The sequence below is a fragment of the Flavobacterium shii genome, from assembly GCF_025847235.1.
In the GTDB taxonomy this organism is placed as follows: domain Bacteria; phylum Bacteroidota; class Bacteroidia; order Flavobacteriales; family Flavobacteriaceae; genus Flavobacterium; species Flavobacterium shii.
The window spans coordinates 115,344-173,014 of record NZ_JAOZEW010000009.1 but is presented as its reverse complement, the minus strand read 5'-3'; the positions used below and the strand labels follow the sequence as shown (position 1 = coordinate 173,014).

Sequence of the window (57,671 nt, the reverse complement as noted above, 5' to 3'; positions counted from 1 at the left end):
AACATGTTGATGAGATAATTCACTGGTATAACCAAGCTGATGTAATCGGAAACGGAGCAGCTAATTATAACATTAGCTTCGCACTTTACACAGCAGACAGACGATCGCATTCAATGAATCTGATTGGCTATTTTGTAATGAAACCAACATTTATTATTTAGCACTAATTTTAAGAAAGCACGTTTCTTTTTTGGCATCCAGGCGATAAAAGAGACTAAGTAAAAAGTTGTGAACTTAAATTGTCTATAAAGGGAGGGACGCGGATAATACGGATTTACAAAAGTAAAGCCACGGATTAAACTAATTTAAAAAATTATGCCTCAATACATTCTAATAAGAAAAGCCGTCATTTAATAAAAAATGACGGCTTTTCTTTTATAAAGTTATTATAAGTATTTCTTTAAAACCGCTTCTTTTTGTTTAGGTATTTCAGTCATTTCTTTTTCTAAAATCTTTATTTTTTTTTCTATTTTTTCTATTTCTGAAACTATTTTTTGCTGTTCTGAAAGTGGGGGAATTGGAATTATATAATCCATAATATGCTGTTTATCTCCTCGGGGCATTTTTAAACCCTTAGGCTTTAACATTTCATAGTCGAAGAATTCATCTTGTCTCAAAATATAATAAATATATCTTGAATCAACATCTTCATCCGTTTTTTGCAATACTAAAACGTCATTTGAACTACCACCATTATTATCCGCAAACCAAATTTTCTTCAAATATGGTCTAATATTTGACAATAAAACATCTCCAATTTTATATTCTGTTAATGTACCTGAATCAGGAAGAAAATTTGAATTCACTTTGCCAACCATATCTTGTAGCAAATTATCAACTCCAACATAAGTTTCAGAAGTTAATAAGGTAGAATTAATTCTTGTCTCAGAATATTTACATATACTACGCAACTTTTTTTGCTCTCCATTGATATTTATGAGGACACTCCTAATTTCTTTTCGTAATTCTAATGTTTTTTTAATCGTTTCTGTTTCTTTATTTTCCAAAAATTTTATTTCATCAACAATTTTTTGTTGAATGTTTTTCGGAGGAAGAGGGATTTTAAAATTATTAAGCATCTGAAGATTAACATGTTTCACACCTGAATTAGATGTTAATTCTTCTAATGATTTGCTTTGAATTTTTAAGATATTTGCTAAATAATATGGTAAAATATTTTCATTACAAATAATTGAATTAATCTGCTGGTTTGTCGTTAATTCAATCGAATTAATCCCAACTCTTCCAATCGTTGCAGTACAACTAATTAAGACACTGTTTTTAGGAATAATTCTAACTTTTTTGTTTTCTAAAGCGAAATTGGAAACATAATTTTCAGTTTTAGAAACATCTAACTTATTAAAGCTTAAGTCCGGGATGGTTAACCAATTTATTTCCTTTTTATCCCAAAAATTATATTCATTTTTTGGTGGTGTACTACCATTTATTATCTCTAAAGAGATATCTTTAATTCTTACTAATTCCCATTTACTTTCAATCGATACTTTTTTTTTAACCGAAAGTGAAATATTTTTCTCAAAATCTACACGATCAAAAGTTATCATATCAACCAAGTTGTGTCGAGATATATTCTTTTGCAGAACTTCATCGATAGGAAAATCAAAATCCCCTTGGAAAGCTTTATAAATATATGTACTTGCTTTTTTAGGATTATTAAAAACTTCAGGATCGAATAATTGTGTGTAATCTTCTATGTTTTTGCCTCTTTGCATTGGGTGTATCCCTTCACTTCCTCTTCTATTAGAAAATTCATAGCCTAAGAAACGTTTTTCATCTTCTTTTTCCTTTTTCTTTTCTGTTTTTATTTTTGCTAATCCTTTATTAGATTTTACTATTACAACTTTTTGTGAGTAAACAATTAAAAAATAATATAATTTATCCGCTTCTTTTTCTAAAAGTAAATTCCAGAATTCTTTATCGTTTTTAACTTTTAATTTCTTTTTATATTCATTATAAATCTCATGTTCTTCAATTGCTTTATTTGGTTCTTTTTTTAATAAAGAAATATAATCCTCAAATGAAATTCCCTCCCAAACATGATCTACATATTTAGTTACTGGTTTCTCAATTCCGTTTAAAGTAACATCTTGCAAAACACTAAAAAACTTTTCTACAGCAATTTTAAGATTAGCACTTTCATAATTATTTCTTCTTCTCAAAAATAATGTAACAGTACTTGTATTTGTCGCCATGAAGGTACTTGATCCCAACTCAGTAATACCTATTATATCAAAATATTGTAAAATAAGTTCTCGAGATCTGGAATAAATTCCCGTGTTACTCAAAATTGAACTTGGTAAAATAATTCCTGCTACACCACCATCTTTCAATAGCTGTTTGGTACGTTCTATAAACAAACATTCTATTTCGGAACTATTGTCTGTTAGTTTATTATAAAGCTCAAAATCATTGTCTTTATAAAAAGAACGAGCTGTATTTTTAAATGCTGAAACTGAATACGGAGGGTTTGAAACTATTATATCAAATTGTTTGTTGTCTTGCGGAAAATCTTTGTCCTTATTCAATAATTTTCCTTTATAATCAGGATGAGAAAAATTAGCTAAGCCATCAGAGTGAATCACATTAGCTAAGCCATCGCCATGCAGATAGCAACCAACTTTACCAACTTTTACTAAACGATAATCTTTTTCAATTCCATATACATATTGTATTGCCCAAGCAAAATGATCATCTTTCCAATTTCTTATTTTCTTAGCAACACTTGGATGGTATTTTTTATCATCTTTTTTATCCAGCAAACGTTGCATCTCGTGCATTGTTTCTGTTAAAAAATGCCCACTTCCTGCCGCATAATCCATCACATAAGGCAAAAGTGTATCGTTATCTATTTTAGCAGAAGCTAACTTATTTTCTAGAATTGTATCAATTGGTAAACTTTTAATCACAAATTGTGCAACAGGAACTGGCGTAAAAAACTGCCCTGATTCTTGTTTTAAACCTGTAGTTAAAAGTAATTCGAAGAAATCTGAAAGATATTGTTGCTTCTTGGTATAACGAAGTTTGTATTTCTGTAAAAGCTCTACTATCTCTTTAACAACGATAGCATTTTCATTAAATGATTGTTCATCATAAACATCTTTTATTGCAAATTCGTTGTTTTTTTCTAATCTAATTTTTCTGAACTCTTCAAGAATTGGTTCTCTTTGCTCATCGTTTAAAAATGGAAATCTGTTTTTAAATTCCGTTTCAGAAAAATCTGTAACTACTTTTTCCAAAAACTCATGCATCCCGTTTTTATACAAATCGGTCAGACGAATTTGAAAACTTCTATGATTGTCAATTCCTTCCAGCCATTGAAAACCTAATTCGTTATCAGTACCTTCATTACTCTTTTCATCATAAATTTTACAAAGAAAAAGAGTGAAGATTCTATTAAAGGCGTTTCCTTTATCTGAAACTACGTTGTGTCGTAAAATTTCAAGAAACCGATTAAAGATAAAACTGCTATCTTCCTGACGAATTTCTTCTAAATCATTTATTGAAAGTGCTTTACTTTCAAAATTATAGGGTTTTACCCAAGAATCAAAAACACCATTATCTTTGGTTAATTTATTCCATTTTTCATAAAAATCTTTTACATCCCCACTTCGATAATCATCTTCAATTTTTACGATTTCACTTCTTGAGACAATTTCATTTCCTTTTAATTCAGAAGCATAAAGCATTATTACATCTGCTTTATTACTAAACTTAAAATAAGTAAAAAGTTGCCCTCCATCTTTTTTAAGTCGGGTAAATTCTTTCTCAAATTCTTTTCCGTAAGTTTTACATTCAATTAAAAGATATTCCGAACCATCGTCGCGAGTAACACAAATATCTAATCGCCCAGAAAATCCATGTCCTGCCGGATATACTTTCTCCAGAGAAATATTTTCTGGCTTATAACCTTTTTCAAGAAATTTATTTACACATTCAAGTACAACCCAATCCTCTGGCTTACTAATATTCTGAGTTTCTTTTCCTTGAATTTTAATCTTTCCTCCAAAATGAAAAACATTTTTTCCGAAATCAATTTCAATACAGTAATTATCAGCATATTTTTTTACAAAAATATCTGAAGCATTTTCTTTAGGCAGAAAACCTAATTTCTGTATTAATTTTTTATTAGGCATTTAATTGAATTTGAATTACATAAAATAAATCTCATAATGAAATTTGTAAGTAATATACTATATCACTGATTTATACAAAAATAGAACAAAAAAGCAATCAATTGCGTATCTATACGCAAAATATTTTGAACCATTATACTAACAAAAAAACCGTTTAGTAAAACTAAACGGCTTTTCAATTGAAAATTATTATAAACTATTATAACTCTAATGCTTTCTTCGGATTGTTATCCATCAATAATTCAAGTGGGTTTTCTAATGCTTCTTTAATAGCAACTAAGAATCCTACTGACTCACGTCCGTCGATGATTCTGTGGTCATAAGAAAGTGCCACATACATCATTGGGTGAATTTCTACTTTACCATTTACAGCAATCGGACGCTCAATAATGTTGTGCATTCCTAAAATTCCTGATTGTGGTGGATTGATGATTGGTGTACTTAACATACTTCCGAAAACTCCTCCGTTTGTAATTGTAAATGTACCACCTGTCATATCATCAACTGTAATCTGTCCGTCACGCGCTTTAATAGCCAATCTTTTGATTTCTGCTTCTACACCACGGAAAGTCAAATTCTCTGCGTTACGAACTACAGGAACCATTAATCCTTTTGGGCCAGATACTGCGATAGAGATATCACAGAAATCATAAGCTACTTTATAATCACCATCCATCATAGAATTTACGTCTGGATATAATGCTAAAGCTCTTGTTACTGCTTTTGTAAAGAATGACATGTATCCTAAACCTACACCTGCGTGTTTAGCTTTGAATGCGTCTTTGTATTCATTACGTAAGTTGTTTATTGGTGTCATATTAACTTCATTGAATGTAGTTAACATAGCTGTTTCGTTTTTAGCTGCTACTAATCTTTCTGCTACTTTACGACGTAACATTGAAAGTTTTGTACGCTCTGAACCACGGTTTCCTCCTGTTGGAGTTCCCATAGAAGGTACTGCATTTAGAGCATCTTCTTTAGTGATTCTTCCATCTTTACCAGTTCCTGAAACTGTAGATGGCGTTATATTTTTTTCGTCTAATATTTTTCTTGCTGCTGGAGAAGGTGTTCCAGATGCATAAGTTGTAGTTGGTGCCGGAGCTGCTTTTGGTGCTTCTGCCTTAACTTCTGCTTTCGGTGCTTCTGTCTTTGGTGCCTCAGCTACTGGAGCTGCTCCTGATGGTTTTGCTGCGCTGGTATCGATTAAGCATACTACTGCTCCTACTGCTACTGCATCTCCTTCTTCCGCTTTTAATGTGATTATCCCACTAGCTTCTGCCGGTAATTCAAGAGTTGCTTTATCAGAATCAACTTCAGCAATGGCTTGATCTTTTTCTACATAATCTCCGTCTTTTACTAACCAAGTTGCAATTTCAACTTCTTTTATTGATTCCCCTGGTGATGGGACTTTCATTTCTAAAATCATCTTTTTTTTGTTTAAGGTTTGTATTGCTTAAGGCTTAAAAGTTGAACCAAACACTTTAAGTCTTAAACTTTAAACTAATTTTTTATCTAAATAAATTTTTATCGAAAACCATTCTGATTGCATCAGCATGACGACGTTTTGCTCTTGTATAACTTCCTGATGCTGGTGCAGCATAAGCTTTTAATGAAGCCAATCTCCATTTTACAAGATCAAAGTTCATTAACATAAAGCTATAAGCTCCCATGTTTTTAGGCTCTTCTTGTGCCCAAACATAATCATCAGCGTTAGGGTATTGTGCTATAATTGCTTTTAATTGCTCAACTGGTAATGGAAACAATTGTTCGACACGAACAACAGCAACATCATTACGCCCATTATTTTCTCTTTCGGCAACGATGTCATAATAGAATTTACCTGTAACAAAAACTAACGTTTTTACGTCTTTTTTGTTAACTGTAGTATCATCTATTGTTTCTTGGAAACTTCCTTTTGCTAATTCCTCTACTGTAGATACACATCTTGGATCACGCAATAAACTTTTTGGAGAGAAAACTACCAAAGGCTTACGGAATGTTGTTTTCATTTGTCTTCTTAACAAGTGGAAAAAGTTGGCTGGTGTTGTACAGTCTGCAACATACATGTTTTGTCTTGCACAAAGTTGTAGGTAACGCTCCATTCTTGCAGAAGAGTGCTCTGCTCCTTGTCCTTCGTATCCGTGTGGCAATAATAAAACAATACCGTTTTGGTTGTTCCATTTGTCTTCTCCACATGAGATATACTGGTCGATCATGATTTGTGCTCCATTTGAGAAATCTCCAAATTGTGCTTCCCAAATTGTCAATGCATTAGGGTTAGCCAAAGCATATCCGTAATCGAATCCTAAAACTCCGTACTCTGATAATAATGAATTGAATACTCCGAATTTTCCTTTTTTATTTTCTATAGCATTCAATAGGATTACTTCTTCCTCTGAATCTTCTACTTTTACTACGGCATGACGGTGTGAGAATGTACCACGCTCTACGTCTTGCCCAGAAATACGAACATCAAATCCTTCTGTTAATAGTGAACCGTAAGCTAATGCTTCTGCAGTTCCCCAATCGATAGTATTATTGTCGTAACCTGTTTTTCTATCAGTAACAATTTTGGTTATTTTGTTAATGAATTTTTTATCTGATGGTAAGCTTGAGATTGTTTTTATGATAGAATCTAATCCGTCTTTAGCAAAAGAAGTATCAAATTTTTTCAACATCACAACATCTGAAACCTGCTCAAAACCTTTCCATTCATTTTTCATAAATGGAGTAATGATTGTCAAGTCTTTTTTACGAGATGCTTCAAGGTTTACCTCCATTGTCGATTTGTATTCTTTCTCTAATGCATTTACGTAAGTAGCATCGATAATACCTTCCGACAATAATTTTTGCGCATAAATATCTCTTGGATTTTCATGCTTTGCAATGATTTTATATAAAACTGGTTGTGTAAAACGAGGCTCGTCTCCTTCGTTATGACCGTATTTTCTGTATCCTAATAAATCGATAAATACATCACGACCAAATGTCATTCTGTAATCTAATGCAAATGAAACGGCATGAACTACAGCTTCTGCATCATCTGCATTTACGTGTAATACTGGCGAAAGTGTTACTTTGGCAACATCTGTACAATATGTAGATGAACGTGCATCAAGGTAATTCGTTGTAAAACCAACTTGGTTGTTAATTACAATATGTATTGTTCCTCCGGTTTTGTAACCGTCTAATTGTGCCATTTGTATGATTTCGTACAAGATACCTTGTCCTGCTATTGCAGCATCACCGTGAACGGCAATTGGCAATACTTTTGAGAAATCATCTGCGTAATATTTATCTTGTTTTGCTCTGGTAATTCCTTCAATAACTGCTCCAACTGTCTCTAAGTGAGATGGATTTGGCGCAAGGTTGATATTGATGTTTTTTCCAGTTCTTGTTTTTTTATCGGCAGTAAGTCCTAAGTGGTATTTTACGTCTCCATCAAAGTACTCTTGGTCGTAATCTTTACCATCAAATTCTCCGAAGATGTCTTGTGTTGATTTGCCAAAGATATTAGCCAAAACATTAAGACGTCCACGGTGAGCCATACCCATTACAAATTGCTCTACACCTTTTTCGGCTGCTTTTTCAATCAAAGCATCTAGAGCTGGGATGATCGATTCTCCTCCTTCTAGCGAGAATCTTTTTTGCCCAACATATTTGGTATGCAAGAAGTTCTCGAAAGAAACTGCTTGGTTTAATTTATTTAGGATTACCTTTTTCTCATCTGTAGAGAAATTAGGCTGGTTGTCATTTACTCCAAGTTTGTCCTGAATCCATTTTACAACATTTGGGTTACGAATATACATATACTCTACCCCGATGTGCTGGCAATAAATTGCCTGAAGACGTTTAACAATATCTTGCAATGAGCAAGGTGGAACTCCAATTACTTTGGCTGCATCAAAAACAGTCGTAAGATCTGCTGTTGTAAGTCCAAAATTTTCGATATCTAAAGTTGGCGATGATATCCTACGATCTCTTACCGGATTTGTTTTTGTAAACAAATGACCACGAGAACGATACCCGTCAATCAATTTTAATACATTGAACTCCTTTTGTAATTTTTCCGACACCAAACTACAATCCGTATTGTTAGTCGCAAATTCAACAATTTGTTGAACTGGCACCTCGTCGTTGTAAGTTGTCATTCCAAAATCGAAACCTTGAAAAAAACTTCTCCAACTCGGCTCTACGCTATCTGGATTTTGTGTATATTGATCGTATAATTGTGCAAAAAACTCTGTATGTGCTGCATTTAAAAATGAAAACCTATCCATAATATTTAGTGAATATACTTTTTGTTAAATAGAATGGCAAAAGTACAATAATCGAATTTATTTAAATCTTTTTTTTACGTACTTTTACGTAAAAATTTGTTAAAATCCGCCTAACTATGAAGAAAAATCACTTTTCAATTGTTTTCAAATCATTTTTAATGATTTTGACTCTATTATTTTCAAGCGGTATAATTGGGCAACAAAAATATTACATCCCACAGAAGCAAAATGACTTTTGGAACCATGTACAATTTGGTGGAGGACTCGGATTAAGTTTTGGTTCTGGATACACCGATATATCAATATTACCAAGTGCTATTTACAACATTAATCCAATTGTATCTGTTGGTGTAGGTGCTCAAATAGGATATATATCTTCTAAAAACGAATATTCTTCCTGGCTTTATGGCGGAAGCCTTATCGGATTGGTCAATCCTATACCTGAAATACAACTTTCGGCAGAATTAGAGCAAATCAATGTAAGTACTGATTATAAATATTTTGGACAACCCCGTTTTAGCGATACATTCTGGAATACTGCTTTATACCTTGGCGCTGGTTACCGAGCTGGTAATGTAACTATTGGAATCCGTTATGATGTACTGCATGATGACAACAAGAGTATTTATGGAGAGGCTTTTATGCCATTTGTGAGAGTATATTTTTAAGCAGACCCAAAGAAATAATTTAGGCGTAAAAAAAAGGTAAAAGTTTGTCAAAAAGGAATAAGCCTCTAAACCTTAAAAAACTATCAAATAAAAAAAGAAACAAAAAAAGAAGTTTTATCCCAAAAGAGAAGCCTCTGAACCTTTGTGAATCAGCATCTTTGAACCTCAAAAAAAACTACTTATAAAAATTCCTAAACCAAACCTTCTGCCATTCTCTTTTTAGAATTAAAAAGGAAACTTGTTCGGCTAGAATCACTAAATCTGATCCGTCTAATTTTTTAATTTCGGCTTCAGAAACATCTATTATATAAAGAAGATTCAAATACTCGGCAAATTTATACTGAATCATTCTGTATATTTTTTCGTGCATTTGAATTTTAAGTTCATCGGGAGAAATGCTCAGCGGAAAATCAATTCCTTCATTTGCCAAATTGAAATCTTTATTAATCTGTTCAATCAATTTAAGATACAAGGCTTCTTTCTCCGCTTCCTGAAGTAATAAATCTGTATTTTGTGGAGCTACAAACATTTGATTTAGGATTGTTGATTTATGATTAGTGATTTCAGAATTGAAAGATTTAAAACTGAAAAATTAATTATCAAGTCGTTCTTTATTTATTTAAATTCAAAGCTGTTAAAACAACGAACAATATTCCACTTATAAATGCAATAAAGTACGCGAACTTTTTAATATCTCCAAACTCCCTGCCTGCGTTAAGAATCAACTTTCGGAAACTATTAGAAACTATTGCTAAGATAGAACTAGCAAATATTAACCCAACTGCTAAATTCATTCCAATTCCAACTGGAGAACCTTCAGGCTTTTCTTGGGTTGCAAATGGAAAAACATCCAAAAAGAAAAGTAAATTCCAAGCAACTATAAAAAATATTACAGCAGATTTCTTTAGTGGAAACCCACCTTGATTTTGGTTTTTAATGATTTCTAAATCCTCAGCACTTATTATACTGTTTAAATTTTCCAGAAAACCCGTTTTTCTAATTTCCGAAATCACAAAACTTGGATCTTTAAAAGTCCAAAATATTACTTTTGAATTATAGTTTCCAATTCTATGATTTATTTTTATTCCATTTCCTATAATCGGAATTGAAGTATATGGTTCTATTGAAATTATATCTTTTGGTTGAAACATTAAATTTCCCACAATCGAAGCGTTTATTTTTAGAACTTCTTTATCCACGTATAAATCTGCAAATGGATAACTTGCATTTGCCATTCCAATTCTTGCTCCTCCAGTTAAGGTAAATTTACTATTCATTATATTGTTTAATTCGATTACTGAATACTAAACTTTTCTTCCCATTAAGTTTTCACCAAAAGTGCGTAATGACAATTTCTTTTCGTCACTAATATCCATTTTATCCAGTGTTTTAAAAGCTTCCAAAGTATACATTTCAATCGCATCCTGAGTTGCTTTTGACGCTCCCGAAACATTAAAAATATTCTTAGCTATTTCAATTTTATCACTATTATCCTCAGGTTGAGTAATAAATAAGGCTTCTAATTGTTTTGCGCTATCTGCATCAGAAAAAGCCAATGCTTTTAGATATAAATACGTTTTTTTATTTTCGATAATATCACCACCAACTTGTTTTCCAAAAGTTTCCGGATCACCAAAAGCATCTAAATAATCATCCTGTAACTGGAAAGCCAATCCTAATTGTAATCCAAAGTCATATATTAAATTGGCATTTTCATTAGAAGTTTTTGCTACAATTGCACCCATTTTCATAGCTGCCGCAACAAGAACTGCTGTTTTATACTCAATCATTTTTAGATATTCCGGAATTGTAACATCTCTTCTTTGTTCAAAATCAACATCCCATTGTTGTCCTTCACAAACTTCTAAAGCTGTTTTACTAAAAAGCTTTGCTAGCTCTCTAAAAGTATTCGGCTCATATTGTTCAAAATATTGATATGCCAAAATAAGCATCGCATCACCAGAAAGTATTCCCGTATTAAGATCCCATTTTTCATGAACAGTTTGTTGCCCTCTTCTTAAAGGGGCATCATCCATGATATCGTCATGTACCAACGAAAAATTATGAAAAATTTCTACTGCCATTGCAGCAGCGAGAGCTTCGCTATAGGTAACATCAAAAACTTCGGCAGTCATTAAAGTCAATACTGGACGCATTCTTTTTCCACCAAGGCTTACAATATATTCAATTGGCTCGTAGAGATTCTTAGGCTCTTTGCTTATAGTTTGTTTCTCCAGATAATTAATAAAAAATTCCTGGTACTGATAAATGGCATGCATAAAAGTAATTTTCGGCTAATTTACTGCATTATGCCTGCATTACAAACTCGATTTCTTAACGAAATGTTAAATAATCAAAAATACTTTGGAAACTATTTTGGTGTTTAGAGTTTCCAATATACATTTGCACCGAAATTTAACAGCAAAGAGCCCGGATCAATTTCCTAAGTAATCCTGTTAAATCATAATTATTAATAAAACATTACCTAATATTATGAAAACACAATGGACAATTGATTCAAGTCAATCTGATGTTTTAATCAAAATGAGACATTCGATATTAGCCTACTTAGGCGGTTCTATAAATAAATTTCATGGTCATGTAGATTTAGACAATAATGAAATAGAAGATGCTGCCATAGAATTTTCTTTGGATGTAAATAATAGAGAAGCCAAATTGGAGCAGATAAATACATACTTAAAACTAAATGATTTTTTCGACGTTAATAAATACCCAACCATAAGTTTTAAATCAACTTCGTTTCAAAAAGTAAACAAAAACATAAATTTCATTAAAGGAGATTTAACAATCAAGGACGTTACAAAAACTGTAGAGCTTGATGTTGAACTAGTAGAAACTGACTATTATGATGGCAATAAGAAAGTTTCCTTTGAGCTTACTGGAGATATAAACCGTAAAGATTTTGGATTAGCCTATAATTCATTTAATCAAAGTAGTGGTTTATCTACTGGACAAGACATTAAACTTGTGGCAAATTTAGAATTCACAATATAAGATTTACATCAAATTAAAGTTTTTAAAATAGATTTAGAAGAAACAAAATGAAAGAAAAAATCATATCAAAAGCAAGTGACTTATTCTTAAAACTAGGTTTTAAAAGTGTCACTATGGATGATATTGCAGGCGAAATGTGTATTTCTAAAAAAACCATTTATAAATATTTCTGTAATAAAGAGGTTTTAATCGAAGAAAGTACTTCGGCTGTTCACAAACAGGTTCATGAATTAATTGACTCTATTGTTTCAAAAAATTATAATGCAATTCAGGAAAATTTCGAAATAAGAGAAACATTTAAAAATTTATTCAAGTCCTCTTCCGACACTTCTCCGATTTATCAATTAAAAAAGCACTACCCAGAAATCTATACAAACATGATGAAGTTTGAAATAGATCAATGTAGCCAGTACTTTAGAGATAATATTACAAAAGGTATCGAACAAGGTTTATACCGTGAGGATATTAATATCGATATATATGTAAAATTTTATTACACATTAATTTTCCATATAAACGAAACTACAAGTTCCGAAAAAGAAGCTCAAAGTGCCGAACTGGAAGCTTTGGAATACCATACAAGAGCAATGGCCACTCCTGCAGGAATAATAGAACTTGAAAAACAAATAAAAAGAATCACCCATTAATCATCAATCTATAATTTATAATCCATGAAAAGAATAATGTTTCTCTTTCTCTTGGCTTTTGCGATAACTGCAAATGCTCAAGTCACAAACAATAGCAATCAGGCTAAGCAAGGCGGACTGACCTTGACCTTGAAAGATGCTATTACTTACGCACTACAAAATAAAGCCGATGCAAAAAAGGCTAAATTACAGGTAGAAAATAGCCAATATAAAATAGAAGAAGTACGCTCAAGAGCATTACCTCAAATTTCGGCAAACGGGAGTTTAACTTACAATCCGGTAATACAAACTACTGTTATTGATGGTGCAGCTTTTGGCGAACCGGGAACTTCTATTCAAGCGGCTTTTGGTCAAAAATGGACTTCGGGAGCAGGAGTGTCATTAACGCAAACAATCTTTGATCAAACTGTATTTACAGGATTAAAAGCAGCTAGAAGTACTCGTGAGTTCTACCAAATAAACGAGCAATTAACTGAAGAAGATATAATCGAAAGAGTTGCAAATAATTATTATGAAGTATATGTACAACGTTTAAACTTAACCGTATTAGATAGTAATTATGTAAATACAGAGAAAGTAAGAAATATTCTTCAAGGTCAATATAACAATGGTCTAGCCAAAAAAATTGACTTGAACAGAGTAATAGTTAAACTATCAAACATTAGTACGCAACGTCAACAAGTTATCAATAAAGTAGCATTGCAGGAAAATGCATTAAAATTTTACATGGGAATGCCAGTAGAAACTGCTATCATTATTCCTAATACCGAATTTGAAGTTACTCTTCAACCTTTATCTGAAACTCCAAATGTTGAAAATTTAAATCAATATTTACTTTTGAAAAAACAAGAAGAATTATTGGTTTATCAAAAGAAAGCCACTCAGGCAGAGTTTTACCCAACACTTTCTTTAAGTGCAGGATATAACTATCTTGGTCAGGGTCCGGAAATGCCTTGGTTTGTAAAACCATCGTCTGGTGTTTACTGGTCAGATTATTCAGCAATTGGATTAAACCTAAAAATACCAATCTTTACAGGTTTTGGTACACGTGCCAAAGTTCGTCAGGCAGATGTGGCTATTCGTTCTTTGCAAGAAGATCTAAAAGATACCAAGCTTTCTCTAGATATGGCGTATAGCAATGCAACAATCCAAATGGAAAATAGCATCATAACCATTACAAATCAAAAAGAGAACAAAGAACTTGCTCAGCAAGTATTGCAAAATACTAAAAATAATTACCTGCAAGGACTTGCTTCATTGAACGATTTATTAGATGTAGAAAATGCATATATCGAAGCCGAAAATAATTATTCATCAGCAGTGCTAGGATATAAAGTAGCAGAAATTCAATTAATCAAATCAAAAGGCCAACTAAAATCACTTAAATAACTAAAAGAAAAATGAAAAAAATAATAATAACAATAGTAGTCATAATTGGTGCATTAGCATTAATAGGTTTCATCTTAACGAAGAACAAGAAAGAGAACAAAGCAAAAACAGATATTGTTGCCGAAAAAAATGCTGCAGTTTCAGTTAAAGTTTCTACTGTAAAAACAGAAGAAGTTTCATTGGATTTCGTTGCAAACGGGAACTTTCAACCAATTCAACAATTAACTTTCTCTGCAGAAAAATCAGGAAAAGTAATTACCGTTTTGGCTAAAGAAGGAGACTATGTAAAAGTAGGTCAAACTTTATTGACAATGAGAGGAGATGTTATTAATGTAAGCGCACAACAAGCACAAGCGGCATATCAAAATGCAAAATCTGATTACATTAGATATGAAAATGCTTTTAAAACTGATGGAGTTACCAAACAACAATTAGACCAGGCAAGATTAGCATTAACTAATGCAGAATCTAACTTAAAACAAGCTAATATTAATGTTGGAGATACTAAAGTAAAAGCTCCTATTAATGGGTTTATAAACAAAAAATATATTGAACCAGGATCTGTTTTGGCAGCAACACCTGCAACTTCATTGTTTGATATAGTAAATGTTTCTAAATTAAAATTGGTTGTGACAGTAAATGAAAATCAAGTTGCAAGTTTAAAACTAGGAAATACTATAAATGTAACTGCAAGTGTTTATCCTGACAAAACTTTCTCTGGAAAAATTACTTTTATTGCTGCAAAAGCAGATGAAAGCTTAAACTTTCCTGTTGAGATTGAAATCACAAATAACATAAATAACGACCTGAGAGCAGGTATGTACGGAACTGCAAATTTCGACTCAAACCAACAAAAACAAAACCTGATGGTTGTACCTAGAAATGCGTTTGTAGGAAGTGTAAGTAGTAATGAAATATTTGTGGTTCAAAACGGAATTGCAAAATTAAGAAAAGTAACTGCTGGAAGAATTTTAGGAGATAAAGTAGAAATCATCAATGGATTATCTGATGGGGAGATTGTAGTAACTACAGGTCAAATTAACTTACAAGACGGTAATACAGTAGAAATTATTAAATAGTTAAAAGCATTAAGCTATAAGCCATAAGCATCAAACGAAAATTAAAATCATATAGCTTACGGCATAAAGCCCACAGCATAAAGCAAAAAAGATGAAATTAGCCGAAATATCCATAAAACGTCCGTCGTTGGTAATTGTATTGTTTACAATTCTAACCCTTGGTGGATTATTCAGCTACAGCCAGTTAGGCTATGAGCTGATCCCAAAATTTGAACAAAATGTTATTACAATTTCTACTATTTATCCTGGAGCATCTCCAAGTGAGGTAGAAAATACCGTGACCAAGAAAATTGAAGATGCGATTGCATCCTTAGAGAATGTCAAAAAAATTGACTCAAAATCCTACGAAAGTTTGTCTATCGTTTCGATTACACTGACATCAAACGCAAAAGTCGATTTCTCTTTGAATGATGCACAGCGAAAAATAAACGCAATCATTAGTGATTTACCAGATGATGTAAAAACGCCTGCCCTAACTAAATTCTCGTTGAGTGACTTACCGATTATGACACTTGGTGCCAACGGAAAAATGGATGAAGCAGCTTTTTATGACTTAATTGACAAAAAAATCGCTCCTATTTTATCTCGTGTACAAGGTGTTGCTCAGGTAAATATCATTGGTGGTTCTGAGCGTGAAATTCAAGTAAATCTTGATGCTTTAAAAATGCAGGGGTACAATTTATCTGTTCCTCAGGTGCAACAAATGATTTTGACTTCGAATCTGGATTTTCCAACAGGAAATATTCAAACCCGTGATCAAAAAATATTAATTCGTTTAGCGGGTAAATATAAAAGTGTTGATGAATTAAGAAACTTAGTAGTATCTTCTCAAAATGGGATTCAGGTACGATTAAGTGATATTGCTGATGTTCAAGATACTCAAAAAATTGCAGAGAAAATATCTCGTGTAGATCAAAAAAGTGCTATCGTTTTACAAATTGTGAAACAATCGGATGCGAATGCCGTTGCGGTAAGTGAGCAATTATTAAAAACAATTGCTACTCTTGAAAAAGATTACAAAACAAATGAGTTAAAATTAGAAGTTGCAAAAGACAGTACTGTTTTCACTTTGGAAGCCGCAGATTCTGTAGTTCACGATTTATTGATTGCAGTAGTTTTAGTAGCCTTCGTAATGTTGTTCTTCTTACACAGTATTAGAAACTCATTGATTGTAATGGTTTCAATTCCTGCATCTTTAATTGCAACCTTTATTGGTATTTACTTTATGGGATATACATTAAACTTAATGAGTTTATTAGGATTGTCTCTTGTTGTAGGTATCCTTGTGGATGACGCGATTGTTGTTCTGGAGAATATCTACAGGCACATGGAAATGGGAAAAAACCGAATTCGTGCCTCTTATGATGGAACCGCAGAAATTGGTGGAACTGTAACTTCGATTACATTAGTTATCGTGGTAGTATTCTTGCCTATTGCAATGAGTTCTGGTTTAGTTTCTAATATTATTACACAATTTTGTGTTACCGTAATTATTTCAACTTTACTATCACTTTTAGCTTCATTTACTATTATACCTTGGCTATCATCTCGTTATGGAAAACTAGAGCATATTGAAGGAAAGAATTTATTTGGAAGAATCATCCTTGGTTTTGAAAGCTACTTGACTCGTTTTACAAACTGGGTATCTACTTTATTAGAATGGTGTTTGGATCATTACATTAAAACCATTGCCGTTGTTCTGGTATTATTCTTTGGATCAACCATCGGTTTAATGGGCGGAGGTTTTATTGGAGGAGAGTTTTTTGCATCTTCAGATAGTGGAGAATTCTTAGTTCAAATCGAAATGCCTAAAGATGCTTCGTTAGAACAAACGAACTTCATGACTCAAAAAGCCGAAGCATTCCTAAAAGGAGAAGAATATGTACACAGTCAAATTACTACAGTAGGACAAACCAGTGAAGGTTTTGGAGCATCACAAGCTACAGCTTATAAAGCAGAGATTGATGTGAAGATGATCGAACAAAAAGACCGTACTGATGATGCATCTGTATATGCTGCAAAAATCAAACGTAAACTTGAGAAAGTATTAGTTGGAGCCAAAGTAAAAACGGTTCCTGTAGGTATTCTAGGAACAGCAGAAGATGCTACTTTAGGATTAATCGTAACTGGACCTTCTACAGAAAGTGCTATGGCATTTGCTAAATTAGCTGAAGCTGAATTACGTACAATTCCTGGAACAACAGAGATTAAATTAACTGTTGAGGATGGAAATCCAGAGATTAATGTTAAGGTTGACCGTGATAAAATGGCTGCACTAGGGTTGACACTTCAAACAGTTGGTTCAACAATGCAAACTGCATTTAGTGGAAATACTGATGGTAAATACAGAGCTGGGGAATACGAATATGATATCAATATCAGATACAATGCATTCGATAGAAAAAGTATCAAAGATGTTAGTAATTTAATTTTCATCAATTCTGCAGGACAACAAATAAAATTATCTCAATTTGCTACAATTACAGAAGGTTCAGGTCCTAGTCAATTAGAGCGAAGAGATAAATCGGCATCGGTAACTGTAAAAGGACAAAACGTTGGTGTTCCATCTGGAACAATTGTAACACAATGGCAGGCAAAACTTGATAAACTTAAAAAACCAGCTGGAGTAAACTACATCTGGGGAGGTGATCAGGAAAACCAAAGTGAAGGTTTTGGTACTTTAGGAATTGCTTTATTAGCAGCTATTATCTTGGTTTACCTTGTAATGGTTGGATTATATGATAGTTTCGTTCACCCGTTTGTGGTATTATTTGCTATTCCACTTTCGTTTATTGGTGCAATGTTAGCTTTGGCATTAACAAATAACTCATTGAACATCTTTACGATTTTGGGTATCATTATGTTAATTGGTCTGGTGTGTAAGAACGCGATTATGCTTGTCGACTACACCAACCAACGAAGAGCAGCTGGAGAATCAATTAGAACAGCATTAATTCAGGCAAATCACGCTCGTTTGCGTCCGATCTTGATGACAACAATTGCGATGGTATTTGGTATGTTCCCAATTGCATTAGCATCTGGAGCAGGAGCAGAATGGAAAAATGGATTGGCGTGGGTAATCATTGGAGGATTAATTTCTTCGTTATTCTTAACCTTGATTGTAGTTCCTGTAATTTATAATATCATGGAGAAAATTATTCATAAATTCACAAAAGGAGAAAAGATTGATTATGAAGCAGAAATGGTTGCCGATTATGTGCATACCGAATTAAGCGAAGACGGATTTAATCCAAAACATACTCATTAAGACTTAATCTTAATCATAGAAATCAAAACCTGTTCATTAATTTGAACAGGTTTTTTTATTTCCATTTAATAAATAAAATGATTTTTTGTTAAAAAATTACAAAAGAAATAAATTGAAAGTGCGTTTTTAGCTTTATTTAGAATAGATAAAAATAATTTGGTTTGTTAGAGTTCAACAACTAAATTTGCGCTATTAAAATTAATTCTAAATAATTATGAAATCCAAACTTACAATATCTTTTTTGAGTTTCTGTTTTGCATTGCTAATAAGTACCACGACATGGGCACAGCAAAAAGCAACTATAAAAGGTCAGGTTATTTTAACAAATAACGATACAGCCGATAACGTTTCGGTAATTTTAAAAGGAACTCAAATCGGAACAGTAACCGATAATCAAGGTAATTACGAAATAAAGAATGTAAAACCAGGAAATTATATTCTAAAAGTTACTGCGGTAGGATTTTCATCAAAAGAAAGAGCAGTTGCTGTAAATTCGGGTGATGAATTAATCGAAAACTTCACAGTTAATACAACTTCCGAACAGCTAAATGAAGTCGTTATTAATAGTGGCAAGAAAAATACATTTGCCAGAAAAGAAACCCAACAAGTATCAAGATTACCACTAAAAAATCTTGAGAATCCACAAGTATATTCTACTATTACAAGCGAATTATTAAAAGAACAAGTTGTTACTAATATTGATGATGCGCTAAAAAACTCACCTGGAATAACTCAACTTTGGGCCTCTACAGGCCGTGGTGGTGATGGTGCAGGATATTTTTCATTGAGAGGTTTCCCTGTACAACCAACCATGATTAATGGTTTGCCAGGTTTAACAAATGGAAGTTTAGACCCTGCAAATATTGATAAAATTGAAGTAATAAAAGGACCGTCTGGAACCCTATTTGGAAGTAGTTTAATTTCTTATGGAGGATTAATCAACATTACAACCAAGAAACCTTATAACTATTTTGGTGGAGAAATAAATTACACTGGTGGAAGTTATGGTTTAAACCGTGTAACTGCCGACATAAACACGCCGCTAGACGAAGAACACAAAGTAAATTTAAGAATAAATACTGCATATCATGACGAAGATAGTTTTCAGGATGCTGGTTTCAAGAAGTCTCTTTTTGTAGCTCCTTCATTATCTTATGAAGTAAGCGACCGATTATCATTCTTGATTAATACAGAATTCATGAGTAGCGAAACAACAAATCCAACTATGTTGTTTTTTGACCGAAATGCTCCCTTAAGAGTTCACAACACAGATGAATTAGGATACAACAACAAACGTTCTTATACAAGTAATGAACTCACACTTAAAACTCCTTCTTACAGTCTTCAAGGTCAAATGAATTATAAAATTTCTGATCAATGGACTTCGCAAACTGTATTAGCAAGAAGCTCATCTAAGTCGCAAGGATATTACAACTACTTATATGAAGTAACAAGTGATCCAGCATATGCATCCATTCAAGAAGGAATCGTACTTGGTCGCTCATTTACATATACCGACTCAAAAACATTGACAACAGATATTCAACAAAATTTTATTGGAGACTTTAAAATTGGGAATATGAGAAATCGTATTGTTGCTGGTTTAGATTATTTCAACAAAACTCAAACTGATAATGGAACGGCTTACGTTTACAATGAAAGTTTAGTTTACATTGGTAATGATGATTTAAAAACTGTAAATGAAAACGTTTTTAAAATTACCGATCCTACACAATACATAACAAATGGAGACAATGGCGTTTTATCAAAAGCTCATCAAGATGCTGTTTTGGCAAATGCTCGTGTAAACAACAACAAAACAAAACAAGAAGTTTATAGTGCTTATGTTTCAAACGTAATTAACTTCACTCCTGCTCTTTCTGCAATGGCAAGTTTACGTGTAGACCGTTTCATGAATACGGGTGATGTCACAACAAAGGATGATGATTTTAATCAAACTGCTTTCTCACCTAAATTTGGTTTGGTATATCAACCAATTATCGATAAAGTATCCATTTTTGCAAACTACATGGATGGTTTCGTAAACCCATCACCTAGTAGAGATGTTTTACCAGATGGAACTTCTCAACCAAGAAGTTTTTCTCCAGAGCACGCCAATCAATTTGAGGTAGGTACAAAACTGAATGTATTTAAAGATAAATTATATGCAACTTTTAGCTATTATGATACCAAGGTAAAAGATCAGGTTTACACTATATACACCGCTACATCGCAAATTAACTACCAAAATGGTGGTCAAAGAAACAAAGGTTTCGAAGCCGAAATAGTAGCTAATCCAATCGTAGGTTTAAATGTTGTTTTTGGATATAGCTATAATGATGCTGTTTTAACTGCTGGAGATCCAGACTTTGTGAACCACAGACCTGAGAGTGCAGGACCACAAAATTTAGCAAATCTTTGGGCAAGCTATAAGTTTCAAGATGGCGACTTAAAAGGATTTGGTTTAGGTTTTGGAGGGAATTATGCTAGCGATAACAAAATCCTAAACAGAACTGTTGCCGGGACATTTACTATCCCAGAATATACTGTCTTAAATTCATCTGTATTTTACGGAACAGATAAATATACATTGACATTAAAACTTGACAATATTGCTAATGTTGAAACTTATGATGGTTGGTCAACATTACATCCAAGAAATATGAGAAGTTTGTCTGCAAGTTTCTCTTATAGATTCTAATCCAATAAAAGCATCTTTCCAAATATCTGGAAAGATGCTTTTTTAAATATTAAAATTATGATAACAATAGCCAGTATTTTCGTTTTTATCTCATTTTATACTTTATACTATACTTCCAAAAGGGCTGCATTGTCTCACGACTATGGCTTCGAAAAATGGATGCAGAAAAACCCTAAACAAACAAAAATTACCGGCTTATGTTTGCTTCTTTTAGCCTATTCATTATGGCTATTTACTACAGCTTTAGGCTCTGCAACTTTACTTTTTCTCATTCAGTTAATGACTATTAGTAGTCTAGTTATCATATTGACTCCTTTAAAAGTATTTAATCCCAGAGGAATCATAATTCTGTTTGCTATCTCAGGACTATTAGAATTTTACTACTATTAAACCAACCATTTGCCAATCCCTAAAATATGCCTGCAAATCCAAAATATTTAACCCAATCCAAATGGCAGCGTTTTGCCAAGATAACAGCAGCCATACTAGGCGGTTATTTAGTTTCGGTAAGTTTTCACCTCGCACTGGCTTCTTGGTTTAATCATGTCAATGTTATTATAACAATGGCTTTTAGCGGATTTATACTTTGGGTTGCATTAATGATTGTTGCCTTTTTGGCAAAAAATGGCTGGAAAATATGGGGTATCTATTTATTACTAACCTTGATTTTTTGTGGTATTATATATCTTGGACAAACCTATAACCCTATTACACGATAAGCTATGAATAACAGAAACTATAATATCTATTTTCATACACATACAGTAAGTGGCATCGTAATAAGTGTAGTACTATTTGTTATTTTCTTTGCTGGGTCTTTTTCGTTTTTTAAAGATGAAATCATCAATTGGGAACGAAGTGAATCTGTAGCAATTACTAAGGAAATTCTGTTAGACTACGATAAAGCTTTAAGCAACTTAGATAAAGAATATACCTTACACGGAAGAAACATTTCCATATCTAGAAACAGTACAGAAAGAAGGGTAAACATTTATCTTGAAGGTACCAAAGACACTTTGGCTGCAGCCAAATTAAAAGAAGGGTCGTTTTTTTATTTAGATACTAAAAACTTCAAAACTCATACATACGAAGACTCGTATTCATTAGGCGAGTTTTTATACCGACTCCATTTCCTTGCACAAGTTCGTTACCCAATAGGCTATTATCTTTCGGGTTTTGTAGCATTGTTTTTTCTTTTTGCAATCGTAACGGGAGTTTTATTACATTGGAATAAAATCGTTTCTAATTTCTATATATTTAGACCAAAGGAAAAACTAAAAACATTATGGACTGATGCTCATACATCATTAGGAATGATAGGTTTGCCATTTCAGTTTGTATATGCCGTTACAGGTGCATTCTTCATGATTAAATTATTACTTGTTGCTCCAAGCGTAATGGCTCTTTATAATGGTGATCAGGATAAATTATATAAAGACTTAGAATATACAGATCCAGAATACAAATTTGATAATAAAAAATTAGCAACTCCATTTAGCATTGATGAATTGGTGGCTAAAGCCAAAAGTAACTGGAATGATTTTGAGATTACTCGCGTATATATCCAGAATTATGGTGACACGAATATGCACATTTTGGTAGAAGGCGAAATGAAGTATGATAAAAAATTCACCGGAATCGGAAAAGTAATATATAAAGTTATCGATGGTAAAGTCATAGCCAAAAAAGACCCAATTACCCAAACAAGCTATCTCGATGTGGTAAAGAATGTTTTATACCGAATCCATTTTGGTGATTATGGAGGATATGCTCTAAAAATAATAAGCTTTGTTCTCGGTATCATTACTTGCTTTGTAATTATATCTGGCGTTATGATTTGGCTTGTAGCCAGAGATAAGAAAAACATGCCCGAAAAGAAACGCCGTTTTAACGAAGGCGTTGTTCGAATCTATTTGGCAATTTGCTTAAGCATGTACCCTATTACAGCTTTATCATTTATAGCTACCAAAGTTTTTCATCCGCTAGGGCAGTCGAATATTTATAGCATCTATTTTATAGGTTGGTTACTATTAGCTGTATTTTTTATTCTAAAAAAAGACAATGCATTCACTAATAAGTTCACATTATTATCTGGAAGTATTTTAGGATTCCTTATTCCTCTTGCAAACGGAATTTGCACAGGAAACTGGTTCTGGAAAACATTTGCTCAAAATGAAGTTCAGATATTCTTTATCGATGTGTTTTGGATCGTTCTTGCATCGATTACGCTTTACATATCATTTCGTTTAAACAAAAAAGAAAACAATTAGATTTTCCATTTTTTAGACAATACTTATTTTGAAGCAAAACCAAAAGCAGTAATTCAAAATAAATCGATATAATTTGTGGGTTATACATTTACAATCTACTTTTGCCTATTGTTAACAATTCTAAATAAAAGATACAATGCTATCTTTTCGCAAATTGAAATATGGGTTTTAAGAAAAAAATACGTTTTATACACAAATGGCTCGGATTAACATCTGGACTTATTGTCTTTATTATAAGCGTAACAGGATGCATCTTTTGTTTTCAAGATGAAATAAAAGATATTACCCGAAAAGAATGGCGATTCGTTACTCCACAAGACAAGATGTACATTATGCCATCAGTTTTACAGAAAGAAACCAAAAAACTAGTTCCTGATGCCAAAGTAAGTTTAATCGCTTATCATGGGCCGGATCGCACTGCTGTAGCTTACGCATATAACAAAACAGATAGCTTCTATTTGTACTTTAATCCCTATTCTGGTAAATACCTAAAGACCGAAAATCCAAAAACAGACTTTTTTATCATAGTCGAATATATTCACTTATATTTATTATTACCCGATTATATTGGCAAACATATTATTGGGAGTGCCACGATTATTTTCGTTTTACTTCTAATCACCGGAATTATCCAATGGTGGCCCAAACGAAAAAATGATATCAAACGAAGCCTCAGTGTAAAATGGTCCGCAAAATGGCGTCGTGTAAATTATGACTGGCATAGAGTTTCTGGTTTATACATTTCGCTAGTAGTATTGATATTAGCATTAACAGGTCTTGTATTCACTTACGAATGGATGGGCGATGGTGTTTATAAAGCTTTTAACTTTGGTGGAAACAGGGAAATAGAAACCAAATCACCAGTTATAGACAGCACCAAGTTTGATAAAAACAACATACTCGCTGTCGATAAAGCTTTGATCGAAACAATGAAGTTACAGCCTCAAGATAAAATGTTCTTTGTAAGTATTCCACAATCCAAAAACGAAACCATAAATACAGGTGCTTACCCACATTCATTACGATTTGATCATCAAAGTAATTATCATTTTCATCCCAAAGACGGCAAATTAATTCAGAGTGATCCTTTTGAGAAAAAAAGTCTAGGATTACAAGTTGTCGAAATGAATTATGGTATTCATACTGGACAGATTCTCGATTTACCAGGAAAAATAATAGCATTTATTGCCAGTTTAATAGCAACAGCTTTACCTGTAACTGGATTTATTATATGGTATGGGAGAAATAAAAAAAGTAAATCATCAAAAAAATAGGCATAAAAAAAGGTTGTCCAAATTGAACAACCTTTTTTGGTTTTATACTTAGTCTTAGTTTCTGTTTGCAAGTGCATCTTGTTTCCAGTTTTTAACAGATGCGACACGACTATCAGAATAATCAACTTCACTTAGATTAGTCCCATTCCAGAAAAACCATTTTCCGGTTTTTTCACCATTCGCATATAATCCTGTAGACTTTTTATTTCCATTTTCATCAAATGCAACCCAGACACCATCTAATTTACCATCTTTAAAAAAACCTTCTTGTTGTACTTTACCATTTTCATAGTAATAAGTAGCTTTTACTTTTTGTCCAACAGCTTCTAATACTGGCTTAGCTTCTTGTGCAACTAAAATTCCAGAGAACAATATTGCAACTAAAATCACACACTTTTTCATATCTTTAGTTATTAATGTTTTAAAATCTATAAACAAATATAACTAATCCTTTACATTAAAAAAACTTTTACTTAACAATTTGGTAACATTGAGTAAAAGCTTAACATTGGAAATAAAAAGTGTGTCAAAATCAATACCAACCAATGTATCAATAACTTATGAATTAATACGGTTTTTAATTCAATAATTTATCCAATACAACTTGCAGTTCTGGCGAAGAAGGTCTTGGAGCATCGGCGTTTAAAACATTTCCTTTTGGGTCAATCAAGATGAATCTTGGAATTCCGGTTACACCAAAACCTACTACAAAATCAGACTCCCAATCTCTATCGGCAAATAATTGCGTTCCTCCTAGTTTTTTATCGTTTACGAATTTTTTCCATTTTTCGTAATCCTTCGCTTTATCAACAGAGATACTTACAAACTCAATATTTTCCCCATGATACTTTTCTTCCGTTTTTTGCAAGAAAGGAATCTCTGCTCTACAAGGTGCACACCAAGTGGCCCAAAGATCAATATAAACATATTTCCCTTTTAGGTCTGCAAGTTTAGTTTTTCCCCCTTTATAATTTTCATAATCGAAAACCGGAGAAGCTTTACCATTTAATCTTTTAGTTTTAGAAACAATTTCATAAGCTTCTTTTGCATAAGCATTCGACTGCTCCACTGATCTTTTTAAAGCTTCTTTAAATTCAGGATCAAAATCACCTTTGTCGATATTTGCAAGATCTGTTTTGATCTTTGCTTCCAAAAGAGTAGCAAATTCAACCGTTTCTTTAGAAAAAGCTTCATTCTCGAATTTCTCATCATTCAATGCCGATTGAGCAAGAAAATTACTCTCATTCGTACCTTTGCCCTTATAAACAATTGTTTCGTCAAACTCTTTGGCATTCATCGTTAAGTTAATATCCGAACCTGGTTTTAAATAAAGACTTGATACTTCTGTTCCATCCGAAAATTGATAGAACCCTTTTGGCGCATCAAATGTTGCTGTAAACAATTCTTTTTTATCGATTGGTATAACATGTCTAAATTTGTTTGCTCCTTTAATCACCAATGTATCGCTATTTCTATTGGCAATCTTGGCTGTAAATTTTATTTTATTCGTGCTGTTCTGTGCAAAAGCTACACCTACTGAAAACAGCAGCAAAAGGGTCATTTTTCTCATAATACGATTTGTTAGTTCAAGTAAAAATAATGATTTAAATAAACCAAAATAAAAAAATAGTTAAGAAGAGTAGCATTAAACATTAGAAAACTGGACTTATTTAATTTTTGTGTTTACTTTTGCAATCTAAAATTTGGATCATGTATAGAAGTCATAATTGTGGCGAATTAAACGCCTCACACATTAATACAGAAGTTACACTAGCGGGTTGGGTTCAGAAATCGCGTGATAAGGGATTTATGAATTGGGTCGATTTACGCGACCGTTATGGAATTACACAACTTATTTTTGATGAAAGTCGTAGTGACAAAACCGTTTTTGAAGCAGCAAAAACTCTTGGTAGAGAATTTGTAATCCAAGTTAAAGGGACAGTTATTGAACGTGAGGACAAGAACAAAAACAAAAACATGATTACTGGTGACGTAGAAATCTTAGTTACCGAATTGACTATTCTTAACGCAGCTTTAACGCCTCCTTTTACAATAGAAGATGAAACTGATGGTGGAGAAGATATCCGAATGAAATATCGTTACCTAGATATTCGTCGTAATCCAGTAAAGAACAGTTTGCTTTTCCGTCATAAAGTGGCAATGGAAGTTCGTAAATATTTATCTGATTTGGATTTCTGCGAAGTTGAGACTCCTTATTTAATAAAATCAACTCCTGAGGGGGCGAGAGATTTCGTTGTACCAAGCCGTATGAACGAAGGACAATTTTATGCATTACCACAATCTCCACAAACTTTCAAACAATTATTGATGGTTGGAGGAATGGATAAGTACTTCCAGATTGTAAAATGTTTCCGTGATGAAGATTTACGTGCAGACCGTCAGCCTGAGTTTACACAAATCGATTGCGAAATGGCATTTGTAGAACAAGAAGACATTTTAAATGTTTTTGAAGGTCTTACAAGACATTTACTAAAAGAAATAAAAGGTGTAGAAGTAGATAAATTCCCAAGAATTACTTACGATTATGCCATGAAAACATACGGAAATGACAAACCGGACATTCGTTTCGGAATGGAGTTTGGAGAATTAAACGAATTTGCACAACATAAAGAATTCCCAGTATTTAATGCTGCCGAATTAGTAGTTGGAATTGCGGTTCCTGGTGCTGGAAATTACACTCGTAAAGAAATCGATGGGCTAATTGACTGGGTTAAACGTCCTCAAGTTGGCGCATCAGGAATGGTATATGCAAAATGTAATGACGATGGCACTTACAAATCATCTGTAGATAAATTTTACGACCAAGAAGATTTAACCAATTGGGCAAAAGTTACAGGAGCAAAACCCGGAGATATGATTTTTGTACTTTCTGGTCCAGCCAATAAAACACGTGCACAATTAAGTGCTTTACGCATGGAATTAGCAACACGTTTAGGTCTACGTAAACCAGAAGAATTCGCACCTCTTTGGGTGGTTGATTTCCCTTTATTGGAATTAGACGAAGAAACTGGTCGTTACCACGCTATGCACCACCCGTTTACATCTCCTAAACCAGAAGATATGCAATTATTGGAAACAGAGCCAGGAAAGGTTCGTGCCAATGCGTATGATATGGTTCTTAACGGAAATGAAATTGGAGGAGGTTCTATACGTATTCACGACAAGGCTACACAACAATTAATGTTTAAATATCTTGGTTTTACTGAAGAAGAAGCTAAAGCACAATTCGGATTTTTGATGGATGCATTCCAATTTGGAGCACCACCTCATGGAGGATTAGCTTTTGGACTAGATAGATTGGTAGCTATTTTAGGTGGACAAGAGACAATTAGAGATTTTATTGCATTCCCAAAAAACAATTCGGGTCGTGATGTCATGATTGATGCTCCTGCTGCAATAGATGCCTTACAATTAAAAGAATTACATATCAAAATTGACGCAAAATAATAAGTGAATACACTGTAAATCAATATTTTTTCTAAAAAATTAACAGTTTGTTGTCTTTTGTATTATTTTATATCTTACATTTGCCTCATTATAAATTATTATTACTATTACAATGCGTACAGGTACAGTTAAATTTTTCAATGAGTCTAAAGGTTACGGGTTCATTACAGACGAAGAAACAGGAAAAGACATTTTCGTTCATGCATCAGGAATCAACGCGGAAGAATTACGCGAAGGTGACAGAGTTAGCTACGAAGAAGAAGAAGGAAGAAAAGGTAAAGTTGCTGCTAAAGTTGCAGTAATCTAAGCATAAAAATATAGCAATTTATTTTTTTTGCCACCGAATGTGTAAAAAGCGTTTCGATTTATTTCGAAACGCTTTTTTTTTGCACTAATTCTTAAAAAAATCATAAAATCACGATTCTTATTTATAATCAATAAAAATTACCCTTAAACCACATTTCAAACCCTACTTAAATCATTTTTTAGCTTGTGATTTACATACTTGAAGGCTATCTTTGTGGCTTATTTTTAAGTAAAAAATCCCTTAAATTATGCATTCAGATCAATATAATTACATTCCAATTTTAATGCAGCTTATTTTGGCTGTTGGATTTGTAGTAGGAACCATCATTATTTCTGGAAAATTAGGACCTAGAAGAAGTTCTGCCAGTAAAGACAAAAACTTCGAATGTGGTATCGAATCTGTAGGAAATGCTCGTGTTCCCTTCTCAGTAAAATACTTCCTTGTTGCTATTTTATTTGTATTGTTTGATGTTGAGGTAATTTTCCTTTACCCATGGGCAGTTAATTTCAAAGAATTAGGAATGGAAGGAATGGTAAAAATGGTAATCTTCATGTCGCTACTTTTAGTTGGTTTTTTCTATATCCTTAAGAAAAAAGCCCTAGAGTGGGAATAAAGAAATTTCAAATTTCAGATTTGGGATTTTAGATTGAATTAATTTAGAATTTTAAACTTGAAAAATAAATTTCTCAAAATATAATACTGATTTTATAAAATATTGATTTCGGCCTTCTAGATTCTCAAAATCTAAAACCCTAAATCTAAAATCTAAAATAAAAATGAGCGATTCAAATATAAATATGGTTGCCCCGCCAGAAGGAGTTACAGGAGAAGGTTTCTTCGCTACCAAACTTAACGATGTTGTAGGTTTAGCAAGAGCCAATTCATTATGGCCTTTACCATTTGCGACTTCATGTTGTGGTATTGAATTCATGGCTACAATGGCTTCACATTACGATTTAGCACGATTTGGTTCTGAGCGTGTGAGTTTTTCTCCTCGTCAAGCGGATATGCTAATGGTGATGGGAACTATTTCTAAAAAAATGGGCCCTATTTTACGTCAGGTTTACGAACAAATGGCAGAACCTCGTTGGGTTATTGCCGTAGGTGCTTGCGCATCATCCGGAGGTATTTTTGATACTTACTCTGTTCTTCAGGGAATAGACAAAGTAATCCCTGTAGATGTTTATGTTCCGGGTTGCCCGCCAAGACCAGAACAAATTCTTGATGGTGTAATGAAATTACAAGAATTAGTAAAAAGCGAGTCTGTAAGAAGACGTAGCTCTCCTGAGTACCAAGAATTATTGGCTTCATATAACATTCAATAACATAATGGCATTAGAGACAATAGAAATTCAAGATAAGTTAATTGAAACATTTGGAGAAAATGTTTTCAATTTCAATCAGGAAAAAGACATTTTTTCATTAGAAGTTGCTTCCGATAAAATAACGGCTGTAATTCTTTTTTTGAAAAATGACCCGATATTACGTTTTCACTTTTTAACTGATTTATGTGGTATTCACTACCCAGACAATGAAGTTGATCGTCAATTTGCAATAGTATATCATTTGCATAACTGGTATGAGAACAAAAGAATAAAAATAAAAGCTTTTATCAATGGTGAAAAACCTGAAATAAAAACCATATCTAATATTTTCTTAAGTTCAAACTGGATGGAAAGAGAAACGTATGATTTTTATGGAGTAAATTTCATCGGACACCCACAACTAAAGCGTATCTTGAACATGGACGAAATGATTTCATTCCCTATGCGTAAAGAATTTCCTTTGGAAGACAGCGGAAGAACAGATAAAGACGACAGGTTCTTTGGAAGAACAACAACAAATTGCTAAGACAAAATCATATAATTTTTCACATTAAATAAATGTCAGAACTATTATTACCACCAGAGCATCGCTATGCTAAAATAATCGAACAGAAACTAAACGACGAAGGAAGTGAACTTTCTGTTCTAAATTTAGGACCAACACACCCAGCTACACACGGTATATTCCAGAATGTACTGTTAATGGATGGTGAAAGAATTCTCGAGGCCGAGCCAACTATTGGTTACATCCACAGAGCATTCGAAAAAATTGCCGAAAATCGTCCTTTTTACCAAATCACTCCTCTTACAGACCGAATGAACTATTGCTCCTCTCCTATCAACAATATGGGATGGTGGATGACTCTAGAAAAACTTTTGGATATTGAAGTACCTAAACGTGCTCAATACTTAAGAGTTATTGTAATGGAATTGGCTAGAATTACCGATCATATCATCTGTAACTCGATCCTTGGAGTGGATACAGGTGCTTACACTGGTTTCCTTTATGTTTTTCAATTTAGAGAAAAGATATACGAAATCTACGAAGAAATTTGTGGAGCTCGTTTGACTACAAATATGGGAAGAATCGGTGGTTTTGAAAGAGATTGGTCTGAGGCCGCTTTCAAAAAATTAGATATCTTCTTAGAAGAATTTCCTATTGCATGGAAAGAATTCGAAAACTTATTCGAAAGAAACAGAATTTTCATTGACAGAACTGTAAATGTTGGACCAATATCTGCCGAACAAGCAATGGCTTACGGTTTTACAGGGCCAAACTTACGTGCTGCCGGAGTTGATTATGATGTACGTGTTGCACAACCATACTCCTCTTACGAAGATTTTGATTTTATTGTTCCTGTTGGGAAATCTGGTGATACTTACGATCGTTTTTGTGTTCGTAACGCCGAAGTTTGGGAAAGTTTAAGCATCATTCGTCAAGCATTAGCAAAAATGCCGGAAGGAAATGTTTTCCATGCAGAAGTTCCAGACTACTATCTTCCTCCAAAAGAAGATGTTTACACTAATATGGAATCCCTAATATATCACTTTAAGATCGTGATGGGAGAAGTTCCTGTACCAGTTGCCGAAATATACCATCCTGTTGAAGGTGGAAATGGTGAATTAGGATTTTACCTTGTAACCGACGGAAGCAGAACTCCATACAGATTACATTTTAGAAGACCTTGTTTTATATATTACCAAGCTTATCCTGAAATGATTAAAGGAGCTATGTTATCTGATGCGATTGTAATATTATCAAGTTTAAATGTTATCGCTGGAGAATTAGACGCATAAAAAGATTGTAGAGTTTAGATTTCTGATTTTAGATTACGAAATCAAAACAAATAATAACGATTGCAGAATGTAGGTTAATGTAGATTATAGATTGCAGATTTAAAAATCTAAAATCTAAAGTCAGAAATCTAAAATTAAGAATGGAAAGAACACATTACAAACAAGAAATAAATATGACTGAAGCGTTGATGAATCGCATCAATGAACTAATCAGTCATTATCCTGAAGACAAAAGAAAATCGGCTTTATTGCCTGTTTTACATGAAGTACAAGATGCCCACGACAATTGGTTGAGCATCGAGTTACAGGATAAAGTTGCCGAAATTTTACATATAAAACCAATTGAGGTTTACGAAGTGGTTACTTTTTATACCATGTACAACCAAAAACCAATTGGTAAATACATGTTTGAATTTTGCCAAACTTCTTGTTGTTGTTTAAATGGTGCCGAAAATTTAATGGATTATACCGCTGATAAATTAGGCATCAAAATGGGAGAAACAACTCCAGACGGTATGTTTAGCATTGCTGGTGTAGAATGTTTAGGTGCTTGTGGATATGCTCCAATGATGCAGTTAGGTGATTTCTACAAAGAAAAACTTACCGAAGACAAAATTGATCAGTTAATCGCTGATTGTAGAGATGATAAAATAATATTACACGATAAATAATATGTCACAGAAAATATTATTAGATAAAATCAATATTCCTGGTATTAAAACCTACGAAGTATACCGCAAGAATGGTGGTTATGCATCTGTAGAAAAAGCAATAAAAACGCTTACACCAGACGAAGTTGTTGAAGAAGTAAAAAAATCAGGTCTTCGTGGTCGTGGTGGTGCAGGTTTCCCAGCGGGTATGAAATGGAGTTTTATTGATAAAAAATCAGGAAAACCAAGACATTTAGTTTGCAACGCCGACGAATCTGAGCCAGGTACTTTCAAGGATCGTTACTTGATGGAATTCATTCCTCACTTATTGATCGAAGGAATGATTACTTCAAGCTTTGCTTTGGGTGCTAACTTATCATATATCTACATTCGTGGAGAATATATGTGGGTTTATAAAATATTAGAAAGAGCCATTGCCGAAGCTAAAGCTGCCGGTTTTTTGGGGAAAAACATATTAGGATCAGGGTATGATTTAGAATTATACGTTCACTGTGGAGCTGGTGCTTATATCTGTGGAGAAGAAACTGCACTTATAGAATCATTGGAAGGAAAAAGAGGAAATCCGCGTATCAAACCGCCATTCCCTGCTGTTTCTGGTCTTTGGGCCAATCCTACCGTGGTAAACAACGTTGAGACTATTGCAACCGTGCCTTGGATTATCAATAATTCTGGTGATGATTATGCCAAAATTGGTATTGGTCGTTCTACTGGAACTAAATTAATCTCGGCTTCGGGACACGTTAAAAACCCTGGAGTTTACGAAATAGAATTAGGTTTAAGTGTTGATGAATTCATGAATTCTGATGAGTACTTAGGCGGAATGTCTTCGAGCAGACCTTTAAAAGCGTTTGTTCCCGGAGGTTCTTCTGTGCCAATTTTACCAGCCGAATTGATTTTTAAAACTGCAAATGGTGAAGATCGTTTAATGTCTTACGAATCTTTAAGTGATGGTGGTTTTGCTACTGGATCTATGCTAGGTTCTGGAGGATTTATAGTTTATAATGACACTGCTTGTATCGTAAGAAACACTTGGAATTTTGCACGTTTTTACCACCATGAATCTTGTGGACAATGTACTCCTTGTCGTGAAGGTACAGGATGGTTGGAAAAAATATTGTGGAGAATCGAAAACGGTCAAGGTCGCGAAGAGGATATCGAATTATTGTGGAGCATTCAAAGTAAAATTGAAGGAAACACGATTTGCCCGCTTGGAGATGCAGCATCTTGGCCTGTAGCAGCAGCTATTCGTCATTTTAGAGATGAATTTGAATATCACGTTCGTTTCCCAGAAAAAATAAAAAACAGAGAGCATTTTGTTGCTGAGCCATTTTCACAAGTGAAACATTTGGTTGGCGGAAAAGTAATCGTATAAATAGTATAAAGTTTTTTTAGTTTAAAGTTCAACAACTTGAAACTTTAAACCTTAAACTAAAACAACAAAATAAAGAGATGAAAGTAACCATAGACGGTCAAAGTATAGACGTAGAGCCAGGAACAACAATCCTACAGGCTGCACGTATGATTGGTGGGGATTTAGTTCCGCCAGCCATGTGCTATTACTCAAAATTAAAAGGTAGCGGAGGAAAATGCCGTTGTTGTTTAGTTGAAGTATCGAAAGGAAGTGAAGCTGATCCAAGACCAATGCCAAAATTGATGGCATCTTGTGTAACAGGATGTATGGATGGTATGGAAGTAAACAGCAAATCTTCTGATAGAGTAACTGAAGCACGTAAATCTGTAACAGAATTTTTATTGATTAACCACCCTTTGGATTGCCCTATTTGTGATCAGGCTGGTGAGTGCGATTTACAGAACTTAAGTTTCGAACACGGAAATCCGAAATCACGTTTTATCGAGGAAAAAAGAACTTTTGAACCAGAAGATATAGGTCCACATATTCAATTGCACATGAACCGTTGTATCTTATGCCAGAGATGTGTACAAGTCGCGGATCAATTGACAGATGATAGAGTTCATGGGGTATTAGACCGTGGTGACCATGCTAACATCTCTACTTACATCTCTAAAGCTATAGACAATGAGTTCTCTGGAAATATGATCGATGTATGTCCTGTTGGAGCGTTAACTGATAAGACTTTCCGTTTTAAATCGAGAGTTTGGTTTAACAAACCTTACAATGCACACAGAGAATGTACAACTCCAGGATGTTGTGGAAAAACAACTGTTTGGATGTTTGGAGGCGAAATACAACGCGTTACAGGTCGTAAAGATGAGTACCATGAAGTAGAAGAGTTTATTTGTAACAGTTGTCGTTTTGACCACAAAAACGTAGCAGATTGGACTATTGAAGGGCCAAGAGAATTTGAAAAAGATTCGGTTATCAATCAAAATAACTACACTCGTAAATTAGAGAAAGTAGAAATCGCTACTGAAAAAACTATTCTTATGGGTAGAGATGAAGACCGTAAAAAGATTAGTATGGCTGAGATTCCATTAAACAATAACGACAAAAACTCTTAGAAATGGATAGTACATTTATAATAGAAAAAAGTGTTGTAATCGTTGTGGTTTTTGCCGTAACTATGATTATGGCGATGTATTCTACTTGGGCAGAACGTAAAGTTGCAGCATACTTGCAAGATCGTGTTGGACCAAACCGTGCTGGTTGGGGTGGATTATTGCAACCTCTTGCAGATGGTATGAAGTTATTCTCAAAAGAGGAATTCTTCCCAAATACTCCTAATAAATTTTTATTCGTAGTAGGACCGGCAATTGCCATGAGTACTGCTTTAATGACAAGTGCTGTAATTCCTTGGGGAGACAAATTACACTTATTTGGCAGAGACATTTTACTACAAGCTACAGACATTAACATTGGACTATTGTATTTCTTCGGGGTTGTTTCTGTTGGAGTATATGGTATCATGATTGGTGGATGGGCATCTAACAATAAATTCTCATTGATGGGAGCGGTTCGTGCTGCTTCGCAAATGGTTTCTTATGAAATCGCAATGGGATTATCGATGATTGCTTTATTAATGATGACCGGAAGCTTAAGCTTAAGAGAAATCTCTTTGCAACAAGCAGGAATGAACTGGAACGTATTTTACCAACCTTTATCTTTCTTAATTTTCCTTATTTGTGCTTTTGCTGAAACAAACAGAACTCCGTTTGACTTAGCAGAATGTGAAACAGAATTAGTAGGTGGATATCACACGGAATATTCTTCGATGAAAATGGGATTTTATTTATTTGCTGAATATGCAAATATGTTTATATCGGCTACTATCATCTCTGTATTGTTCTTTGGAGGATATAACTATCCTGGAATGCAATGGATGGTGGAGAATGTTGGAGTAAATCCGGCAAACGTTTTAGGAATGGCTGTATTATTTGCCAAAATATGCTTTTTCATATTTTTCTATATGTGGGTTCGTTGGACTATTCCAAGATTCAGATATGACCAATTGATGCATTTAGGATGGAAGATATTAATTCCGCTTTCTATCATCAATATTATGATTACAGGTATTGTGATGTTAAGAAATGAAATTGGAGTCTTTTTAGGCTTCTAACACACAAAATACCTAGCCCTGATAGAAGTGGAAATCCTTTATTGTTTTCCTTTAAAACAATAAAGATTGTAACGTCCCGAGGCTTCGGGAGCAGGATTAGCTTCGAATAAAATAAAAGAAATAAATTTTTGAATTTGGTTTTGGAATCAAAATCGCAAATGATAAATTAAAATGTCGATAGAAACTATATCATTATCGGGTAGAAAAAAGGTAGTCTCAAATAAAGAGATGTCTTTTCTTGAACGATTGTATCTTGTAGCGATTGTTAAAGGATTGTACATTACAATCAAACACTTGTTCAAGCGTAAAGCTACCATTCATTATCCAGAACAAGTACGTGAGCGAAGCGATGTTTATCGTGGACAACACATGCTAAAACGGGATGAGCAAGGTCGTGAAAACTGTACTGCTTGTGGATTATGTGCTTTATCATGTCCTGCAGAAGCTATTACGATGAAAGCTGAAGAACGTAAAGCAAATGAGAAACATTTGTACAGAGAAGAAAAATATGCTTCGATATATGAGATTAATATGTTGCGTTGTATTTTTTGTGGATTGTGTGAAGAGGCTTGTCCGAAAGATGCAATTTACCTGACTACGTCAAAAGTATTGGTTCCTTCTAGTTATGAAAGAGAAGATTTTATTTTTGGAAAAGATAAATTAGTGATGCCATTGGATATGGCTATGAAAAACGCACAACTTAAAAACGCTAATTAATGATACATATACCTGATTTTGCAAATGCAAATGCAATACAAATTACTTTTTGTATATTAGCTTTCATAACAGTGATAACTGCTTTCTTAACGATTTTTAGTCGTAACCCAATTCATAGTGCTATTTATTTAGTGATTTGCTTTTTTTCGATTGCCGGTCATTATTTACTATTAAATGCTCAGTTTCTAGCGATTGTACACGTTATCGTATATTCGGGAGCCATAATGATTTTGTTTTTATTTACCATTATGTTGATGAACCTGAACGAAAAACACGAAGTACATAAACCCCGAATTACTCGTTTGGGTGCTATTGTTTCCTTTTGCTTGATTTGTATCGTTTTGATTGCGATATTTATTAACTCAAAACCAATTGTTGGAGAATACGATTCGACTGGAGAAGATTTCCAATCGATAAAAGTATTAGGTAAAATATTACTGAACGAATATATGGTTCCGTTTGAATTTGCTTCTATTTTACTTTTGGTTGCCATGATTGGAACAGTGTTATTGTCTAAAAAAGAAAAACTGAAAAAATAATGAATAATATTTTAAATCAAATAGGTATTGAAAACTACATATTTTTAAGTGTAGTCCTTTTTTGCATAGGCATATTTGGTGTTTTATACAGACGTAATGCGATTATCGTTTTTATGTCTATCGAAATCATGCTTAATGCAGTAAACTTATTATTTGTTGCTTTTTCCACTTATCACCAAGATGCACAGGGACAAGTATTCGTATTTTTCTCGATGGCAGTTGCAGCGGCGGAAGTAGCTGTTGGATTGGCGATTTTAGTATCGATATTTAGAAATATACATTCAATTAGTATCGATAATTTAAAAAATTTAAAAGGATAAATGGCAATGGATACCAATTTAGCTTTAGTTTTAGTATTAGCTCCTTTTTTAGGATTTTTAATCAATGTTTTCTTTGGAAAAAGTTTAGGAAAGACAGTTTCCGGAGCTATAGGAACTCTTTCTGTAGTTATTTCGTTTGCTGTAACTATTTATTTTTTCCTTCAAATAAATCAGACTCAACAACCTATCAGCATTTCTTTATTTGACTGGATTCAGATAAGTAATTTCAAAGTTGATTTAGGTTTCTTATTAGATCAACTATCATTGCTTTGGTTACTTTTTGTAACTGGTATTGGTTCTTTGATTCACTTATACTCTATCAGCTACATGCATGATGATGAAAAAATGCACCAGTTTTTTGCTTACTTAAACTTGTTTGTGTTTTTCATGATTACACTTGTTGTGGGAAGTAACTTATTAGTATTATTCATTGGTTGGGAAGGTGTAGGACTTTGTTCTTACTTACTAATCGGTTTCTGGTATAAAAACCAAGACTATAATGATGCGGCTAAAAAAGCTTTTATCATGAACAGAATTGGAGATTTAGGATTATTGGTTGGTATTTTTATCATCGGTTCTATGTTCTCTACTTTGGATTATGCAACTTTAAAAACTGCAATCGCAGGCGCTACAGATTTAAATATCTATGCTCTTTCTGCAGCAGCTTTTTGTTTGTTTATTGGTGCTTGTGGTAAATCGGCTCAAATTCCGTTATACACATGGTTGCCTGATGCAATGGCTGGACCAACTCCAGTATCTGCATTAATCCACGCTGCAACGATGGTAACTGCTGGTATCTTTATGATCACCAGATTAAACTTTATATTTGATTTAACTCCAGATGTACAAAGCTTAATTGCTATTATTGGTGCAATAACGTCTCTAGTTGCTGCTACAATTGGTTTGGTTCAAAATGATATTAAAAAAGTATTGGCTTACTCTACTGTTTCGCAATTAGGATTAATGTTCTTAGCATTGGGATTAGGTGCTTATGAAGTAGCTGTTTTTCACGTAATAACTCACGCTTTCTTTAAAGCTTGTTTATTCTTGGGTTCAGGTTCTGTAATTCACGCTTTACACGGCGAACAAGACATGCGTAAAATGGGTGGATTGCGCAAAGCAATGCCAGTTACGTTTATCACAATGCTTGTTTCTTCATTAGCAATATCAGGAGTTCCATTATTTTCTGGATTCTTCTCGAAAGACGAGATTTTATTAACTGCATTTGAGCATAACATTCCACTTTATGTTGTTGCTTCGATTGCATCTATCATGACTGCTTTTTATATGTTTAGATTAATGTTCTTAACTTTCTTTAAAGATTTTAGAGGAACAGAACATCAAAAAAGTCATTTACATGAGAGTCCGGCTTTAATCACGTTCCCGTTAATTATTTTAGCAATCTTAGCTACTTTTGGCGGATTGATAAGCTTACCTGGAAATAGCTGGTTGAATTCTTATCTAGCGCCACTTTTTACGAAAGTAGCTGGCGAAGCACATCATTTAGGAACTACTGAATATACTTTAATGGGTGTTGCAGTTCTTGGAGGTTTAGTTGGAATTTTTATTGCCTACATAAAATACATTAAACAAAATAATGTTCCTGGTGAAGATGAATCTATAACAGGAGTTACAAAAGTGTTATACAACAAATATTATGTTGATGAGGCTTATGATTATTTATTTGTGCGCTCTATTAATGGATTGTCAAAATTCTTTAGAGATTATGTTGAAACAAGTTTATCAGCACTTGTATTCGGATTAGGAAAAGTAACCAATGAGATAAGTTATCAAGGTAGAAAATTACAAAACGGAAGTATCGGATTATATTTATTTGCTTTTGTTTTGGGTTTATGTGCCATTGTTTCTTATATATTTTTAGCTCAATAATTTAATAACTATGAACGTTTCTCTTATATTAATTATACTTTTAATTGGTGCATTTGTCACTTATTTTGTTGGTGATAAACTAGCTTCAAAAGTAGCTTTGTTCTTTAGTTTGGCCGCTTTAGGTTGTTCGATTGTATTATTAAATCATTATAATCTTGGCGAAAACATCAGTTTAATAAACCAATGGATTATTCAGCCTAAAATTTCATTTGCATTAAATGCAGATGGATTAGCAATTGCAATGTTGCTATTAACAACTGCTTTAACGCCAATAATCATATTCTCTTCTTTTGGTAATTCATATCCAAATGCAAAAGGATTTTATGCATTAATCTTATTCATGGCATTTGCAATGGTAGGGACTTTCCTTGCAGCAGATGGTTTGTTATATTATATTTTCTGGGAATTATCATTAATCCCTATTTATTTCATTGCCTTAATTTGGGGTAATGGTGATACTGAAGAACGCAGAAAAGCAGTAGTTAAATTCTTTATCTACACTCTTGCTGGTTCATTATTCATGCTTGTAGCATTTGTTTACTTATACCAAAAAGCTGGCAGTTTCTTATTGACGGATTTATATGAAGTAGATTTATCCGAAACAGAACAAATTTGGATATTCCTGGCATTCTTCTTAGCATACGCTATTAAAATTCCTCTTATTCCTTTCCATACATGGCAAGCAAATGTATACCAAAAAGCACCTACTGTAGGAACAATGCTTTTATCTGGTATCATGCTTAAAATGGGATTATACAGCATCATTCGTTGGCAATTGCCAATTGCTCCATTTGCAGCAAAAGAATTCATGACTATATTTATCGGGTTAGGTATTGCTGGGGTAATTTATGGTTCTATTGTTGCATTAAGACAAAAAGACTTAAAAAAATTACTTGCTTATTCTTCATTGGCTCACGTTGGGTTGATTGCAGCAGGAACTTATACATTAACCGCTGACGGTTTAAGTGGATCGGTTTTACAAATGATTGCTCACGGTTTTGTTGTAGTAGGTTTATTCCTTGCTGCCGAAATTATCTTTAGAAGATACGAAACAAGAGTTATTGCCGAAATGGGTGGAATTCGCGCTCAATCGCCAAAATTCACTTCGATGTTCTTGATTTTGGTATTGGCATCGGTTGCTTTACCATCAACTTTTAACTTTGTTGGTGAGTTCACAGTATTATACAGCCTTTCCCAAATAAATATTTGGTTTGCCGTTTTAGGTGGAACTACTATTATTCTTGGTGCTTACTATATGCTTAAAATGTTCCAACACGTAATGTTAGGAGAAACAAATACTAAGCCTTTTGCTGATGTATCTATCTCCGAAGGAATTTCGCTTGTAGCAATTATAGCTGTATTATTCTTTTTTGGATTATATCCAAAACCAATTACAGATTTAATATCACCAAGTTTGGAAGTGATTTTAAAAGTTGTAAATAGAAATTAAGATTTAGAATGAAGGTTAACAATTTTGATTTCGGATTTATTTGAGGTTAAAAAAGTTAAGCTGCTAAAGGATAAAAATATAATTTTAAATAAAAATAAATTAGGGCATCATTAGTTTTAGATTTCCTAGATCAAAAAAACAAAAATGAATACATTAATAGCTATAATAGGATTGGGTATTTTCTGCCTACTGTTTGAAATTCTTAATTTAAGAAAAGCCATCATTCCAGTAACTATACTTGGTTTACTAGGTGTTTTGGCACTAAACTATTCAGAGTTTGGTTCAACTGAAAGTTACTACAATAACATGATTGCGGTGAGTAAATACTCTACAGCATTTTCATCTTTGTTTATTGTTTTAACTATTTTCTTAGTGGCTTTGAGTTACAATTTCTACGAAGATCATCAAACTAAGATTTCTGATTATGTAGCTATCAAAATATTCTTATTGGCTGGAGCTGTAGCAATGGTATCTTTTGGAAACTTAGCTATGTTCTTTTTAGGAATTGAAGTTTTATCTATTGCATTATACGTTTTGGCGGCAAGCGACAGAATGAACATTAAAAGTAATGAAGCTGGAATGAAATACTTCTTAATGGGTTCATTTGCATCGGGAATTATCTTATTCGGTATTTGTTTAATTTACGGAGCAATGGGAAGTTTTGATGTTGTGGAAATTAGCGATTTATCTCAATCTGCCGAATTACCTGTTTGGTTTCCAATAGGAATCGTTTTATTAACAGTTGGTATGTTGTTTAAAGTTGCTGCTGTTCCTTTCCATTTTTGGGCTCCGGATGTATATGAAGGTTCTCCTGCTTTAACAACTGCTTTAATGAGTACTTTGGCAAAAGTTGTTGCTATTGCAACTTTGTACAAACTTATAACAATTATGAATGTAGAACTTTCTGAAAGCTACGTGATCGTAATTGTGATTGTTTCTATGCTGTCTATGACTGTTGGTAATATCATGGCATTACGCCAGGTTAATGTAAAACGTATGCTTGCCTATTCTGGTATTTCGCATGCAGGTTTTATGTTAATGACATTATTGACTTTAGCTACATCTGCAGGAACATTATTATACTACGCTACTGCATACGCATTAGCCGGTATTGCTGCTTTTAGCGTGATACTATATGTTTGTAAAAATCAAGATAACGAAGACATAACCAATTTTCATGGTTTAGGAAAAACAAATCCTTTATTGGCAGCAATCCTTACAGCTTCACTTTTATCTATGGCGGGGATTCCAATTTTTGCAGGGTTCTTTGCTAAGTTATTTTTATTCAATCAAGTAATACAAGCCGGATACCTTGCATTAGTAATTGTTGCAGTAATTAACTCTATCATAAGTGTTGGTTATTATTTCAAATTAATATTAGCAATGTATACTAAAGAACCTAATGAAACTCGTACTGGAAGACCATTCCTTATTTATGCTGTTGCAGTAGTTTCTATTACATTGAATATTGTTATTGGTTTATTCCCTTCTTTGTTGTTGGATCTTCTAAACTAGAAACACAAAATATAAAAATACAGCCATCAAGTTTTAAACTTGGTGGCTTTTTTATTTAAAGTATTTAAGAAATATAAGTTTTAGCTATTTTCCCTAAATGAACTTATACGACTTACATGCTTAGCTTTTCATTTTTATAGTTTTTGTTAATAGTATAGATTTTTTGTGGCTATATAAAATGAATTGATAATAAATCTGGCTTTAGCCAAAATAGAAAGGGGGTTTGGCTAAAGCCAATACTAGTCTTATCTTTATTCCTCCAGCTAAAGCAGAAGGCAATACAAGATAAAATGTACTCAGCAAATTCTCTCGCAAGCAAAGTTTGCATCTAATCACTTGGACGCTTTGTAACTTCGCGTGACATATATTCAGTATAACATCAAATAGGCTTCTTAATGTAACAACATTATGATTTGATTGGAATCAATTGAAAATTAAAAGCATCTTTTTAAAATCTTAATAATCTTCCGAACTCTTATATTTTACAACTTTATACAATTGCATTTTATACCGAATATCTAACAGATTTTGAAAACCTCTTAGCATAAAAAAGGCATAATCGAATTGTTAAAATAATTATAGAGATTAAGGCAAATATGAAAATATAGGTTATATTTGGTACGTTTTAAAATCAAATTATATTATGGCTTTCAATTCAAACAATCCGTTTTTAAGTAGCAAACGTTTTTCTCCAACATCAGTTGCAGAAAAAAGCAACAAAGTTCATCAGGCTCAAATCATCGATTATGGTCAGGATATGACTTTGTCTGGTACAATCAATAAAAGTATCATTCTATTTTTATTGCTTACTGCTACAGCAATGATCACTTGGTGGATGGCATTTAACGGAATCAATCCTATGCTTCCTACAATTGGTGGTGCAATCGTTGGATTAATATTAGTTGTAATCGCAGCATTTAAACCGCAACTTTCTCCATACTTAGCTCCGGGTTATGCCTTGTTCGAAGGATTATTTATTGGTGGAATATCTGCAATTTTTGAAGCAATGTATCCTGGAATCGTGATTCAGGCTGTTGGTGCTACATTTGTAACATTTATGGTTTGCCTTGGTTTATATAAATATAAAATCGTAAAAGTAACAGAGCAGTTTAAATCGGTTGTTATGGCAGCTACATTAGCAATTGCTACTTACTACTTAATCTCTTGGTTATTCTCGATGTTTACAAGCTTTACACCTGTGCATTATGGCAATTCATTAATGAGTATTGGTATTAGTGTTTTTGTAATCGTTATTGCTGCTTTAAATCTATTTTTGGATTTTGACCGAATCGAAAAAGGGGTTCAGGAAAAAATGCCTAAATTCATGGAATGGTACGGTGCAATGGGATTAATGATTACTCTTGTTTGGTTGTATATCGAATTCCTTAGATTGTTATCTAAATTAAATAGCAGAAACTAATCATTTCTAGCACTTATAAAAAAAGCCTTTTTGAAAATCAAAAAGGCTTTTTTTATGCTGCTTTCTCAAAAGCTATAAAATGGCTGAGTTTTCCCTTCAGATTAAAAACCGGAAATGCATTTACAGTACAGAAATAGGTATCCCCATTTTTCTTATAATTCAAAATTGTCTTTTCAAATGATTCTTCTGCTTTAATAGCCAATCTTATTTCGCTAGTAACAATAGTAGATGTTTCCGGTCCCTGAAAAATTTTAGGCGTTTTACCCAAAATCTCAATTTCAGTATATCCCGTCATATTTAAAATTCGATTGGATGCAAAAATTATATTCAGTTCGAGATCGGTAATCACTACAACTTCCTCTTTTAAACGTTCCAAAACATCAAATTCTGAATCGTCCCAATTAAAATGCTTAGCAATTTTTTTTACGCTATCAAAATCCGAAAAATTACTTTTTATATCATTTAAGTGTTGTTGATGAAAGTCCCAGGAAATAATAGGAACACAAGTGTGCTTTAACCCTTCGTGGTATTTGGCAATAGCTTCATCATAAGCATCTAAATTATACATATACATTTATTTTATACAAATATAACAGTAGAACAATACTCATCATCGCTTTATTGTGCATTTAACGCTTATTTAAACGATTTAAAAGTCAAACTTAAGTTGTACAACTATAGCCTTCTTAACTTCGGTATTAAGATTGCTTAATGAAATTCCGAGTAAACGAACAGAATCTTTCATTCGTTCCTGATACAAGAGTTCTTTTACCGTTTCCAGAATCAGATTTTTATCTGAAATAAAATAAGGCAAGGTTTTACTTCTTGTTTGCTGGGTGAAATCACTATACTTAATCTTAAGTGTAACTGTTTTACCCGAAACACGATGCTTTTTTAAACGCTTATCCAATGAAGTTGCAATCCGTTCTAATTGCTCCAACATAAAAATTTCCGAAGAAAGATTGACATCAAAAGTATGTTCTGCAGCAACCGACTTTGTAATTCGATCTGCTTTTACCTCACTATTATGTACTCCGCGTACAACATGGTAATAAAAAGTACCCGATTTACCGAAGTGTTTTTCCAGAAACTCTAAACTTTTACTCTTTAAATCTGTACCTGTAAAAATCCCAAGCTGGTACATTTTCTCAGTCGTAACCTTCCCTACTCCATAAAATTTACGAATGGGTAATTCTTCCAGAAAAGGAATAATCTCGTCGGGGTTAACTGTTTTTTGCCCGTTGGGTTTATTATAATCACTTGCAATTTTGGCAACAAACTTATTGACCGAAATTCCGGCCGAAGCAGTCAAACCAACTTCATTAAAGATTCGTAATCTTATTTCTTGTGCCAATAAACTTGCACTAGGATTTCCTTTTTTATTAACGGTAACATCCAAATAAGCTTCGTCAAGCGAAAGCGGCTCGACTAAATCTGTATACTCGTGAAAAATTTTATGAATTTTATTTGATATTTCTTTATACCGATCAAAACGTGGACGAACAAAAATAAGTTGAGGACAATTTCTCTTTGCTTGCATGCCACTTATTGCACTACGAACACCAAACTTCCGCGCTTCATAACTTGCAGCTGCGACAACACCTCGATTCTCTGAACCTCCCACAGCAATAGGTTTACCGCGCAAGTCCGGATTATCCAATTGCTCAACCGAAGCATAAAATGCATCCATATCAATATGGATAATTTTTCGATAAATAGGCAGATCAGACATGTTACAAATTTAAACAGGAAACCACTAAAACAGAATCAAATGCTCACAAAAATTTATAATTAATACGTTAAATTTTATAGTAGGATAATAAACCAAAACAATACTTAAACTTACTAGATTAGATAATGTTAGAATTATATAATTATGACAAAGATTAACAAGTCAATAAGTAAAAAACAAATCATTTTCTCCTATTTTTGTAAGTACATTACAAAACATCAAGATGAGAACATTCGTTATAGGCGACATACATGGAGGCTTAATTGCTTTGAAACAAGTTCTGGAAAGAGCAGCTGTAACAGACAAAGACACCTTAATTTTCCTTGGAGATTATGTGGATGGTTGGAGTCAATCGCCACAGGTAATTGATTATTTGATTGCACTTAAACAAAAACAAAAATGTATTTGTATTCGTGGTAATCATGATGACTTATTATTACAATGGATAAAAGATGACAAAGACAATGAATTATGGCATCATCATGGAGGAGACGCAACAGTTCTTGCTTATGAGTCTGTAAGTGATACTCGCAAACAAGTTCATGTTGAATTTCTGGAATCATTAGAGGATTATTATCTGGACCCTCAGAATAGATTATTTATTCATGCCGGTTTCACCAATATGAATGGCGTTACCTTCGAATATTCCACAGAATCATTTTATTGGGACAGGACTTTATGGGAAACTGCTTTGGCATTGGACCCAAATATGAAAATAGATTATTTACTATATCCAAAACGATTAAAAATATACAAGGAAATTTATATAGGTCATACTCCTGTTACCAGAATAAATGAAACTACACCCGTAAAGAAAGCCAATGTTTGGAATGTCGATACCGGTGCAGCTTTTAAAGGTCCATTAACAATTATGGATGTAGATACTAAAGAATTCTGGCAAAGCGAACCTTTGAATGAGCTGTATTTTAATGAAAAAGGTAGGAATTAATATATAAAACTCTATTTTTGCAAAAACATTAAATCATTACATTTTATGAAAAAGATTATTACACTTGCATTTTTATTAGCATTTGGTTTAACTCAGGCACAACAAGCATTTAGAGGTAAAGGAGATACTAAAGTAAATATCGGTGCAAACATTCAGGATGGTGGATCAGGTATTCAGGCTTCATTAGATTATGGCCTTGGAGAAAATTTCTCTATCGGACTTGTATCTAATTATTTATTAGGAGTTAATGAATATTCAGGCTTTTATGGCACTAGCACATATTACGGAGCAAAACCAGCTTTCAAAGATCGTTTTGATGCTAAAGTTAGAGTTAATGCTAATTTAGGAAGCGTTATTAATGTAGATAAAAAATTAGATATTTACCCAGGACTAAGCTTAGGATTGAAAAATTTTGGTGGTCACGTAGGTGGTCGTTATTTCTTTACTGATGGATTTGGTGTATTTACAGAACTTGGTTTCCCAATTGCAAAATATGGTGACAATGACAGAGTTTTCTATAACCTGAACAACCAATTCACTTTTAGTCTAGGAGCTTCTTTTAATTTATAAAAAGAACAACAACAATTTCCAAGTTTATAAATAGCTAAGAAACATATTAAAAAGACCATTTGAAATTTCAAATGGTCTTTTTTTATTTGAATATCACTACTTACCAGTTAATTATTACTTATATTTATAAATAAACCATTTACGCCGTAATTATGAAAAAATTTATTCAAAGTACTTTCTACTGTGCAACAATAGTCCTTTTAACACTTACAGCTACATCATGTAAAGATTCGAAAAAAGAAACTGAAAAAGAACAATCGAATGCTTTCGCAGGTATTTGGATTGCAAAAGACTTTATCGATAATATAATTATTGATAACGGAATTAAAACAGTTAACAACGGCGTTACAGAAATAATTATCCCGGAAAACGTAAAGGATAGCATTATTTTTATTAATGAAGATCTGGAAAAAGACAAGCATTTTGCGTCATTCAAAAATGACACATTAGTTAACCATTTGCACGAAACAAAAACTCAAAAAGCAGTAATCCAAAATGGAAATTTAATCCTACTGCCACTCGACGAACGTTATCATTCTCAAGAATATATAAAAGCAGATAGTTCATTGATAAAAAAAGCTAAAGACTTAAATGTATCTGTACTTCGTGTTTTAATAAACAAAACACTTTCTGATAACACTTATTCGACCAAATCTTCCAAAACAGAAATTAAGTTTACTGAAGATGGAAAAGTAGAAGGACTTGCAAATTTTAAAAGCTATTATATTAGCATAAATGGAGATTCAGCAGATACTCAAGGCATAACAGCAATAAATTTCACAACTCTGGACGGGTCCAATAAAAACTTAGGAATTGAATTCCAAAAAGATAAAGTAGAATTATACGATCTTGTACTTCTAACAAAATCTGATGAAAAACCATCCTATAGAAAAGGTAAATTATTATATTCATTGAAGATAATAAAACCAAAAAAATAAACATTTATAAAAACAGAATGTAGTATTTACTTACATGCGCCAAAAAAAGCAACTCTTATCCAGTTGCTTTTTTTTATGCCATAAATTTCCCTAACGAAGAAAAACCAGATCACATAAGGCCAACAATTTCAAGCATTATTCAATACGCAACGCTAAAACGATATCGTTGCGTAATTAATATTTAAAATGAATATTTTTTTACTATGTGTATTTTTTATATAAAATAAATAATAATATGTAAATTTTATTTACATTCGTGTAATCGATTACATTTTAAATTCCCAATAACCAAATAATGCAATCTATTTAACACCAAACTTTTAACCAAACCACAATTATGAAAAAAATTCTACTTTACATGACTATTTTGCTTGTATCTGTACAAGTATGGGCACAACAGGTTCAAATTAACGAAGTCGCAGGTTGGCTGGAATCAGCATATGTAAAATGGCAACCAGTTGCCAATGCACAAAGCTATAATGTTTACTATACAGGAGGCGGAATTACAGATAAAAAAATTGACAATGAACTAATACGTAGTTATGGTACCTATTACCGCGCAGACATTCCGGGAATTAAAGCTGGTTCCTACACCATAAAAATAAAGCCAGTTATATCTGGCGTAGAAGGAACTGGCTCAACAACAAGTTCTATTACAGTAAAGGCACATGATCGCGCAGGATTTGCTTTTGCAAACAATCGTGTTCCAGGAGCATATAATGCAGATGGAACTCCAAAAACAAACGCAGTAATTATATACATAACAGAAAACACTAAAAATACAGTTTCACTAGCTGTTACAGGTGCAACACCAAGTCCATCTGTGGGTTTACAAACAATTTTGGATGGATATAAAAAAGGGAAAGACCTTCGTCCATTAATCGTTCGCATGATAGGACAAATAACAGATTTAAGCTATATGCTTTCTGGAGATATCGTTGTTGAAAACAACAATAATGCAGCAAGTTACATCACTATAGAGGGTATTGGTGATGATGCTGTAGCAGATGGCTGGGGTATTCGAGTTAAAAACGCATCAAATATAGAGATACGCAATATTGGAACAATGAACTGTGATAGCAGCGAAGGAGATAATATTGGGCTACAACAAGACAATGATTACATCTGGGTACACAATTGCGATTTCTTTTATGGAAATGCAGGGAGTGATGCCGATCAAATAAAAGGGGATGGTGCACTAGATTGCAAAAAATCGACTTACATCACATTTTCATACAATCACTTTTGGGATTCTGGGAAGTCTAATCTTTTAGGCTTAAGCGAAAATACAACAACAGGATTATACATTACATATCATCATAACTGGTATGATCACTCCGATTCACGTCATCCCCGCGTACGTTTTTACTCGGCGCACGTTTATAACAATTACTACGACGGAAATGCCAAATATGGTATAGGATCAACCATGAGCTCATCGGTATTTGTAGAAAACAACTTTTTCCGTAATTGCAAATACCCAATGCTTACCTCAATGCAAGGAACGGATGTCTATAATGGTGCTTTAGGTACATTTTCGAAAGAAGATGGAGGAACAATTAAAGCATATAACAATACGATGAGTGGCGAAACACGTTTTATTCCTTATAATGCTACCAATTATCCAATTGAATTTGATGCTTATGTTGCAACTACAAGAAATGAAACTGTAAGCAGCAGCATAGTTGCAAAAAAGGGAGGAAAAGCCTACAACAATTTTGATACCGATTCATCTATTATGTATGCTTATACACCGGATAGTCCCGAAGTTGCCAAAACAAATGTTATGCAATATGCAGGACGTGTTACCGGAGGCGATTTAAAATGGACATTTAACAATGCTGTAGATGATGCTTCCTCTTTGGTTAATGATGCACTAAAAGCAGCTCTTGTAGGCTACAAAACAAAGCTAGCAGCGATTCAAGGCGAAACCGGAACAACAGTATCTACACAAACATTAACCTCAACCAATAATAATGACCAAACTGTAACAAATGGAACAGCAATTAGCACAATTATTTTTACTTGGGGTGGCGATGCTACAGATGTTACAGTAACTGGATTACCTACGTCAGGTATAACTTTTGTAAAAAATACAGCGACCAAAACAATTACAATTTCGGGTAGCCCTACAGCGACTGTACCTTATTCTATTGCTACCAGTGGTGTAACAGGCACAGCAACTAATGCAACGGGAACAATTACAGCTTTGACCAATGGAAGTACTCCTGGTAATCAAACACATAATTTTACTACAGATGCAAAAACAAGTACATTCTATACCATCACCGGAAATATAAATTCTACGGCTGGATCTATAACCTACTCAGGCTTGACACTAACTGCACGTTTAAAAATGGAGTCAAGCACCACAATAACATATACAACGACAAGTGAATCCACATTAACTTTAGTATTTGACGATGGTTTTGCAGGAAAAGTCAAAGTAAACGGAGTATCATATACAGCATCTGCAGGAATCGTTACAGTTTCACTGCCAGCAGGAAATAATACAATTATAAAAGGCGATACAACAAACTTATACTACATAAGCACTGAATACAAAACTACTTTACGCGTAGATGACAACATTCTGGTTGCAAAATTAATCTTGTATCCAAACCCAGTGACAAACTATTTACGTATAGCAAACTCTGATCAAAACATAGAAAAAGTAACAATTTACAGCATGACGGGAGCATTAGTAAAAACTACAGAAAAAGGCGTAGAAATTATTGACATGAGCAAACTAAGCCCAGGAAACTATTTAGTTAAAGTACAAACTACCGAAGGTGCTGTATCTAGCCAAATAATCATAAAAAAGTAATCGATTACAAGTAAAGCGTAAATGCACAAAAGAAAGGCTTCCAAAATTGGAAGCCTTTTGCTATTATATAAAAGGATTTTTGATACAAAAAAGGATAAATTCTTATAGATCGAATTTAATTCCTTGTGCCAATGGTAAACTTGTAGTATAATTGATTGTATTGGTTTGACGACGCATGTATATTTTCCAAGCATCAGAACCAGACTCACGACCACCACCCGTTTCTTTCTCTCCACCAAAAGCACCACCGATTTCTGCACCGGAAGTTCCTATGTTTACGTTTGCAATTCCGCAATCTGATCCTACAACAGATAAGAAATACTCTGCTTCACGTAAATTATTCGTCATAATAGCAGAAGATAAACCTTGAGCAACTCCGTTTTGAATATCAACAGCATTCTCAACATTTCCGCTGTATTTAATTAAATATAAAACTGGAGCAAATGTTTCGTGTTGTACAATTTCAAATGAATTTTCAGCTTCAGCAATAGCTGGTTTTACATAACAACCACTTTCATAACCTTGACCTGAAAGCACACCACCTTCTACAAGGATTTTACCACCTTCGGCAACAACTTTTGTCAAAGCGCTTGCATACATCTCTACAGCATGAGTATCGATTAACGGACCAACATGATTGTTTTCATCCAAAGGATTTCCGATACGTAATTGCTTGTAAGCAGATACTATTGCATCTTTTACTTTATCATAAATGCTTTCATGAATGATTAAACGACGTGTTGATGTACAACGTTGTCCTGCTGTTCCTACAGCACCAAAAACAGCACCAATTACAGTCATTTTAATATCTGCATCTGGGGTAACAATAATTGCGTTATTTCCACCTAATTCTAATAATGATTTACCTAAACGTCCTGCAACTGCTTGTGCTACTATTTTACCCATACGAGTAGAACCTGTAGCCGAAATTAACGGAATACGTTTATCATCTGTCATTAACTCCCCTACTTTATAATCACCATTGATTAAACAAGAAATACCTTCTGGAAGGTTGTTCTCTTTAATTACCTGAGCAATAATATTCTGGCAAGCTATACCGCAAAGAGGTGTTTTTTCGGATGGTTTCCAAACACAAACATCTCCACATATCCAAGCCAAAGCTGTGTTCCATGACCAAACCGCAACCGGGAAATTAAATGCCGAAATGATTCCAACAATCCCCATTGGGTGATATTGCTCATACATACGGTGTCCTGGACGCTCAGAATGCATTGTTAATCCGTGAAGCTGGCGTGATAATCCTACTGCGAAATCGCAAATATCAATCATCTCCTGAACTTCACCGTATCCTTCTTGTAATGATTTCCCCATTTCGTAAGAAACCAATTTACCTAAAGCTTCTTTATTCTGACGTAATTTTTCTCCAAACTGACGTACAATCTCTCCACGTTGTGGTGCTGGCATAAGTTTGAATACTTTAAATGCTTCGGTTGCTGTTTGCATTACTTTTTCATAATCTGCAGCTGTAGATGTTTTTACCGAGGCGATTAATTTTCCGTCTACAGGCGAAAAACTTTCTAGAATTTCACCAGAAGAAAAGTTATTTATTCCGGTTGATGTTCCTTCATTTATGGCTTTTATACCCAATTGTGCCAATGCATCTTTCATTCCGAATTGTTCTGCTATTGTTATCATTGTAACTTTTTTGTTAAAAATTGTTATATTTTTATGTAAATATATTTGAATTTATCTAATTATTAAAACTTTCATGGTTCTACTTACATAATGTTTTTCTTTTTAAACCAGATATAAATAAAAATGCACATCACAAACATAAACAATATTGCGTATAAATATCCATACTTCCATTCCAATTCGGGCATAAACTTAAAGTTCATTCCATAAACCCCAACCAAGAAAGTAAGTGGTAAAAAGAAAGCAGAAAAAACTGTTAGTAACTTAACCACATCATTGTTTTTCTGGGCTGTTACAGACAAGAAAGTGTTCATTAAATTTATTGCATCCTCCATTGCTTCCTCATACGCCAGAATAAGCCGAACAAGATTATCCTTTACATCCTCTAGAGCCGACAGGTTTTCATCGGGAACATGTATTTTATTGATAACATTTTGCGTAAGCACTAATAACTTCTTGCTAATCCTGGTTTCTGTCTTTTGGAAATACAAGTCTTCGAGAGAAATTTTATTTTCTTTCTTTAAGAAGATGGTCTTCTCAACTTCATCGACCTGATCTGTTTGCCATTGGGATGGTGCATTATAGGTTTGAATGATCTCTTTAAAAATATGAATAAGTAATTCATAAACAGAATTAAACTTCAAATCTGATTTAAAAATATCCTCCAAAAAAGAAAATGGAGTTCGATGAATCGTTATTAATTGCTTATCATTATAAAAGAAGGCTACTTTATTAGACAGTTCTTCAACTGTAGAATTATTATCAAATTCATTTGCGGTATAAGCCCTCAAAATGATAAAATCATAGTCTTTAATTTTTTCTAATTTAGGTAAGTGCCCGTGTTCTAGTGAATCTTTGACAGGAAAAACTTCTAAGTTGAACTTTAAAGCGATTTCTTCTAATTGTAACTCACTTGGACCTTTTATGTCAAGCCAATGAAAAGTTTCAAATGATTTTTCGGAGATATTTCTGGTCATTATGCTGTTTAGTTTTTAATTAAGATGAGTTACATAGCTCAATTTCAACAAATCTAAGATGAACCTTTCAAGTTAAAAATATAACAAAAAAGCCAACCATATAAGTGATGAAAGTAAATATAAGCGTAGAACTTAAATACTCTTACATCACTTATATCGTTAAAATTATTTCAGTAAATTATTTTAACCATTGTAACAATACTTTGATCGTTTAAGTTCTAAAGATAGTCAAATGAGTACTTCAAGCACAGAAGTTAACCATATAACTCGTTAAGATTAATTCAAAATCAGAAAAGTCAAGATTAAGAATTTAATGCAATCAATATGGGTTTTATTCCTCTTAAAACTAAACTAAAACATATTCTTTTTCTTGAACAATAAAACGCCACAAATCGATATTAGCAATGAAATCAGTAAAATAATAAAGAACCCATGATTGTTTTCCTGAAGATTATTAGGAACGTTCATCCCGTACAAACTCGCCACCAATGTTGGAATCATCAGGATTATCGAAATCGAAGTTAGTCTTTTCATGATAACATTTAAGTTATTCGAGATTACCGATGCATAAGCATCCATCATTCCGGTTAAGATATTACTGTAAATATTAGTAGTTTCTTCGGCTTGACGCAACTCGATTTCAACATCTTCAACTAAAACAGGATCAAAATCTTCTCTGTGATCTTTAAGGTTTTTAATTCGATGAAACAACATATCGTTGCCTTTTAGGGAAGTAATAAAGAAAACCAAACATTTTTCTATTTGTAGTAATGCTTGTAATTCTTCATTTTTAATAGATTTTTCAAGGTTATCCTCTGCCAATCGGATACGCTGATTTATTTGCTTTAAGTATTTTAAGAACCAAATACTGGAAGACAAAAGCAACTTTAAAACTAAATCAAAGTGGTTATTGATGTCCGATTTTTTGCGTTGGGTATATAAAACAAAATCGGGTAAAATTTCGGTTTGATGAAAACTAAGTGATACAAACACATCATCTTTAAACATCAATCCCAAGGGGGCAGTATTAAAAGGCAATTTTGCATCATTGCTCTTAAAAGGAATTCGCAAAATAATAAGAAACCAACCGTTTTCGATCTCAATACGAGGTCTTTCGTCGATATCTTCAATATCATTATAAAATGCTTCTGGAATTTGTAACTCATGGAGTAAGAATTTAGTTTCTTCCTTAGTAGGACAAACTACATTAATCCATTTGTTGTTTTCACGGTTTTCCGTTGGGAATAATCCGTTGTTATTTTTGTAAAAGGTAATCATAATGCAAAACGTTATTTAGGAATAGCGCATACATTATGCAACAGCTATTCCTGTTTATCTATCTTCTTCCTCGAATAATAATCGTCCATGTGGATAATTTATTTTTTTTGCAAAAGTATACCTTTTAAATAGAAAACACAGAATTATTTTTTGGCTGTAAATCTAGGGTCAGATTCCATAACAGTACCACAATTATCACAGGTTCTCAAATCTTTAGAATTGTAAAAATGTTCAAAATGTGGCAAGAAATCTTTTTCGATATTATGAAGTTCAAAGTAGACTTCATATAATTTATGGTTGCAATTGTCACAATGCCAAAGCAATCCGTCTTTATATCCTTTCCCTGCACGTTTTCGCTCGATTACTAAACCTATAGACCCTGCAGAACGCACTGGTGAATGTGGTATATGGGCTGGATGAAGATACATATCACCTGCATGTAATTCCATTTCTTTACGCTCACCATCTTCCTGAATAATTACTTTTATACTTCCTTCAAGCTGATAAAATAACTCTTCGGTTTCGTTATAATGATAATCTTTTCGGGCATTGGGACCAGCAACAACCATTACGATATAGTCTCCAGATTCGGTGTATAAATTTTTATTTCCTACAGGTGGTTTAAGTAAGTGTCGGTTTTCATCAATCCATTTGGTAAGATTGAATGGTTTTGCTATAGCCATATTATTGAGGTGCTAAATTACTAAGGTGCTAAGTTAGTAAAAAGTATTCTGTCTCAATGTTCAGTCACAGTTTTTAGTACCCGAATCAGTATTCAGTCGCAGTACCAGTTTTCAATGGCTATGGCAGTTTACTACTGAATACTGAACACCGAGACTGAATACTGATTCTGGTACTAAAACATCTCTTTAATAAGATAAACATAAACCGGAAAATGGTCGCTGTACCCTACTTCGGTTGTGGCATGCCGCAACGGATATCCTTTATACTGACCGGAAGTTTGTATTAAATATGATTTATTAAAGATTCCTGCTTTCCAGAATTGAAAAGAACTAAAATCGGATTTAATCAAAGATTGTGTAACCATGATTTGGTCAAAAATATCCCATGAATCCCGATAGGCAATTGTTCCCATTCCTTTCTTTGCCATATCTTCAAAAGGGTTGTAAATACCAAACTCTGGCACATCGGCTTTATTGGCTTTCGCGCCAAGCGCAACTTTTACACTCTTATTATAAGGACCATCATTAAGATCACCCATTGTAATAACTTTGGCATTGGGATTAATTTGCTGTAGCGAGTCGATTATTTTCCTATTCAAATCTCCTGCAGCTTCACGATAAGGACTTGATTTTTGTTCCCCACCAGAACGCGAAGGCCAGTGATTTACAATTAAATTTATCTCCTCTCCATCCAGAAATCCTGTTACCAATAATTGATCTCTGGTATAAATCCGATTATTCTTCAATGTGCTTTGTATTGTATCAACTGGATTCTCTATAGGTTTCTTATAAAGAACAAGTGGGATATTAGAATAAGTAATCGGTTTAAAATGTTTCTTCTGATATAATAAAGCCACATCAATACCACGTTGATCGGGTGAATCAAAATGTATGATTCCGTATTCTTTATCAATTAATTTAGGTTGCTTTATTAAATCTTCCAGAACTCCCCTATTTTCTATTTCGGCACAGCCAATAAATGTTGGTGCATTAGGATTTTCGGACGTACCAATTTCTGACAGAACTCTGGAAAGATTGGCTAATTTCTTAAAGTATTTCTGCGATGTCCAATGTTGCGCCCCATTTGGAGTCCATTCTGCATCCTGAATATTTGGACTCTTTATAGTATCAAAAAGGTTTTCGAGATTATAAAAAGCTACAGTATGAATAGTATACTTTTTTGTTTGTCCGTGTAATTGTGTCATCAATAAATTGAAAAAGATAAAGATAGAAAAGGTAATTATTCTCATTATTATTTAGGATTAAAAAAAGTGTAAGCCTTATTTTAAAGAAATTTCTTCCAAAATATAAAACTAACTCATTTAAGTAAGATATTTTAAATTACTTTTTATAATGGCTATCTTTGTTTAACTAAATCACGTTTACACCATAAATCCTAGATTAATATCCATAACGCTACTATAAAATGAAACTTATAGCCACAACTTTACTCCTGCTTTTATTCAACGTTACTTTTTCTCAAGCAACTTTTAAAGTAGAAAATTTCTCAAAGGATTATTATGGTAAAATATTTATCGCAGATACATCCCAAGTATTTACCAAAGGATGGGTTGCTATTTATGATGCTAAGACAAATAAGCAAATTATAAAAGTAGCATCCGATGAACTGGCGTTGAGTTTAAATAATGGAAAAGCATTGGCAAACATAAAGCAATTGCCTTATGGTGAACAAAGTTTGATTATGTATGAAGATTATAATTTTGATGGAATAAAGGATTTTGCAATCGAAGACGGACAAAACAGCTGTTATCACGGCCCTTCTTTTAGAATATACTTAGGCACCAAAACCGGTTTTAAATTCAACTCCGATTTCACAACACTGGCACAAGATTATTGTGGAATGTTCCAGATAGACAACAAGAAAAAGAAAATAAGTGTAATGACTAAGGACGGCTGTTGCTGGCATCAATTTTCCGAATTTATCGTAGTAAATAATAAACCTAAAGTAATCAAGATTGTCGAAGACGACCAAACCGGTTTTCCTTATAATAATTATAGTGAACAAAATTGGGATGGCAAGAAAATGGTAACTACCTCCAAAAGAATGATTACGCTGGATGAAGAAGGTGTAAAAACGATATTCTCTTTTAAAGTAGATAAAAACCAAAAGCAAGTTGTACTATTCAATAATAATGACAGAACACTAAACTATGTTTTAATTGATAAAAATGATGAAGTTGAGTTTTCGTATCCAATAAATGAAGTCGATCAAAACCCAGATTTTAGTTTTGACAGAAAAAACAATACGATTTCATTTATCAATAAAAATGTCTCCTATACTATATATGACAACAAGGATTCTATAGGGATTAAAATAACAACAGGCAACAAAACATATAA

At 33.3% G+C, this 57,671-nt stretch carries 49 protein-coding genes (2 of these 49 cut by a window edge); 34 read left to right on the top strand and 15 right to left on the bottom strand.

The window, feature by feature from the left end; all coding sequences use genetic code 11:
• On the top strand, window positions 1-161 hold the 3' end of the coding sequence (locus OIU83_RS10350; protein ID WP_264206180.1) for an inclusion body family protein. 409 nt of this gene lie to the left of the window's left edge; the window shows 161 of its 570 coding nt (coding positions 410-570); its start codon lies off the left edge, out of view; its stop codon occupies window positions 159-161.
• A 225-nt stretch (window positions 162-386) separates the two neighbouring features.
• Here OIU83_RS10350 and OIU83_RS10345 read toward each other — a convergent pair whose 3' ends face one another.
• The 3 genes from OIU83_RS10345 to OIU83_RS10335 all read right to left on the bottom strand — a co-directional run bounded on the left by OIU83_RS10345 (window position 387) and on the right by OIU83_RS10335 (window position 8,434).
• Window positions 387-4,154, bottom strand: coding sequence for a restriction endonuclease subunit S (locus OIU83_RS10345; RefSeq protein ID WP_264206179.1), 3,768 nt, complete (start codon window positions 4,152-4,154; stop codon window positions 387-389).
• 199 nt (window positions 4,155-4,353) lie between these two features.
• A complete protein-coding gene (odhB, locus tag OIU83_RS10340) occupies window positions 4,354-5,580 on the bottom strand; it encodes a 2-oxoglutarate dehydrogenase complex dihydrolipoyllysine-residue succinyltransferase (protein ID WP_264206178.1) in 1,227 nt (408 codons plus the stop codon).
• 82 nt (window positions 5,581-5,662) lie between these two features.
• A complete protein-coding gene (locus tag OIU83_RS10335; protein ID WP_264206177.1) occupies window positions 5,663-8,434 on the bottom strand; it encodes a 2-oxoglutarate dehydrogenase E1 component in 2,772 nt (923 codons plus the stop codon).
• 116 nt (window positions 8,435-8,550) lie between these two features.
• Here OIU83_RS10335 and OIU83_RS10330 point away from each other — a divergent pair, with 116 nt between their 5' ends.
• Window positions 8,551-9,102 carry a hypothetical protein gene (locus tag OIU83_RS10330; RefSeq protein WP_264206176.1) on the top strand — a complete coding sequence of 184 codons (552 nt, stop codon included), beginning with the start codon at window positions 8,551-8,553 and terminating at the stop codon, window positions 9,100-9,102.
• 175 nt (window positions 9,103-9,277) lie between these two features.
• On the opposite strand, the gene OIU83_RS10325 is transcribed toward OIU83_RS10330, so the two are convergent.
• From OIU83_RS10325 to OIU83_RS10315, 3 genes are all read right to left on the bottom strand, one after another.
• Window positions 9,278-9,631: a hypothetical protein gene (locus OIU83_RS10325; protein ID WP_035618159.1), complete on the bottom strand. Its 354-nt coding sequence runs from the start codon at window positions 9,629-9,631 to the stop codon at window positions 9,278-9,280.
• Window positions 9,632-9,713: 82 nt separating this feature from the next.
• A complete protein-coding gene (locus OIU83_RS10320; RefSeq protein WP_264206175.1) occupies window positions 9,714-10,379 on the bottom strand; it encodes a hypothetical protein in 666 nt (221 codons plus the stop codon).
• Window positions 10,380-10,406: 27 nt separating this feature from the next.
• On the bottom strand, window positions 10,407-11,381 hold the full coding sequence (locus tag OIU83_RS10315) for a polyprenyl synthetase family protein (protein WP_264206174.1): 975 nt from the start codon (window positions 11,379-11,381) through the stop codon (window positions 10,407-10,409).
• A 214-nt stretch (window positions 11,382-11,595) separates the two neighbouring features.
• On the opposite strand from OIU83_RS10315, the gene OIU83_RS10310 reads away from it, so the two are divergent.
• The 10 genes from OIU83_RS10310 (at window position 11,596) to OIU83_RS10265 (ending at window position 24,745) form a co-directional block, all read left to right on the top strand.
• On the top strand, window positions 11,596-12,117 hold the full coding sequence (locus tag OIU83_RS10310) for a YceI family protein (RefSeq protein ID WP_264206173.1): 522 nt from the start codon (window positions 11,596-11,598) through the stop codon (window positions 12,115-12,117).
• A 47-nt stretch (window positions 12,118-12,164) separates the two neighbouring features.
• Entirely contained in the window at window positions 12,165-12,764 is a 600-nt protein-coding gene (locus OIU83_RS10305) for a TetR/AcrR family transcriptional regulator (protein ID WP_264206172.1), read from the top strand.
• 24 nt (window positions 12,765-12,788) lie between these two features.
• Complete coding sequence (locus tag OIU83_RS10300) at window positions 12,789-14,153, top strand: TolC family protein (protein WP_264206171.1); 1,365 nt, start codon at window positions 12,789-12,791, stop codon at window positions 14,151-14,153.
• Between the two features lie 11 nt (window positions 14,154-14,164).
• Complete coding sequence (locus OIU83_RS10295; RefSeq protein WP_264206170.1) at window positions 14,165-15,232, top strand: efflux RND transporter periplasmic adaptor subunit; 1,068 nt, start codon at window positions 14,165-14,167, stop codon at window positions 15,230-15,232.
• A gap of 91 nt (window positions 15,233-15,323) precedes the next feature.
• Entirely contained in the window at window positions 15,324-18,500 is a 3,177-nt protein-coding gene (locus OIU83_RS10290; protein WP_264206169.1) for an efflux RND transporter permease subunit, read from the top strand.
• Between the two features lie 214 nt (window positions 18,501-18,714).
• Window positions 18,715-21,201 carry a TonB-dependent receptor gene (locus OIU83_RS10285; RefSeq protein WP_264206168.1) on the top strand — a complete coding sequence of 829 codons (2,487 nt, stop codon included), beginning with the start codon at window positions 18,715-18,717 and terminating at the stop codon, window positions 21,199-21,201.
• 57 nt (window positions 21,202-21,258) lie between these two features.
• A complete protein-coding gene (locus OIU83_RS10280; RefSeq protein WP_264206167.1) occupies window positions 21,259-21,591 on the top strand; it encodes a hypothetical protein in 333 nt (110 codons plus the stop codon).
• 26 nt (window positions 21,592-21,617) lie between these two features.
• Window positions 21,618-21,920, top strand: coding sequence for a hypothetical protein (locus OIU83_RS10275; protein ID WP_264206166.1), 303 nt, complete (start codon window positions 21,618-21,620; stop codon window positions 21,918-21,920).
• A 3-nt stretch (window positions 21,921-21,923) separates the two neighbouring features.
• Window positions 21,924-23,471 (top strand): PepSY-associated TM helix domain-containing protein, encoded by a 1,548-nt coding sequence (locus tag OIU83_RS10270; RefSeq protein WP_264206165.1) that lies wholly within the window; start codon window positions 21,924-21,926, stop codon window positions 23,469-23,471.
• 161 nt (window positions 23,472-23,632) lie between these two features.
• Window positions 23,633-24,745 carry a PepSY-associated TM helix domain-containing protein gene (locus OIU83_RS10265; protein ID WP_264206164.1) on the top strand — a complete coding sequence of 371 codons (1,113 nt, stop codon included), beginning with the start codon at window positions 23,633-23,635 and terminating at the stop codon, window positions 24,743-24,745.
• A 54-nt stretch (window positions 24,746-24,799) separates the two neighbouring features.
• On the opposite strand, the gene OIU83_RS10260 is transcribed toward OIU83_RS10265, so the two are convergent.
• Together OIU83_RS10260 and OIU83_RS10255 are read right to left on the bottom strand one after the other, a co-directional pair.
• Entirely contained in the window at window positions 24,800-25,147 is a 348-nt protein-coding gene (locus tag OIU83_RS10260) for a toxin-antitoxin system YwqK family antitoxin (RefSeq protein WP_264206163.1), read from the bottom strand.
• A 175-nt stretch (window positions 25,148-25,322) separates the two neighbouring features.
• Window positions 25,323-26,315: a TlpA family protein disulfide reductase gene (locus OIU83_RS10255; protein ID WP_264206162.1), complete on the bottom strand. Its 993-nt coding sequence runs from the start codon at window positions 26,313-26,315 to the stop codon at window positions 25,323-25,325.
• Between the two features lie 140 nt (window positions 26,316-26,455).
• Between OIU83_RS10255 and aspS the strand changes: the two genes are divergently transcribed.
• From aspS to OIU83_RS10170, 17 genes are all read left to right on the top strand, one after another.
• Window positions 26,456-28,213 carry an aspartate--tRNA ligase gene (aspS, locus tag OIU83_RS10250; protein ID WP_264206161.1) on the top strand — a complete coding sequence of 586 codons (1,758 nt, stop codon included), beginning with the start codon at window positions 26,456-26,458 and terminating at the stop codon, window positions 28,211-28,213.
• A gap of 112 nt (window positions 28,214-28,325) precedes the next feature.
• Window positions 28,326-28,520, top strand: coding sequence for a cold-shock protein (locus OIU83_RS10245; RefSeq protein ID WP_007137066.1), 195 nt, complete (start codon window positions 28,326-28,328; stop codon window positions 28,518-28,520).
• 247 nt (window positions 28,521-28,767) lie between these two features.
• The gene (locus OIU83_RS10240; RefSeq protein WP_264206160.1) at window positions 28,768-29,133 is read left to right on the top strand and encodes an NADH-quinone oxidoreductase subunit A; all 366 of its coding nucleotides are present in this window, start codon (window positions 28,768-28,770) and stop codon (window positions 29,131-29,133) included.
• A gap of 163 nt (window positions 29,134-29,296) precedes the next feature.
• A complete protein-coding gene (locus tag OIU83_RS10235) occupies window positions 29,297-29,845 on the top strand; it encodes an NADH-quinone oxidoreductase subunit B (protein WP_264206159.1) in 549 nt (182 codons plus the stop codon).
• Between the two features lie 4 nt (window positions 29,846-29,849).
• Window positions 29,850-30,371 (top strand): NADH-quinone oxidoreductase subunit C, encoded by a 522-nt coding sequence (locus tag OIU83_RS10230; protein WP_264206158.1) that lies wholly within the window; start codon window positions 29,850-29,852, stop codon window positions 30,369-30,371.
• 32 nt (window positions 30,372-30,403) lie between these two features.
• Window positions 30,404-31,642 (top strand): NADH-quinone oxidoreductase subunit D, encoded by a 1,239-nt coding sequence (locus tag OIU83_RS10225; protein ID WP_264206157.1) that lies wholly within the window; start codon window positions 30,404-30,406, stop codon window positions 31,640-31,642.
• A gap of 140 nt (window positions 31,643-31,782) precedes the next feature.
• Window positions 31,783-32,313: a complex I 24 kDa subunit family protein gene (locus tag OIU83_RS10220; protein WP_264206156.1), complete on the top strand. Its 531-nt coding sequence runs from the start codon at window positions 31,783-31,785 to the stop codon at window positions 32,311-32,313.
• A gap of 1 nt (window position 32,314) precedes the next feature.
• Complete coding sequence (gene nuoF, locus OIU83_RS10215; RefSeq protein ID WP_264206155.1) at window positions 32,315-33,685, top strand: NADH-quinone oxidoreductase subunit NuoF; 1,371 nt, start codon at window positions 32,315-32,317, stop codon at window positions 33,683-33,685.
• 77 nt (window positions 33,686-33,762) lie between these two features.
• Window positions 33,763-34,794, top strand: coding sequence for a 2Fe-2S iron-sulfur cluster-binding protein (locus OIU83_RS10210; protein ID WP_264206154.1), 1,032 nt, complete (start codon window positions 33,763-33,765; stop codon window positions 34,792-34,794).
• Window positions 34,795-34,796: 2 nt separating this feature from the next.
• Entirely contained in the window at window positions 34,797-35,849 is a 1,053-nt protein-coding gene (gene nuoH / locus OIU83_RS10205) for an NADH-quinone oxidoreductase subunit NuoH (RefSeq protein ID WP_264206153.1), read from the top strand.
• A gap of 171 nt (window positions 35,850-36,020) precedes the next feature.
• Window positions 36,021-36,566 (top strand): NuoI/complex I 23 kDa subunit family protein, encoded by a 546-nt coding sequence (locus OIU83_RS10200; RefSeq protein ID WP_264206152.1) that lies wholly within the window; start codon window positions 36,021-36,023, stop codon window positions 36,564-36,566.
• A complete protein-coding gene (locus OIU83_RS10195) occupies window positions 36,566-37,105 on the top strand; it encodes an NADH-quinone oxidoreductase subunit J family protein (RefSeq protein WP_039117044.1) in 540 nt (179 codons plus the stop codon). The genes OIU83_RS10200 and OIU83_RS10195 overlap by 1 nt, the downstream gene beginning before the upstream one ends.
• Window positions 37,105-37,425, top strand: a complete 321-nt coding sequence (gene nuoK, locus OIU83_RS10190; RefSeq protein ID WP_264206151.1) for an NADH-quinone oxidoreductase subunit NuoK — start codon at window positions 37,105-37,107, stop codon at window positions 37,423-37,425. Before OIU83_RS10195 ends, nuoK begins: the two co-directional genes overlap by 1 nt.
• 6 nt (window positions 37,426-37,431) lie before the next feature.
• Complete coding sequence (nuoL, locus tag OIU83_RS10185) at window positions 37,432-39,315, top strand: NADH-quinone oxidoreductase subunit L (protein ID WP_264206150.1); 1,884 nt, start codon at window positions 37,432-37,434, stop codon at window positions 39,313-39,315.
• A 10-nt stretch (window positions 39,316-39,325) separates the two neighbouring features.
• Complete coding sequence (locus OIU83_RS10180) at window positions 39,326-40,765, top strand: complex I subunit 4 family protein (RefSeq protein ID WP_264206149.1); 1,440 nt, start codon at window positions 39,326-39,328, stop codon at window positions 40,763-40,765.
• 144 nt (window positions 40,766-40,909) lie between these two features.
• Window positions 40,910-42,280 carry an NADH-quinone oxidoreductase subunit N gene (locus tag OIU83_RS10175; RefSeq protein WP_264206148.1) on the top strand — a complete coding sequence of 457 codons (1,371 nt, stop codon included), beginning with the start codon at window positions 40,910-40,912 and terminating at the stop codon, window positions 42,278-42,280.
• A 643-nt stretch (window positions 42,281-42,923) separates the two neighbouring features.
• Window positions 42,924-43,700 carry a Bax inhibitor-1/YccA family protein gene (locus OIU83_RS10170; protein ID WP_264206147.1) on the top strand — a complete coding sequence of 259 codons (777 nt, stop codon included), beginning with the start codon at window positions 42,924-42,926 and terminating at the stop codon, window positions 43,698-43,700.
• 52 nt (window positions 43,701-43,752) lie between these two features.
• Here OIU83_RS10170 and OIU83_RS10165 read toward each other — a convergent pair whose 3' ends face one another.
• Together OIU83_RS10165 and dinB are read right to left on the bottom strand one after the other, a co-directional pair.
• Window positions 43,753-44,268, bottom strand: a complete 516-nt coding sequence (locus tag OIU83_RS10165; RefSeq protein WP_264206146.1) for a PAS domain-containing protein — start codon at window positions 44,266-44,268, stop codon at window positions 43,753-43,755.
• Between the two features lie 81 nt (window positions 44,269-44,349).
• The gene (gene dinB / locus OIU83_RS10160) at window positions 44,350-45,432 is read right to left on the bottom strand and encodes a DNA polymerase IV (protein WP_264206145.1); all 1,083 of its coding nucleotides are present in this window, start codon (window positions 45,430-45,432) and stop codon (window positions 44,350-44,352) included.
• Between the two features lie 223 nt (window positions 45,433-45,655).
• Between dinB and OIU83_RS10155 the strand changes: the two genes are divergently transcribed.
• The 4 genes from OIU83_RS10155 (at window position 45,656) to OIU83_RS10140 (ending at window position 50,716) form a co-directional block, all read left to right on the top strand.
• Window positions 45,656-46,381 (top strand): metallophosphoesterase family protein, encoded by a 726-nt coding sequence (locus OIU83_RS10155; protein ID WP_264206144.1) that lies wholly within the window; start codon window positions 45,656-45,658, stop codon window positions 46,379-46,381.
• A 45-nt stretch (window positions 46,382-46,426) separates the two neighbouring features.
• A complete protein-coding gene (locus OIU83_RS10150; protein ID WP_264206143.1) occupies window positions 46,427-46,951 on the top strand; it encodes a DUF6646 family protein in 525 nt (174 codons plus the stop codon).
• Between the two features lie 152 nt (window positions 46,952-47,103).
• Complete coding sequence (locus tag OIU83_RS10145; protein ID WP_264206142.1) at window positions 47,104-47,889, top strand: hypothetical protein; 786 nt, start codon at window positions 47,104-47,106, stop codon at window positions 47,887-47,889.
• A gap of 337 nt (window positions 47,890-48,226) precedes the next feature.
• Window positions 48,227-50,716, top strand: a complete 2,490-nt coding sequence (locus tag OIU83_RS10140; protein ID WP_264206141.1) for a pectate lyase family protein — start codon at window positions 48,227-48,229, stop codon at window positions 50,714-50,716.
• 102 nt (window positions 50,717-50,818) lie between these two features.
• Here OIU83_RS10140 and amaB read toward each other — a convergent pair whose 3' ends face one another.
• The 5 genes from amaB to OIU83_RS10115 all read right to left on the bottom strand — a co-directional run bounded on the left by amaB (window position 50,819) and on the right by OIU83_RS10115 (window position 56,560).
• Window positions 50,819-52,372: an L-piperidine-6-carboxylate dehydrogenase gene (amaB, locus tag OIU83_RS10135; protein ID WP_264206140.1), complete on the bottom strand. Its 1,554-nt coding sequence runs from the start codon at window positions 52,370-52,372 to the stop codon at window positions 50,819-50,821.
• Between the two features lie 83 nt (window positions 52,373-52,455).
• On the bottom strand, window positions 52,456-53,349 hold the full coding sequence (locus tag OIU83_RS10130) for a CorA family divalent cation transporter (protein WP_264206139.1): 894 nt from the start codon (window positions 53,347-53,349) through the stop codon (window positions 52,456-52,458).
• Between the two features lie 351 nt (window positions 53,350-53,700).
• Window positions 53,701-54,627 carry a magnesium transporter CorA family protein gene (locus OIU83_RS10125; protein ID WP_264206138.1) on the bottom strand — a complete coding sequence of 309 codons (927 nt, stop codon included), beginning with the start codon at window positions 54,625-54,627 and terminating at the stop codon, window positions 53,701-53,703.
• A gap of 143 nt (window positions 54,628-54,770) precedes the next feature.
• Entirely contained in the window at window positions 54,771-55,310 is a 540-nt protein-coding gene (locus tag OIU83_RS10120) for a 3-hydroxyanthranilate 3,4-dioxygenase (RefSeq protein ID WP_264206137.1), read from the bottom strand.
• Window positions 55,311-55,483: 173 nt separating this feature from the next.
• On the bottom strand, window positions 55,484-56,560 hold the full coding sequence (locus tag OIU83_RS10115; protein ID WP_264206136.1) for an endonuclease/exonuclease/phosphatase family protein: 1,077 nt from the start codon (window positions 56,558-56,560) through the stop codon (window positions 55,484-55,486).
• A gap of 176 nt (window positions 56,561-56,736) precedes the next feature.
• Here OIU83_RS10115 and OIU83_RS10110 point away from each other — a divergent pair, with 176 nt between their 5' ends.
• On the top strand, window positions 56,737-57,671 hold the 5' portion of the coding sequence (locus tag OIU83_RS10110; RefSeq protein WP_264206135.1) for an XAC2610-related protein. The gene runs 82 nt beyond the window's last position; only the first 935 of its 1,017 coding nucleotides appear in the window; its start codon is at window positions 56,737-56,739; its stop codon lies beyond the right edge, outside the window.

Coding starts and splice junctions, on each gene's coding strand:
- OIU83_RS10345 (WP_264206179.1), bottom strand. CDS start 4,154: ATGCCTAATAAAAAATTAATACAGAAATTAGGTTTTCTGCCTAAAGAA.
- odhB (WP_264206178.1), bottom strand. CDS start 5,580: ATGATTTTAGAAATGAAAGTCCCATCACCAGGGGAATCAATAAAAGAA.
- OIU83_RS10335 (WP_264206177.1), bottom strand. CDS start 8,434: ATGGATAGGTTTTCATTTTTAAATGCAGCACATACAGAGTTTTTTGCA.
- OIU83_RS10330 (WP_264206176.1), top strand. CDS start 8,551: ATGAAGAAAAATCACTTTTCAATTGTTTTCAAATCATTTTTAATGATT.
- OIU83_RS10325 (WP_035618159.1), bottom strand. CDS start 9,631: ATGTTTGTAGCTCCACAAAATACAGATTTATTACTTCAGGAAGCGGAG.
- OIU83_RS10320 (WP_264206175.1), bottom strand. CDS start 10,379: ATGAATAGTAAATTTACCTTAACTGGAGGAGCAAGAATTGGAATGGCA.
- OIU83_RS10315 (WP_264206174.1), bottom strand. CDS start 11,381: ATGCATGCCATTTATCAGTACCAGGAATTTTTTATTAATTATCTGGAG.
- OIU83_RS10310 (WP_264206173.1), top strand. CDS start 11,596: ATGAAAACACAATGGACAATTGATTCAAGTCAATCTGATGTTTTAATC.
- OIU83_RS10305 (WP_264206172.1), top strand. CDS start 12,165: ATGAAAGAAAAAATCATATCAAAAGCAAGTGACTTATTCTTAAAACTA.
- OIU83_RS10300 (WP_264206171.1), top strand. CDS start 12,789: ATGAAAAGAATAATGTTTCTCTTTCTCTTGGCTTTTGCGATAACTGCA.
- OIU83_RS10295 (WP_264206170.1), top strand. CDS start 14,165: ATGAAAAAAATAATAATAACAATAGTAGTCATAATTGGTGCATTAGCA.
- OIU83_RS10290 (WP_264206169.1), top strand. CDS start 15,324: ATGAAATTAGCCGAAATATCCATAAAACGTCCGTCGTTGGTAATTGTA.
- OIU83_RS10285 (WP_264206168.1), top strand. CDS start 18,715: ATGAAATCCAAACTTACAATATCTTTTTTGAGTTTCTGTTTTGCATTG.
- OIU83_RS10280 (WP_264206167.1), top strand. CDS start 21,259: ATGATAACAATAGCCAGTATTTTCGTTTTTATCTCATTTTATACTTTA.
- OIU83_RS10275 (WP_264206166.1), top strand. CDS start 21,618: ATGCCTGCAAATCCAAAATATTTAACCCAATCCAAATGGCAGCGTTTT.
- OIU83_RS10270 (WP_264206165.1), top strand. CDS start 21,924: ATGAATAACAGAAACTATAATATCTATTTTCATACACATACAGTAAGT.
- OIU83_RS10265 (WP_264206164.1), top strand. CDS start 23,633: ATGGGTTTTAAGAAAAAAATACGTTTTATACACAAATGGCTCGGATTA.
- OIU83_RS10260 (WP_264206163.1), bottom strand. CDS start 25,147: ATGAAAAAGTGTGTGATTTTAGTTGCAATATTGTTCTCTGGAATTTTA.
- OIU83_RS10255 (WP_264206162.1), bottom strand. CDS start 26,315: ATGAGAAAAATGACCCTTTTGCTGCTGTTTTCAGTAGGTGTAGCTTTT.
- aspS (WP_264206161.1), top strand. CDS start 26,456: ATGTATAGAAGTCATAATTGTGGCGAATTAAACGCCTCACACATTAAT.
- OIU83_RS10245 (WP_007137066.1), top strand. CDS start 28,326: ATGCGTACAGGTACAGTTAAATTTTTCAATGAGTCTAAAGGTTACGGG.
- OIU83_RS10240 (WP_264206160.1), top strand. CDS start 28,768: ATGCATTCAGATCAATATAATTACATTCCAATTTTAATGCAGCTTATT.
- OIU83_RS10235 (WP_264206159.1), top strand. CDS start 29,297: ATGAGCGATTCAAATATAAATATGGTTGCCCCGCCAGAAGGAGTTACA.
- OIU83_RS10230 (WP_264206158.1), top strand. CDS start 29,850: ATGGCATTAGAGACAATAGAAATTCAAGATAAGTTAATTGAAACATTT.
- OIU83_RS10225 (WP_264206157.1), top strand. CDS start 30,404: ATGTCAGAACTATTATTACCACCAGAGCATCGCTATGCTAAAATAATC.
- OIU83_RS10220 (WP_264206156.1), top strand. CDS start 31,783: ATGGAAAGAACACATTACAAACAAGAAATAAATATGACTGAAGCGTTG.
- nuoF (WP_264206155.1), top strand. CDS start 32,315: ATGTCACAGAAAATATTATTAGATAAAATCAATATTCCTGGTATTAAA.
- OIU83_RS10210 (WP_264206154.1), top strand. CDS start 33,763: ATGAAAGTAACCATAGACGGTCAAAGTATAGACGTAGAGCCAGGAACA.
- nuoH (WP_264206153.1), top strand. CDS start 34,797: ATGGATAGTACATTTATAATAGAAAAAAGTGTTGTAATCGTTGTGGTT.
- OIU83_RS10200 (WP_264206152.1), top strand. CDS start 36,021: ATGTCGATAGAAACTATATCATTATCGGGTAGAAAAAAGGTAGTCTCA.
- OIU83_RS10195 (WP_039117044.1), top strand. CDS start 36,566: ATGATACATATACCTGATTTTGCAAATGCAAATGCAATACAAATTACT.
- nuoK (WP_264206151.1), top strand. CDS start 37,105: ATGAATAATATTTTAAATCAAATAGGTATTGAAAACTACATATTTTTA.
- nuoL (WP_264206150.1), top strand. CDS start 37,432: ATGGATACCAATTTAGCTTTAGTTTTAGTATTAGCTCCTTTTTTAGGA.
- OIU83_RS10180 (WP_264206149.1), top strand. CDS start 39,326: ATGAACGTTTCTCTTATATTAATTATACTTTTAATTGGTGCATTTGTC.
- OIU83_RS10175 (WP_264206148.1), top strand. CDS start 40,910: ATGAATACATTAATAGCTATAATAGGATTGGGTATTTTCTGCCTACTG.
- OIU83_RS10170 (WP_264206147.1), top strand. CDS start 42,924: ATGGCTTTCAATTCAAACAATCCGTTTTTAAGTAGCAAACGTTTTTCT.
- OIU83_RS10165 (WP_264206146.1), bottom strand. CDS start 44,268: ATGTATAATTTAGATGCTTATGATGAAGCTATTGCCAAATACCACGAA.
- dinB (WP_264206145.1), bottom strand. CDS start 45,432: ATGTCTGATCTGCCTATTTATCGAAAAATTATCCATATTGATATGGAT.
- OIU83_RS10155 (WP_264206144.1), top strand. CDS start 45,656: ATGAGAACATTCGTTATAGGCGACATACATGGAGGCTTAATTGCTTTG.
- OIU83_RS10150 (WP_264206143.1), top strand. CDS start 46,427: ATGAAAAAGATTATTACACTTGCATTTTTATTAGCATTTGGTTTAACT.
- OIU83_RS10145 (WP_264206142.1), top strand. CDS start 47,104: ATGAAAAAATTTATTCAAAGTACTTTCTACTGTGCAACAATAGTCCTT.
- OIU83_RS10140 (WP_264206141.1), top strand. CDS start 48,227: ATGAAAAAAATTCTACTTTACATGACTATTTTGCTTGTATCTGTACAA.
- amaB (WP_264206140.1), bottom strand. CDS start 52,372: ATGATAACAATAGCAGAACAATTCGGAATGAAAGATGCATTGGCACAA.
- OIU83_RS10130 (WP_264206139.1), bottom strand. CDS start 53,349: ATGACCAGAAATATCTCCGAAAAATCATTTGAAACTTTTCATTGGCTT.
- OIU83_RS10125 (WP_264206138.1), bottom strand. CDS start 54,627: ATGATTACCTTTTACAAAAATAACAACGGATTATTCCCAACGGAAAAC.
- OIU83_RS10120 (WP_264206137.1), bottom strand. CDS start 55,310: ATGGCTATAGCAAAACCATTCAATCTTACCAAATGGATTGATGAAAAC.
- OIU83_RS10115 (WP_264206136.1), bottom strand. CDS start 56,560: ATGAGAATAATTACCTTTTCTATCTTTATCTTTTTCAATTTATTGATG.